At 47.6% G+C, this 57,671-nt stretch carries 56 protein-coding genes, 2 rRNA genes and 1 riboswitch (2 of these 59 only partly in view); of the genes, 3 read left to right on the top strand and 55 right to left on the bottom strand.

Features of this window, described 5'->3' with window-relative positions; translation table 11 throughout:
* The 29 genes from folP to pth all read right to left on the bottom strand — a co-directional run.
* Positions 1 to 467 carry the 5' portion of a dihydropteroate synthase gene (gene folP / locus ACWGXJ_RS00340; protein WP_452565918.1) on the bottom strand. It extends 400 nt beyond the left edge of the window, so 467 of the gene's 867 nt are visible here — the first part of the coding sequence; its start codon is at positions 465 to 467; its stop codon lies beyond the left edge, outside the window.
* Positions 464 to 1,360, bottom strand: a complete 897-nt coding sequence (locus ACWGXJ_RS00335) for an aminotransferase class IV (protein ID WP_452565917.1) — start codon at positions 1,358 to 1,360, stop codon at positions 464 to 466. The genes folP and ACWGXJ_RS00335 overlap by 4 nt, the downstream gene beginning before the upstream one ends.
* A 3-nt stretch (positions 1,361 to 1,363) precedes the next feature.
* Positions 1,364 to 1,939, bottom strand: coding sequence for an aminodeoxychorismate/anthranilate synthase component II (gene pabA / locus ACWGXJ_RS00330; RefSeq protein ID WP_013308153.1), 576 nt, complete (start codon positions 1,937 to 1,939; stop codon positions 1,364 to 1,366).
* A gap of 5 nt (positions 1,940 to 1,944) precedes the next feature.
* Positions 1,945 to 3,567, bottom strand: coding sequence for an anthranilate synthase component I family protein (locus ACWGXJ_RS00325; protein ID WP_452565916.1), 1,623 nt, complete (start codon positions 3,565 to 3,567; stop codon positions 1,945 to 1,947).
* A gap of 126 nt (positions 3,568 to 3,693) precedes the next feature.
* Positions 3,694 to 4,632 (bottom strand): cysteine synthase A, encoded by a 939-nt coding sequence (gene cysK / locus ACWGXJ_RS00320; protein WP_061831241.1) that lies wholly within the window; start codon positions 4,630 to 4,632, stop codon positions 3,694 to 3,696.
* Positions 4,633 to 4,882: 250 nt separating this feature from the next.
* Positions 4,883 to 5,815, bottom strand: coding sequence for a peptidyl-prolyl cis-trans isomerase (locus tag ACWGXJ_RS00315; protein ID WP_452565915.1), 933 nt, complete (start codon positions 5,813 to 5,815; stop codon positions 4,883 to 4,885).
* A 20-nt stretch (positions 5,816 to 5,835) separates the two neighbouring features.
* Positions 5,836 to 6,720: an Hsp33 family molecular chaperone HslO gene (gene hslO / locus ACWGXJ_RS00310; RefSeq protein ID WP_452565914.1), complete on the bottom strand. Its 885-nt coding sequence runs from the start codon at positions 6,718 to 6,720 to the stop codon at positions 5,836 to 5,838.
* A 219-nt stretch (positions 6,721 to 6,939) separates the two neighbouring features.
* Entirely contained in the window at positions 6,940 to 7,707 is a 768-nt protein-coding gene (locus tag ACWGXJ_RS00305; protein ID WP_013368697.1) for a type III pantothenate kinase, read from the bottom strand.
* Positions 7,708 to 7,713: 6 nt separating this feature from the next.
* Positions 7,714 to 8,604 carry a carboxylating nicotinate-nucleotide diphosphorylase gene (gene nadC / locus ACWGXJ_RS00300; protein WP_061831244.1) on the bottom strand — a complete coding sequence of 297 codons (891 nt, stop codon included), beginning with the start codon at positions 8,602 to 8,604 and terminating at the stop codon, positions 7,714 to 7,716.
* Entirely contained in the window at positions 8,594 to 10,207 is a 1,614-nt protein-coding gene (gene nadB / locus ACWGXJ_RS00295) for an L-aspartate oxidase (RefSeq protein WP_452567844.1), read from the bottom strand. Before nadB ends, nadC begins: the two co-directional genes overlap by 11 nt.
* 280 nt (positions 10,208 to 10,487) lie before the next feature.
* Positions 10,488 to 12,527 carry an ATP-dependent zinc metalloprotease FtsH gene (gene ftsH / locus ACWGXJ_RS00290; protein ID WP_069290759.1) on the bottom strand — a complete coding sequence of 680 codons (2,040 nt, stop codon included), beginning with the start codon at positions 12,525 to 12,527 and terminating at the stop codon, positions 10,488 to 10,490.
* A 97-nt stretch (positions 12,528 to 12,624) separates the two neighbouring features.
* The gene (gene hpt / locus ACWGXJ_RS00285) at positions 12,625 to 13,164 is read right to left on the bottom strand and encodes a hypoxanthine phosphoribosyltransferase (protein WP_025721686.1); all 540 of its coding nucleotides are present in this window, start codon (positions 13,162 to 13,164) and stop codon (positions 12,625 to 12,627) included.
* A 47-nt stretch (positions 13,165 to 13,211) separates the two neighbouring features.
* Positions 13,212 to 14,660 (bottom strand): tRNA lysidine(34) synthetase TilS, encoded by a 1,449-nt coding sequence (gene tilS, locus ACWGXJ_RS00280; RefSeq protein WP_452565913.1) that lies wholly within the window; start codon positions 14,658 to 14,660, stop codon positions 13,212 to 13,214.
* Positions 14,661 to 14,725: 65 nt separating this feature from the next.
* Positions 14,726 to 15,664, bottom strand: coding sequence for a protein kinase domain-containing protein (locus tag ACWGXJ_RS00275; protein ID WP_061831248.1), 939 nt, complete (start codon positions 15,662 to 15,664; stop codon positions 14,726 to 14,728).
* On the bottom strand, positions 15,648 to 16,397 hold the full coding sequence (locus ACWGXJ_RS00270) for a vWA domain-containing protein (protein WP_023986444.1): 750 nt from the start codon (positions 16,395 to 16,397) through the stop codon (positions 15,648 to 15,650). Before ACWGXJ_RS00270 ends, ACWGXJ_RS00275 begins: the two co-directional genes overlap by 17 nt.
* A gap of 126 nt (positions 16,398 to 16,523) precedes the next feature.
* On the bottom strand, positions 16,524 to 19,031 hold the full coding sequence (gene spoIIE / locus ACWGXJ_RS00265) for a stage II sporulation protein E (RefSeq protein ID WP_023986443.1): 2,508 nt from the start codon (positions 19,029 to 19,031) through the stop codon (positions 16,524 to 16,526).
* Between the two features lie 505 nt (positions 19,032 to 19,536).
* Entirely contained in the window at positions 19,537 to 20,061 is a 525-nt protein-coding gene (locus ACWGXJ_RS00260) for a S1 domain-containing RNA-binding protein (RefSeq protein WP_014279051.1), read from the bottom strand.
* Between the two features lie 123 nt (positions 20,062 to 20,184).
* Positions 20,185 to 20,514: an FtsB family cell division protein gene (locus tag ACWGXJ_RS00255; protein WP_013308137.1), complete on the bottom strand. Its 330-nt coding sequence runs from the start codon at positions 20,512 to 20,514 to the stop codon at positions 20,185 to 20,187.
* Between the two features lie 4 nt (positions 20,515 to 20,518).
* Positions 20,519 to 21,097, bottom strand: a complete 579-nt coding sequence (yabQ, locus tag ACWGXJ_RS00250; protein ID WP_013308136.1) for a spore cortex biosynthesis protein YabQ — start codon at positions 21,095 to 21,097, stop codon at positions 20,519 to 20,521.
* Entirely contained in the window at positions 21,094 to 21,378 is a 285-nt protein-coding gene (yabP, locus tag ACWGXJ_RS00245; RefSeq protein ID WP_025721693.1) for a sporulation protein YabP, read from the bottom strand. The genes yabQ and yabP overlap by 4 nt, the downstream gene beginning before the upstream one ends.
* Before the next feature lie 177 nt (positions 21,379 to 21,555).
* Positions 21,556 to 21,834, bottom strand: a complete 279-nt coding sequence (locus ACWGXJ_RS00240; RefSeq protein WP_016818913.1) for an RNA-binding S4 domain-containing protein — start codon at positions 21,832 to 21,834, stop codon at positions 21,556 to 21,558.
* On the bottom strand, positions 21,834 to 22,106 hold the full coding sequence (locus ACWGXJ_RS00235) for an HU family DNA-binding protein (protein ID WP_007428028.1): 273 nt from the start codon (positions 22,104 to 22,106) through the stop codon (positions 21,834 to 21,836). Before ACWGXJ_RS00235 ends, ACWGXJ_RS00240 begins: the two co-directional genes overlap by 1 nt.
* 333 nt (positions 22,107 to 22,439) lie before the next feature.
* Positions 22,440 to 23,939 (bottom strand): bifunctional methyltransferase/pyrophosphohydrolase YabN, encoded by a 1,500-nt coding sequence (gene yabN / locus ACWGXJ_RS00230; RefSeq protein ID WP_452565912.1) that lies wholly within the window; start codon positions 23,937 to 23,939, stop codon positions 22,440 to 22,442.
* A gap of 158 nt (positions 23,940 to 24,097) precedes the next feature.
* Positions 24,098 to 25,756 (bottom strand): putative polysaccharide biosynthesis protein, encoded by a 1,659-nt coding sequence (locus ACWGXJ_RS00225; protein ID WP_452565911.1) that lies wholly within the window; start codon positions 25,754 to 25,756, stop codon positions 24,098 to 24,100.
* 141 nt (positions 25,757 to 25,897) lie between these two features.
* Entirely contained in the window at positions 25,898 to 26,440 is a 543-nt protein-coding gene (gene spoVT, locus ACWGXJ_RS00220) for a stage V sporulation protein T (protein WP_061831843.1), read from the bottom strand.
* Positions 26,441 to 26,607: 167 nt separating this feature from the next.
* Positions 26,608 to 27,726 carry a foldase protein PrsA gene (locus ACWGXJ_RS00215; protein WP_452565910.1) on the bottom strand — a complete coding sequence of 373 codons (1,119 nt, stop codon included), beginning with the start codon at positions 27,724 to 27,726 and terminating at the stop codon, positions 26,608 to 26,610.
* Positions 27,710 to 31,237: a transcription-repair coupling factor gene (mfd, locus tag ACWGXJ_RS00210; RefSeq protein WP_023986436.1), complete on the bottom strand. Its 3,528-nt coding sequence runs from the start codon at positions 31,235 to 31,237 to the stop codon at positions 27,710 to 27,712. Before mfd ends, ACWGXJ_RS00215 begins: the two co-directional genes overlap by 17 nt.
* Positions 31,238 to 31,371: 134 nt before the next feature.
* Entirely contained in the window at positions 31,372 to 31,602 is a 231-nt protein-coding gene (locus ACWGXJ_RS00205; protein WP_013308128.1) for an anti-sigma-F factor Fin family protein, read from the bottom strand.
* 86 nt (positions 31,603 to 31,688) lie between these two features.
* The gene (pth, locus tag ACWGXJ_RS00200) at positions 31,689 to 32,249 is read right to left on the bottom strand and encodes an aminoacyl-tRNA hydrolase (protein WP_250259972.1); all 561 of its coding nucleotides are present in this window, start codon (positions 32,247 to 32,249) and stop codon (positions 31,689 to 31,691) included.
* A 74-nt stretch (positions 32,250 to 32,323) separates the two neighbouring features.
* Here pth and ACWGXJ_RS00195 point away from each other — a divergent pair, with 74 nt between their 5' ends.
* Positions 32,324 to 32,524 (top strand): hypothetical protein, encoded by a 201-nt coding sequence (locus ACWGXJ_RS00195; RefSeq protein ID WP_023986434.1) that lies wholly within the window; start codon positions 32,324 to 32,326, stop codon positions 32,522 to 32,524.
* A gap of 68 nt (positions 32,525 to 32,592) precedes the next feature.
* Here ACWGXJ_RS00195 and ACWGXJ_RS00190 read toward each other — a convergent pair whose 3' ends face one another.
* From ACWGXJ_RS00190 to ACWGXJ_RS00130, 13 genes are all read right to left on the bottom strand, one after another.
* Complete coding sequence (locus ACWGXJ_RS00190; RefSeq protein WP_013308125.1) at positions 32,593 to 33,546, bottom strand: ribose-phosphate diphosphokinase; 954 nt, start codon at positions 33,544 to 33,546, stop codon at positions 32,593 to 32,595.
* 59 nt (positions 33,547 to 33,605) lie between these two features.
* On the bottom strand, positions 33,606 to 35,003 hold the full coding sequence (gene glmU / locus ACWGXJ_RS00185) for a bifunctional UDP-N-acetylglucosamine diphosphorylase/glucosamine-1-phosphate N-acetyltransferase GlmU (protein WP_081112517.1): 1,398 nt from the start codon (positions 35,001 to 35,003) through the stop codon (positions 33,606 to 33,608).
* Positions 35,004 to 35,349: 346 nt separating this feature from the next.
* Positions 35,350 to 35,637: a septation regulator SpoVG gene (gene spoVG, locus ACWGXJ_RS00180; RefSeq protein ID WP_007428016.1), complete on the bottom strand. Its 288-nt coding sequence runs from the start codon at positions 35,635 to 35,637 to the stop codon at positions 35,350 to 35,352.
* Positions 35,638 to 35,812: 175 nt separating this feature from the next.
* A complete protein-coding gene (gene purR / locus ACWGXJ_RS00175; protein ID WP_013308122.1) occupies positions 35,813 to 36,640 on the bottom strand; it encodes a pur operon repressor in 828 nt (275 codons plus the stop codon).
* 181 nt (positions 36,641 to 36,821) lie between these two features.
* On the bottom strand, positions 36,822 to 37,676 hold the full coding sequence (gene ispE / locus ACWGXJ_RS00170; RefSeq protein WP_069290753.1) for a 4-(cytidine 5'-diphospho)-2-C-methyl-D-erythritol kinase: 855 nt from the start codon (positions 37,674 to 37,676) through the stop codon (positions 36,822 to 36,824).
* Positions 37,677 to 37,820: 144 nt separating this feature from the next.
* The gene (locus tag ACWGXJ_RS00165) at positions 37,821 to 38,000 is read right to left on the bottom strand and encodes a small, acid-soluble spore protein, alpha/beta type (protein ID WP_007428013.1); all 180 of its coding nucleotides are present in this window, start codon (positions 37,998 to 38,000) and stop codon (positions 37,821 to 37,823) included.
* A gap of 162 nt (positions 38,001 to 38,162) precedes the next feature.
* The gene (gene veg / locus ACWGXJ_RS00160; protein ID WP_013308120.1) at positions 38,163 to 38,444 is read right to left on the bottom strand and encodes a biofilm formation stimulator Veg; all 282 of its coding nucleotides are present in this window, start codon (positions 38,442 to 38,444) and stop codon (positions 38,163 to 38,165) included.
* Between the two features lie 201 nt (positions 38,445 to 38,645).
* Positions 38,646 to 39,542 (bottom strand): sporulation peptidase YabG, encoded by an 897-nt coding sequence (gene yabG, locus ACWGXJ_RS00155; RefSeq protein ID WP_061831846.1) that lies wholly within the window; start codon positions 39,540 to 39,542, stop codon positions 38,646 to 38,648.
* Between the two features lie 55 nt (positions 39,543 to 39,597).
* The gene (gene rsmA, locus ACWGXJ_RS00150) at positions 39,598 to 40,482 is read right to left on the bottom strand and encodes a 16S rRNA (adenine(1518)-N(6)/adenine(1519)-N(6))-dimethyltransferase RsmA (RefSeq protein WP_103049272.1); all 885 of its coding nucleotides are present in this window, start codon (positions 40,480 to 40,482) and stop codon (positions 39,598 to 39,600) included.
* A gap of 7 nt (positions 40,483 to 40,489) precedes the next feature.
* Positions 40,490 to 41,035, bottom strand: a complete 546-nt coding sequence (gene rnmV / locus ACWGXJ_RS00145; protein WP_013308117.1) for a ribonuclease M5 — start codon at positions 41,033 to 41,035, stop codon at positions 40,490 to 40,492.
* 146 nt (positions 41,036 to 41,181) lie between these two features.
* Complete coding sequence (locus ACWGXJ_RS00140) at positions 41,182 to 42,330, bottom strand: 3D domain-containing protein (RefSeq protein WP_061831836.1); 1,149 nt, start codon at positions 42,328 to 42,330, stop codon at positions 41,182 to 41,184.
* A gap of 271 nt (positions 42,331 to 42,601) precedes the next feature.
* A riboswitch (cyclic di-AMP (ydaO/yuaA leader) is annotated at positions 42,602 to 42,884 on the bottom strand.
* A 201-nt stretch (positions 42,885 to 43,085) separates the two neighbouring features.
* Positions 43,086 to 43,856: a TatD family hydrolase gene (locus ACWGXJ_RS00135; protein WP_452565909.1), complete on the bottom strand. Its 771-nt coding sequence runs from the start codon at positions 43,854 to 43,856 to the stop codon at positions 43,086 to 43,088.
* Positions 43,857 to 43,898: 42 nt separating this feature from the next.
* Positions 43,899 to 45,182, bottom strand: coding sequence for an HD domain-containing protein (locus ACWGXJ_RS00130; protein WP_452565908.1), 1,284 nt, complete (start codon positions 45,180 to 45,182; stop codon positions 43,899 to 43,901).
* Between the two features lie 331 nt (positions 45,183 to 45,513).
* Between ACWGXJ_RS00130 and ACWGXJ_RS00125 the strand changes: the two genes are divergently transcribed.
* The gene (locus tag ACWGXJ_RS00125) at positions 45,514 to 45,768 is read left to right on the top strand and encodes an AbrB/MazE/SpoVT family DNA-binding domain-containing protein (protein WP_007428005.1); all 255 of its coding nucleotides are present in this window, start codon (positions 45,514 to 45,516) and stop codon (positions 45,766 to 45,768) included.
* A gap of 124 nt (positions 45,769 to 45,892) precedes the next feature.
* Here ACWGXJ_RS00125 and rsmI read toward each other — a convergent pair whose 3' ends face one another.
* The 10 genes from rsmI to ACWGXJ_RS00075 form a co-directional block, all read right to left on the bottom strand.
* Positions 45,893 to 46,774: a 16S rRNA (cytidine(1402)-2'-O)-methyltransferase gene (gene rsmI / locus ACWGXJ_RS00120; protein ID WP_322175532.1), complete on the bottom strand. Its 882-nt coding sequence runs from the start codon at positions 46,772 to 46,774 to the stop codon at positions 45,893 to 45,895.
* A complete protein-coding gene (locus ACWGXJ_RS00115) occupies positions 46,771 to 47,526 on the bottom strand; it encodes a tRNA1(Val) (adenine(37)-N6)-methyltransferase (RefSeq protein WP_254327482.1) in 756 nt (251 codons plus the stop codon). Before ACWGXJ_RS00115 ends, rsmI begins: the two co-directional genes overlap by 4 nt.
* 90 nt (positions 47,527 to 47,616) lie before the next feature.
* Complete coding sequence (gene yabA, locus ACWGXJ_RS00110; protein ID WP_025722558.1) at positions 47,617 to 47,991, bottom strand: DNA replication initiation control protein YabA; 375 nt, start codon at positions 47,989 to 47,991, stop codon at positions 47,617 to 47,619.
* Between the two features lie 27 nt (positions 47,992 to 48,018).
* Positions 48,019 to 48,819 (bottom strand): PSP1 domain-containing protein, encoded by an 801-nt coding sequence (locus ACWGXJ_RS00105; protein ID WP_013308110.1) that lies wholly within the window; start codon positions 48,817 to 48,819, stop codon positions 48,019 to 48,021.
* Positions 48,820 to 48,957: 138 nt separating this feature from the next.
* Complete coding sequence (holB, locus tag ACWGXJ_RS00100) at positions 48,958 to 49,953, bottom strand: DNA polymerase III subunit delta' (RefSeq protein WP_235306834.1); 996 nt, start codon at positions 49,951 to 49,953, stop codon at positions 48,958 to 48,960.
* A 161-nt stretch (positions 49,954 to 50,114) separates the two neighbouring features.
* Positions 50,115 to 50,558, bottom strand: coding sequence for a YaaR family protein (locus tag ACWGXJ_RS00095; RefSeq protein WP_013308108.1), 444 nt, complete (start codon positions 50,556 to 50,558; stop codon positions 50,115 to 50,117).
* Between the two features lie 197 nt (positions 50,559 to 50,755).
* Complete coding sequence (locus ACWGXJ_RS00090) at positions 50,756 to 51,085, bottom strand: cyclic-di-AMP receptor (RefSeq protein WP_007427998.1); 330 nt, start codon at positions 51,083 to 51,085, stop codon at positions 50,756 to 50,758.
* Between the two features lie 74 nt (positions 51,086 to 51,159).
* Positions 51,160 to 51,807: a dTMP kinase gene (gene tmk / locus ACWGXJ_RS00085; protein ID WP_348621089.1), complete on the bottom strand. Its 648-nt coding sequence runs from the start codon at positions 51,805 to 51,807 to the stop codon at positions 51,160 to 51,162.
* Between the two features lie 103 nt (positions 51,808 to 51,910).
* Positions 51,911 to 53,494 carry an aminotransferase class I/II-fold pyridoxal phosphate-dependent enzyme gene (locus tag ACWGXJ_RS00080; RefSeq protein ID WP_452565907.1) on the bottom strand — a complete coding sequence of 528 codons (1,584 nt, stop codon included), beginning with the start codon at positions 53,492 to 53,494 and terminating at the stop codon, positions 51,911 to 51,913.
* A gap of 144 nt (positions 53,495 to 53,638) precedes the next feature.
* Positions 53,639 to 53,824 (bottom strand): sigma factor G inhibitor Gin, encoded by a 186-nt coding sequence (locus ACWGXJ_RS00075; RefSeq protein ID WP_023986422.1) that lies wholly within the window; start codon positions 53,822 to 53,824, stop codon positions 53,639 to 53,641.
* Between the two features lie 400 nt (positions 53,825 to 54,224).
* Here ACWGXJ_RS00075 and ACWGXJ_RS00070 point away from each other — a divergent pair, with 400 nt between their 5' ends.
* Positions 54,225 to 54,752 carry a hypothetical protein gene (locus ACWGXJ_RS00070; RefSeq protein WP_452565906.1) on the top strand — a complete coding sequence of 176 codons (528 nt, stop codon included), beginning with the start codon at positions 54,225 to 54,227 and terminating at the stop codon, positions 54,750 to 54,752.
* A 372-nt stretch (positions 54,753 to 55,124) separates the two neighbouring features.
* Here ACWGXJ_RS00070 and ACWGXJ_RS00065 read toward each other — a convergent pair whose 3' ends face one another.
* The 3 genes from ACWGXJ_RS00065 to ACWGXJ_RS00055 form a co-directional block, all read right to left on the bottom strand.
* A complete protein-coding gene (locus ACWGXJ_RS00065; RefSeq protein WP_013308104.1) occupies positions 55,125 to 55,544 on the bottom strand; it encodes a hypothetical protein in 420 nt (139 codons plus the stop codon).
* 233 nt (positions 55,545 to 55,777) lie between these two features.
* Positions 55,778 to 55,894: ribosomal RNA gene (gene rrf / locus ACWGXJ_RS00060) — 5S ribosomal RNA — on the bottom strand.
* A 79-nt stretch (positions 55,895 to 55,973) separates the two neighbouring features.
* Positions 55,974 to 57,671, bottom strand: a 23S ribosomal RNA gene (locus tag ACWGXJ_RS00055); it runs 1,230 nt beyond the window's last position.

Below are 57,671 nucleotides of genomic sequence, written 5' to 3'. Positions count from 1 at the left end.
CGATCATGACGATTATGCATCAAAATGACCGGGCAATCGAATTCCGAAGCTACACGTGCCATATCGGGGTCTGCCTTAAACCCCCACACATCATTAATGATATGTGCACCAGCTTCAAGCGCCTGCCTGGCTACTTCGGCTTTGTAAGTATCTACAGATAACGGAATGTGCGGTGCGATACGATGAATGGCCTGGATGACCGGAATGACCCGAGCCAGCTCCTCTTCCACACCTACTGGGTCATGACCCGGACGGGTAGACTCCCCACCAATGTCAATGATATCGGCTCCATCTTCCACCAGCTTCAATGCGTGTAAAACAGCAATCTCTGGGTTATAATGTAATCCTCCATCGGAAAATGAATCCGGGGTCACATTCAGTATACCCATGATCTGTGTGGAATGTCCTAGCGTAAGCTCGGCATCCCCCATTCGGTAACTACGTTGATAAAGGGTCGGTATGTTCACTTGATCCCTGCTTTCTGTCTATAATCGTGCAACAGCAAAGCTGTTATGGACCTGGGTTGCGTCAAGGGAACCGATACATGGTTCGTTGCTCCACCCGGCTCCAACAACAAATCCACGGGCCGTATTTCTTGTATAGAGTTGGTCATAAAAATTTCATCAGCCTGTTTCAGCTCGTCCCAGCTGTACAAACCTTGCTCACAAGGAATGTCTCGCAGATGCGCCAGCTCTAAAATGAATTCACGCGTAATGCCTGGCAGAATTCCTGTAGACAAGTCAGGGGTATACAGCGTATTATTCCGCACAAAAAACAGATTGCTGACCATTCCCTCCGCCAGAAAACCATTGGCCGTAAGCATCATTCCTTCAGCCTTATAACGGACAGCCTCGGCATACTGCTGAAGTTCCCGCTTCGCAAGAATATTATTCATATAATGGAGCGACTTTAAACGAACCTCACCCTCTGGAGTGTTTCTGGGGGTTCGCAACAACTGAAGCGCCGATGGGGAAATGGATTGCCCGGTTTGTGTATTAGTAGAGGGTAACGGTTTCGCAAACAAAATATGGTTGGGGCGCGTATAGTCCCCCGTCGGCAATCCTAGCACCTCTTCGCCTGCTGATACGGTGTAGCGGATATAGGCTTCATCCAGTCCATTCGCCACCATCAGATGTTGGATGTGTCTCGTAAGCTGCTCCTCATCCGGTTGAAAAGGAATGCCGAGCATTCGGCAACCTTCCTGCAGTCGATGCAGATGCCGATCCAGCAAGAATGGGACACCCTTGTAGGTGCGGAATGTTTCAAACAAGCCCATTCCGTATAAAAAGCCGTGATCACTTACGTGAATCACGGCTTTTGCGGCTTCCGTGAGGACGCCGTTGACTCCGATATATTTCATGAATCAGACGCCTACCTTGCGTTTTAGGAAATTGCGTAATAGTTGATGCCCGTAATCCGTAATAATGGATTCTGGATGGAACTGAACTCCTTCTACGGCAAATTCTTTATGCCGCAAACCCATAATTTCACCTTCCGCGGTTTCTGCGGTAATCTCTAGACACTCAGGCAGACTCTCGCGCTCCACCAGCAATGAGTGATACCGGGTTGCTGTGAACGGAGAAGGCAAGCCTTCAAATACCGATGTATTGTGATGAAGAATCGGTGATGTTTTACCGTGCATGAGTCGTTCAGCCCGGATAACCTTACCGCCAAAAGCCTGTCCGATGGCCTGGTGGCCGAGGCAAACGCCAAAAATCGGAATGCGACCTTTAAAATGGCTGATCACATCCAGTGATATCCCCGCCTCATTCGGCGTGCATGGACCCGGCGAGATCAAAATATGCTCTGGTGCCAGCTCTTCTATGCCTTTCACATCAATCTCATCGTTCCGTTTTACGGTTACTTCTTCGCCAAGTTCACCCAAATATTGAACAAGATTGTACGTAAACGAATCATAATTATCAATCACCAAAATCATACGACTCACCCTCCTGTGATACCGCTTCTGCTCAAAGCAGCTTCTTCTTCACCACATTGTACCGCCTTCATGACAGCTCTGGCCTTGTTCCGACATTCCCGATATTCCCTGTACGGGTCTGAATCAATGACGATCCCCGCACCTGTCTGTAAATAGGCAGTGCTGCCTTTAACAGCTAGTGTTCTTATTATAATATTTAATTCCATATTGCCGTTATAGTCAATCCATCCAAGAGACCCTGTATAAGGACCCCGACGAACGGGCTCTAATTCTTCAATGATTTCCATGGTGCGCACCTTGGGTGCCCCGGTAATGGTTCCGCCTGGAAAGGTAGCAGCAATTACATCTATAGCTGTACGACCCTGGGCTAATTTCCCCTCAACCTGAGATACCAGATGCATAACGTGCGAATAGTATTCGACAGTCAGCAGTTCAGGCACATGCACCGATCCGTATTCAGCAATCCGTCCGATATCGTTACGCTCCAGATCGACGAGCATAATATGCTCGGCGCGTTCTTTTTCGCTTGATAGAAGCTCTGCTGCCATAGCGGCATCTTCATCCGGTGTTAGCCCCCTTCTTCTCGTACCTGCAATAGGTCGGGCGCTCACACGTCCATCCTCCAGCTTCACCAACAATTCTGGCGAGCCACTGACGATCCGTAAATCTGGCATACGCAGCATACCCATATAAGGGGAAGGATTCAGCAGACGAAGCCATTCATATATATTTTCAGGGAGGGCTGTAAGCGCACGTTGCTGACGAATCGACAAGTTAACCTGGAATACATCCCCTTGGGCAATGTATTCCTGCACACGTCTTACGGCATGTTCAAAATCTTGTTGGTTGAATGCCGCTGTCCAGCCTTCAGATTCTTGATGAGCAGCCTCTAACCCCTCTTCGGCAAGCCTAGCACAACGACGAGGGTACGCAGGATCAATCTCTCCTGCATTTATGATGTTATTCCACTGAATCAGCATACGTTCTGCACGTTGGGCAGCTTCCGCATAATGCTCGCAAAGTATGGGATTTGGCTCATCCCGTTTAACGGGATTGGTCAAATCGGTATCACGGCTGACTTTATCGGAATGCGCAGGAGCAGGCATATGAACAGCACAATATATGCAGGATTTTTCGTGATCATAAATCCATAGCTCATTCACCCTCATCCATACATAATCAGGTATGCTCGTATCGTCTGCAGCTTGAGATGGCAAACGCTCCAACGAGCGAGCTACATCGTAGCCAAGATAACCCGCAAATCCTCCAGAGAAAAAAGGCATGCCAGGTACACGCGGTGAACGGTAAGGAGCGATCCAGTTGTTCATGACTTTCAAAGGTTGACCATGTAGATCTCCATGCTTCCCACTTTGCAAATCAGTCCAAACTGCATGTTCTCCCTTGCCTTCCAATATAGCAACCGGATTTAAGGCCAGATAGGTGTACCGCCCACCTTTAGCGCTCTCCAGCAAAAAGGCATATGGCGACGAATCCTCCCAAGCCTTCCGCCACGATGACGGTAGCCCTCCCACGGGTAATGGGTACTCAGCGATATAGGGAAGTATGCTCCAGCCTTCCTCCTGCCAAACCTGCCACTGCGCCTCCGTCACTCTAGCTGTCGATTTCATCCGTGTGTGCTTCCCCTTCCCTACTTTTCAAAAAGTCTACATTCTCTCCTTAAAAAGAAACCCCCACCCCCCTGCAACAGGGAAATGAGGGAATCCTTACGTATAGTATACACAATTACGACATAATTACAGCTCGAAATTGTATAGTGGCGTACTCAGGTAACGTTCTCCATTACTTGGAACAATGACAACGATCCGTTTTCCCTTGCCCAATTGCTTAGCAAGTTTCAAAGCCGCATGAACAGCCGCGCCAGATGAAATACCGGACAAAATGCCCTCTTCCTTGGCCACTCTACGTGCTACCTCGAAAGCTTCATCGTTTTCTACATGAATAATTTCATCATAGATATCACGGTTTAAAATTTCAGGAATAAAGTTGGCACCTAGCCCTTGGATCTTGTGGGGTCCTGGCTTACCGCCTGCTAACAGCGGGGAAGAGGCGGGCTCTACAGCCACCACTTTGATATCAGGGAATTCTTTCTTAAGCACTTCTCCAGCACCAGAAATGGTTCCGCCAGTGCCTATTCCCGCTATAAAAGCATCCAGAGTTCCGCCAATGGAACGAATGGCTTCCACAATCTCAGGACCGGTCGTTTCACGGTGAATTTTGATATTAGCTTTGTTCTTGAACTGCTCAGCAGCAAAATAATCCGGATTTTCACTCAGCAATTCTTCCATTTTCTTAACGGACCCATTCATGCCTTCTGATCCTGGTGTTAACACAAGCTCGGCTCCATAAGCACGCAACAAATTACGACGCTCTATGCTCATCGTTTCTGGCATAACAATGACTGCCTTATAGCCCTTCGCAGCAGCTACCATAGCCAAGCCGATTCCTGTATTACCGCTTGTTGCTTCAATAATGGTACCGCCTGGCTTAAGCAGACCTTCACGTTCAGCTTCTTCTACCATGCTAATCGCAATACGATCTTTTACACTGGAGCCTGGGTTCTGATATTCCAGTTTCAAATAGATTTCGGCGCTATCTTCCGGTACAATTCGGTTGAGGCGAACGAGGGGTGTTTCTCCGATAAGTTCGGTAATGTTATTAACAACTTTAGCCATGATAATTCCTCCCTGACTGTAGATGATATATTAAAAATTGCGAAATCATATTGTAGATGATTCTTAGTCAATTACTTTCATTTTGTGCCGTTCATTAATTTCCGATAAAAATAGTTGGTTTTATACGCTAATCATAACAATCTTCAATTCCAATGTCAATACGAGTGAATAAGCCGCGATGCTGTCAACCCGCGTTATCAGCATCGTGCTTCCTTCAAACCAATATTCTTTCACTACGTTGCAGAGAAGCTTAGGATGCATTCTTTCCAGATAGAATACGCGCTCCATATTTATCACGCAGACCCTTCTCGACCTCTTCCAAAGGAGCGGCTTGTGCAAGCGCAAGAGATCGGCGAATTTGCTGCCGGATCTGCTGCTTATCCGGAGAATTCTTCAACCTTACATCCTGTACATAAATGACAGCATAGCCATCGTTAACAGAGATCGGACCTGCAACATCCCCAGAGCTTAGCTCTCTCGCCGCCTTCATGATCGCCTCCGGTTGCAATGGATCATATTCATCCACCCATCCCAGCTGTCCACTGGTATCTTTGTCGAAAGGCTTACCTGCATGCTCTTGAATCAGCACATCGAAGCTTTCCCCCTGCTTAACCCGATCTAGCAACGCTTCTGCTTCCTCCGCATTATCCACATAAAGAGCTGCCAATTGGATCTGCTTACCGACGGCAAATTCCTCAGGATGCTGCTCCCAATACTCGTCAATCTCCGCTTCCTGAACCTGAATACCCTCAGTAGCTATTTTCTCCAAACCAATCCGGTATTCCGCTTCATTCCGCAAATCAACCGGGCCTAAGCCAAACTGTCGCTGCATTTCATCAAAATAGGCATGATCTGAGTCATACCCTTTACTATCCTGCTCCAGCACCTGCTGTAGATCCTCTTGGGTGATCTTGATACCGAGACGCTTGGTTTCAGCCTGCACGGCTTTACGATTCAACATTTGCAACAGCGTATTGGTTCCATATCGCTTTTTCAGTTCCGCTACCCACTGTTCCTCCGATATGCCTTCCTGACCCATCTCCGCCACAGTATGATCGCCGTCATCCTTGCTTACATCACCCGGCTTTGACAGCCCCCGAAGCATGATAAGACCACCCAAGGCGGCGACGCTAACGGTCAGAATAATGACAGCTGTCCATAATCCTTTTTCCCGTGTAGTCATCGCTTGCACCGCCCATCCGGTTAGGCTTTGGCTTGATCTAACAGATTTTGCAATTCATCTTTATTAAATTGATAAGCCTCATTACAAAAGTGGCATACGACCTCAGCCTGTCCTTCTTCCTCAATTAACTGTTCTAATTCGCTTTCTCCCAAACTGATCAATGTTTTTTCCACGCGCTCACGTGAACACTCACATTGAAAATGAATATCCAATTCATCGAGAATCCGAACGTCCGGCAGCATCCAGCGCAGCATTTCATCAAGTTCCAACCCTTGATCCAGCAAAGCAGTAACGGGTGGAATGGAGCTGACTGCATTTTCGATCGCAGTAATCTCATCATCATTCAAGCCTGGAAGCAACTGAATAATAAATCCACCGGCCACAATAACCGAGTTATCCGTATCTACCAGCACACCCAAGCCCACCGCTGACGGGGTCTGTTCCGATTTGGCAAAATAATAGGTAAAGTCCTCACCCAGTTCACCGGAAATAATCGGAGTACTGCCGCGATACGGTTCTTTTAACCCCAAATCCTTGATGATATGAATGAAACCCTCTGTACCTACGGCACCCGCTACATCCAGTTTGCCCATACTATTGCTCGGCAAATGCACATGCGGTTCAGTAACATAACCTCGCACTTCCCCTACAGCATTGGCATCAACGACGATTTGCCCAATCGGTCCATCACCTTTAATTTGAATGGTCAATCGCTCTTTGCCTTTTAGCATAGAGCCCATAATAGCACCTGCTGTGAGGGTTCGCCCCAAAGCAGCGGTTGCCGTAGGATGAGTATCATGTCTTCTCCGCAATTCCTCTACCAATTGAGTTGTCCGAACAGCAAAAGCTCTAACCCTTCCATCCATGGCTGTGCCACGAATAAGTCGATCCTGCTTATTTTCCATATTGATATCCTCCCCTATTCTCCAGGACAGCTATGCTGCTTATTTTCGTTAGTATGGCTCATCATTGAAGCATAATTTCCTATTATATAAACAACCTGCATCGACAGATCACGCGAATTGTTCAAAAACGTAACATATTTCAGTATAGACGAAAAACGCCGCTAATCCAAACCGATAAGATCATCGGTTGGACTCAGCGGCAGCTTATATCCACTTTTTTTATTCAGCGTTACGTTGGTAAATGATGCGTAATCCTTCGAGCGTCAACATCGGCAACACTTTCTGAATGCTCTCTGTCTCTGATGCGATTAGCTCTGCAAGACCTCCGGTAGCAATAACCGTAGGTTCCACCTGCATTTCTTCCTTAATGCGCCTCACAATGCCATCCACTTGCCCAGCATAACCGAAGATAATCCCAGCTTGCATGGCATGAACCGTATTACGACCAATAACCTTTTTGGGTTTCTCCAACTCGATGCGGGGCAGCTTGGAAGCTCGTTGATACAGTGCCTCCGTCGAAATCCCGATCCCCGGCACAATGACACCGCCCAAGTAGTTTCCCTTATCGTCGATACAATCAAACGTCGTCGCTGTTCCAAAGTCCACCACAACCAGCGGCCCGCCGAACCGTTCGACAGCCGCAACAGCGTTCACGATCCGATCCGCACCTACTTCACGAGGATTCTCATAACGCAGGTTAAGACCAGTCTTGATTCCCGGCCCGACGATTAACGGCGTTTTGCCTATGTATTTATCGCACATTTCTTCTAATACACGGACCAATGGCGGAACGACAGAGGAAATAATCACTCCCTGGATGTCATCCTTTAGTACGCCACCCATACTAAAAAGATTATGTATGAGTACGCCGTATTCATCTGCGGTTGCCTGCCTGGAGGTACTGATCCGGTAATGGTGCAACAGCTCCCGCCCTTCGTATATCCCCAGAACAATATTGGTATTACCTACATCCACTACAAGAATCAATGGGTGTCACCTATCTTTCTTTGCGTTAAGGTCAAGGCTGATATCCAGGTTATGAAAAGAGTATGTCAGCCTGCCTACAGAAATCACATCTACGCCACTCTCAGCCATCTCACGCACTGTATCCAGCGATACATTGCCCGAGGCTTCTGTTTTGACATGTGGTGCCCGTTCCCGAATGAACCGAACGGCTTCCTTCATATCTGGGGCAGACATGTTATCCAGCATAATGATATCCGCCCCAGCTTCCAAGGCTTCCTGAACTTGTTTCATGTTTTCCGTCTCTACTTCAATCGTCATCGTATGCGGTATATTAGCGCGCGCTCGACTCACAGCTTGTTCAATCCCACCTGCGCCCTTAATATGATTATCCTTAATCATAACAGCATCGTACAGGCCAAAACGATGATTCGAGCCACCGCCTACACGAACAGCATACTTCTCCAGCAGTCGATGTCCCGGTGTTGTTTTACGTGTATCCACCAAGCGAGTGGACAGACCATGCAATTGATCTATAAAAGCCCGAGTCCGCGTGGCAATACCAGACATCCGTTGGAGCAGATTTAACGCCAATCGCTCCCCGGTCAGGATTGCATGGGTACTCCCCGTTACTTCTGCCAAAACGCTCCCCTTTTCAATCCACTGTCCATCGACTACCAGCGGAGTGAACGACAAGGAAGGGTCCACTACCTGAAATACAAGGGCAGCCACGGGTAACCCCGCAACCACGCCGCTCTCCTTGGCATGAATGACAGCCTTGGATTGGTGGCCCTGCTCAATTGTCCAGCGCGTGGTCACATCGCCAGAGCCCGTATCTTCTCGCAGCCAGCTGCGAATTTGTGCCGTCAGTTCTTCCTGATATCCACTAAACTCTCCATAAAGCTCGCTGTTAGATGTCATGAACGTACTCCTCCGTTATCCCTTGCTCACGTCGCTGCTGAACATGCTTTCGCCAGACGCTATCATCTGTCTCAGGAAAATCCTCGCGATAATGCGCTCCCCGGCTCTCCTCACGTAGCAGCGCACCATCTGTTACTAATAAAGCACAGGTGAGCAAATTGGCAAATTCGATCTCTTCCCGGCTAGCAATCACAGCCTCAAAAATAGGCATTAGCCCTTGCAACTCATCTAATGCTGCTTGTAGCCCTTCGCCGTGCCGACGAACTCCAGCATAACGAACCATGGCTTCTTGCAGCCTATGCCGCTGCTCCGCGACGGATGAAGCCGGGAACTCTGTACGGTTATCGCTATAAGATATCAACGTATGGCCGACTAGCGGTGGCAATGAATGCAGTCGCTCAATAATCCTGCTGGCGAATACAATAGCTTCAGATAACGAATTGCTCGCCAGACGATTAGCTCCGTGAACACCTGTAGAAGAGGTCTCCCCGCAGGCGAACAAACGCGCAATGGAGCTTTCCCCGTATAAATTGGTCTGAACACCACCCATCATATAATGGGCAGCAGGCGCAATGGGGATCCAGTCTGTCGTCATATCCAAACCAAATGACAGACATGTCCGATAAATGGTTGGAAAACGTTGCTTCACCCGCTCAGGCGGCTCGTGTGTAATATCCAGGTATACAAACGCAGCTTGGGTGCGTTCCATCTCATGAATGATAGCACGAGCTACGATATCTCTGGGTGCAAGCTCCTGCCGGGAATCATACTTGTCCATGAAGCGTTCTCCGTGAATATTGCGTAATACGGCTCCTTCTCCCCGTACAGCTTCGGAAATTAGAAACCTTGGAGCGCCTGGATGGCACAACGCCGTAGGATGAAACTGTATGAATTCCATATCCCGTACAATCGCCCCCGCACGATATGCCATAGCGATACCATCCCCGGTTGCAATATCCGGGTTGGTCGTATAACGGTATAATTGCCCGCTACCTCCTGAGCACAAAATCGTTGCATTAGCAGTGATATACGACCTTTCCCCACCTGGCTTTTGGACGAGTGCTCCAATACACTCACCATGCTCCGTCAGCAGATCAATTACTATGCATTCTTCCCACACTTCGATACCGGGATGGGCAGCAACCTGGTCTGATAAGGCACGCACAATTTCATAACCGGTAGCATCTCCATTCGCATGCAAAATACGCCGGTGACTATGCGCTCCTTCCCGTGTCAACGCTAGTTCACCATCCACACGATCAAAAGCCGTTCCCATACGTATTAACTCTTGAATACCAACTGGACCTTCATGGACAAGCGTACTGACCGCCTCAGATTCACACAGACCTGCTCCAGCAATCAGAGTATCTTCCATATAATAGGCTGGTGTATCCTCGTCCGATGTGACAGCAGCAATGCCGCCTTGAGCATAACGCGTGTTGCTTTCCATCAAAGTCTTCTTGGTAATCAGCAACACTTTCCGATTCTCTGCAGCCTTAATCGCCGTATATAAGCCCGCAATGCCCGAGCCAATAATTAATACGTCGGCCTCCAATCGGGTCAAGTCCGCTACATCAAAATCAACTAGATATCTTGGAATCATCATGCCTTCACCTGATTTCACAGAAGAATAGCGCACACCATAAGTTCTACAGTATGCGCTCACGTATATGTTCAAAATGATAGAGAGTCGATTGCAGCGACTGTTGGCTTTTATACGCTAAGAAGACGACAGCCGTTTATTTAACAATAAATGTACACAACGTTCCGATGTCTGTCAAATCACGTTAGCAATAATCTTCCATTTAAAAAACTCCGGAAAACCAATAATACCTGGTTCCCCGGAGCTTCCTATACGCTTATTCAACTATCCCATCGGATGATTAGGTTGTTGTCGGTGGAGTACCACCGGAGTTGCCCGAATTGTTATCATCCTCTGGCTTTTTCAGATTAGGGATATCATTCGGTTGATCCGTTGTATTCTTAGGCTCGTCATCCTTACCTTGAATACGTACACGGACGTCTCCAATGTTGTCGATCACAGGCTCACCGTTTTCTGGTGTTCCTTCTCCCTCCGTTGTGCCACCATCCAAAGAACCTGTCTCGATCAAACGTTTGATTTGTTCAAGTTCCAGAGTTTCTTCTACCAGCAAGGTTTGAGCAATCAAATGAACCTCTTTGGAATACTTGGTCAGGAGTTCTCTAGCACGCTCATAAGACTCAGTGATGAAGCGATTCATCTCCTGGTCAATCTGATAAGCGATCTGATCACTGTAGTTCTGCTCATGACCGATATCGCGTCCAAGGAATACTTGGCCTTGTGAAGTACCGAACTGCATCGGACCAAGCTTCTCACTCATACCATATTCTACGATCATGCTGCGTGCAATGCTTGTCGCTTGCTGGAAGTCGCTATAGGCTCCCGTTCCGATCTCACCAATGAACAGTTCCTCGGATACGCGTCCACCCAACAATCCAGTGATTTTGTCCAGCAATTCCTGCTTAGTTGTCAACATGCGGTCTTCCTTCGGAAGCATGATGACATATCCGCCTGCACGTCCACGTGGAATAATCGTTACCTTATGAACCATATCCGCATTTTCCAAGAAGAAGCCGATAATCGTATGGCCTGCTTCATGATAAGCAACAATTCGTTTCTCGCGGTCACTGATTACGCGGCTGCGTTTTTCGGTACCTACGATAACACGGTCGATAGCTTCATCTACTTCTCGCATCGAGATATCTCTGCGGTTACGACGAGCCGCCAACAAAGCAGCTTCGTTCAACAGATTTTCCAGATCAGCGCCTGTAAAGCCTGTTGTACGTTTCGCAATTACGTCCAATTTAACATCCTTCGTTAATGGCTTGTTGCGAGCATGTACATACAATACTGCTTCACGGCCTTTAACATCTGGACGGTCAACCGTAATTTGACGGTCAAAACGTCCTGGACGAAGCAACGCCGGGTCTAAGATATCCGGACGGTTTGTAGCCGCTACGATGATGATACCTTCGTTTGCGCCGAATCCATCCATCTCTACGAGCAATTGGTTGAGCGTCTGCTCACGTTCATCATGTCCGCCACCCAATCCGGCGCCACGTTGACGTCCAACGGCATCAATCTCATCAATGAAAATGATACAAGGTGCGTTCTTCTTCGCGTTCTCGAACAAATCACGAACACGGGAAGCACCGACCCCGACGAACATTTCTACAAAATCAGAACCCGAGATGCTGAAAAACGGTACTCCGGCCTCGCCTGCAACAGCTCTCGCCAAGAGTGTTTTACCCGTACCTGGAGGGCCCACTAACAGAACACCTTTTGGAATACGAGCGCCCACAGCTGCAAACTTGCGTGGGTCCTTCAAGAATTCTACGACTTCGACAAGCTCTTGCTTCTCTTCGTCAGCCCCTGCCACGTCCTCGAACGTAACCTTCTTCTTCTCTTCGTTATACAGACGGGCTTTGCTCTTGCCGAAGTTCATAACTTTGCCGCCACCGCCCTGTGCCTGATTAAACAGGAAGAAGAACAACAGGAACATGATCACCAAAGGAATGATAGAAGTCAAAAACGTCAGCCAAATGCTTTCGCCTTCCATTTTCTTCTGCACGTATTCAAACCCGTTCGTTTCGCTGGCATTCACCAGTTCACTTAGTGCTTGATCCGTTGGTGGAACATATACGGAAAAATTGGTCGATTTAGCATTAGCCGGCTGCTTCTTATATGCACCGGTTACAAGATAGGCGTAACCGTCAAATTGGACCGTTACTTTAGAGATGTTATTAGCTTTAACCTCTTGCCGTAATTGGTCATATCTAGGGAGATCGGAGGCTTCGTTACTGTTGCTAACAAACTGAACGATACCCACCACAACTAAAAAAAGAATCAAATAAAAACCAGAATTCCGGATGAACCGATTCATCCCCTACCTCCTCTCGAGACACTTAAGTTATTTTACCATAGCCTGTAAGTCCTTCTCAACAAAGGGCCTTATTTAGTCCTAGGACTGGAGGCTGAGATTAGCTGGTGTAGATTTCCGGCTTTAAAATCCCTATGTATGGGAGGTTCCGGTAGTGCTCGGCATAGTCCAGACCATAGCCGACAACAAACGCATCTGGAAGCGTAAATCCAGTATAATCTGCTTCAAGATTAACTGTCCGGCGTGCAGGCTTGTCGAACAAGGTTACGACACATACCGAATTGGCATTACGGTTTTTAAGCAATTCAATCAAATGCGTCAGCGTCAGGCCGCTGTCGATAATATCTTCGACAATCAGAACGTCGCGTCCTTCTACAGATGCGTCCAAATCCTTAATGATTTTGATGATACCTGAGGATTTTGTGGATGCTCCGTAACTTGATACAGCCATGAAATCAAGCTCCAACGGCACTGTAATGGTTTTAACCAAATCAGCCATAAAGATAAACGCACCTTTCAGTACGCAAATCACCAATGGATTTTTACCTTCATATTTCACGCTGAGCTGTGCACCCAATTCCTTAATTTTACTCTGAATTTCTTCTTCGCTGATCAATATTTCCTGAATATCATTTTGCAACGGTGTAAACCTCCTAAGTTTATACTATGAAAGCCGTTCCTGCGCAATTACCGATGCCCCGGACTCTCTCGTCTTTGCCATGACATATATATAACCGAAGACGTGTGCTTTTGCACTGCGGCATGTACAGAACGTCGTACGCCCGGAATCCAGAGAATAGCTCCAGCGTGGTCGCAGACGATGGGAGTAACGGAACGCATTGAAGGAGGTATTTTTTCATCAATAAAAATATCTTTAACCTTTTTTCTTCCGTTTAATCCCATTACATACATGGTATCTCCAGGTAATCGCGAGCGTACAGTCAAAGGCAGACTCAATTGATCTGCGTCGAACCACGCTTCCTCCTTATTCGCCGAATGGTCCGCATCCGAATAGGAAGCCCTTCGCCACCGAAGTATACCACCTGCCTCAGGCAACTCTAGCTCACCGGAAAAAGGCAATACACTTAGTCCATAGCACCATTCGCCCATAACGACTTGCGTACGGTCAAACAAAACCGCCTGGTCATATTCGCGGACTCCAACCGCACCGCCTCCCAAGTCCAAACTCCATGTAGACGATGCCTCTTGGAGAAGTCTTAGTCGAACGGTCTCAATTTTACGAAAATCAAAATTTTCACTGTCCGAAGGCAGATAATTTAATATTAGTTTAATCAACCTCCGTTGTAAAGCAACGGATAGCTTACGGTATGAAGCGATGGGAAACATGTACCTGCCATTATCCAAGCGCACCATTTTCTCGTATGCCGACAGCGTGGATGCCTCCATAAAGTCATTTTCGTCAGCCATCGTTTCGGCCAGCCGGTTTAGGGACGGTGTCAGTCGCTCATTATATTGCCCCAAAAAAGGAAGCACATCCATGCGAATGGCGTTACGACGGTATTTGGATGATAAATTAGTGCTGTCTATCACATAGGAAAGATCATAAAAGTTACAAAACTCAATCAGGTCAGCCTTGTACATACGTAGCAGCGGGCGAATGAGTTGCACATTTTTTTCCCTGCGCGCCAAACGCATACCTGCCAAACCTGCTGGGCCGCTACCACGCAGCAAGTGCAAGAGAACCGTTTCGGCTTGATCGTCGCCGTGGTGAGCCATTGCAATATGCTGTGCTTCCCACTTTGTAGCCATATCATGTAAAAAGCTGTAGCGCAGCTCGCGGGCTGCTTCCTGTGGCCCCTTCCCGCTCTCCTTCATATAAGCGGGTACATCCACCCGAGTCATTTCAAATGGTAGTTCGAGCTTTCGGGCAATATTGCGTACCTCTTCAGCCTCCGCATCCGATTCCTCTGGTCTGAAGCCATGATGAACGTGAGCGCAGACGAGTTGTAAAGGCATATGTATAACGGATATTTCATGTAAAATGTGCAAAAGGGCCACCGAATCCGGCCCACCGGATACAGCAACCACAATGCGGTCTCCGGGGCTCCACAGTGAATGATCTCGCGCCAAGGCGAGCACTTCCTGCACAACACCGGTCGGTTTTGTTGTTCCCATTCACGACCCTCTTTTCTCCCGACCGTAAAAATGATGATCATCTGTTATCTTATGTAAGTCTGCTGCTACCTTAACGCAATCCAGAGCGCTCCGGCAAGCAGCAAAAGCGATACCGTGAAAGCATATCCCAGCCAGCGTGGGTTCCCTTTTTTGACCGACGATTGCCTGACATGTGCGGAAGCCAAACGTGACCAAGATCGCGCCGCTGCACGAGTATCGGAATATTCTCCACGCACTGCACCCAGCAGCCATTCGGCATAGGGGCGCAATACACGGCTACGGCGAATGATGACCGTCAATTCTGCCGTATTACGCAACTGAGGCAGCCTACTCGCAGCGGTCTTTAATGATTCGCTCTCCAATATATGAATCGTTAGAAGAGCGAAGGCAAACAGGTCATACTGGGAATCAGCATTTCGGCTGCCGGCATTCCAGAATCCCCTATCATACCACTCTGTGAATTGTTTAACACTCCGACCAGCAAGAGACACCCCACCGTAGTCAATTAATTCAGCCTCTCCATAGGCATTGACCAAAATATTCTGCGGCTTCAGGTCGCCAAACACCCATCCTGCCTGATGGAGATCCGCCAGACGATTCAGTATACCGGTTCCAGCCACACCATACCATTCCGGCCCTTTAGCTGCCACAAAACGATGAAGCGGATCACCCTTAACATATCGCATAACATAAAAGGGGATTTCTCCGCTGCGTAACACTACATCATCCACCTCAAACAAAAAGGAAGGATTTCCATTTCGCTGAAGGGCGGCCTGAGTCCCCTGAGACTGCAATGTGGTCAGCACATTAATCTCCGATTGCAGATCAAGCGTGTTCTTCCCCATTTTCAGAGCAAATTGCCGATCGGCCTGTGCTTCTTTTACCAAATATACAGTTCCGTTCGCTCCCCGGCCCAGCAAGCGCTGGATGACATAGCTGCTCCGCTTCCACTTGCCCTTGATGACCGTTCCGGGTGCAAGAACGGGATCAGACGACGTAGTCACCGAGCATCCCTTCTCCTTTGCCATAGGATTCTTCCAGATCTTTCTGTTCTCCTAGTGTAACATATCGGTAATAATCAATCACTTGTAAAATGGCAGGACCTGTCGGTGTTGCCCCTTTCATCCGCAAGCGTCCAAATATCGATTTGATCTGGTTAAGCTCAGAGGTCCAACCGATATCCATGACTGCGTCTTCTCCCATTTTACCGCCCGGAAAATGAAATACAGATATACGACTGTGTCCGCTTCTGGACTGTAAACTGAGCAGCAAATCGCGGATGCTGTCCTCTACAGCAGGCAGCTTGGGCTTCATGCTCGCACTTGCATCAATGAGCAAAGCAATCTCCAGGGTGCTTGTTTCTGTCAGTTCATCCATCACCTCAACCACTTGGGCTCGTTTGGCCGGAGGAAGTTCACCGATATGTTTGGCGCCACCCTCACCCAGAATGTGCGTTAACTCTCTATTAACCGCCTGCTGAATGGTTTGAACCACCGTTTTGCGCGTCATCATTTGCATGGTCTGCGCCAACTGTTTTGTCCCTACGATTTGGCTAAACCCTCCCCCTGCTTTAGCAATTTCTTGAATCTCCGCACTGCCAAGCTCGCCAATAGTTCCATAATCTATGACTCCGGCGACGTTCACTGTAATACCTTCCCGTAAAGCCTGGGCAGCCGCCATGACTGGACTAACACCTACATTTGAGCATCCGTCTGTAATGATCAAAATTTGCTTCATCGTTTTTTGACCTCCGCTTCCTCTTAATCTATCCCGATAGATTCTATCTTTGCCTAATCCGGAACGATTCAAACGAAGGATGCGGATTTTTAAAAATGGGTAAGGAATTTCCCGGGCAATGTCGGCTTAGCTCACCGTCCGTGGACGTTCCAACCACCTCATGCCAGGTACATGGAGAGTTGCCCACTCTGGGCGGAAGTGGTCGATTTTACTAACAACTACAGTCATATCATCATAGATTTGATTTTGCTGGTATCGAATAACCCGTTCTAGCAAACAGTCGGCCAACTGCTGAGGATCTTCGCTTTCAATTTCCTGGATCATGCGTTTCATCCATATTTCCTTATTAACCGCGTAACCCGGTGAGTCGTATATACCGTCTGTAATCATAATGAGAATATCGCCCGGCTGGAGCTGCAGTGATACCAAATCAATTTCAATATCCTGTATAATGCCAATCGGCAAGTTGCTGGCAGATACAGGGATGACCTCCTCCCCTCTTTTAATAAAGCTCGGCGTAGACCCAATCTTCATAAAAGTTGTCTGGGCCGTGTACTGATCAATCAGCGCCATATCGACCGTAGCATACATTTCTTCAGGTGATCGCAGCATCAGGACAGAGTTAACCGACTTGATCGCCAACTTTTCGTCCATACCCGATTGCAGTAATTCCTCCAAAATGTTAAGTGCTGCACTGCTTTCTTGCTGCGCGCGCTCTCCGTTCCCCATACCATCACTTAATGAGACTGCAAAAGTCCCGTTCCCTAGCTCCATCATGCTGTAGCTGTCTCCTGAGAAAAAATCGCCTCCTTTGGCGGCACTAGCTACCCCTGTAGCAATCTCATACGTTTTAGCGGAGCCGAACATGACTGTAGCCAAGCCTTGGCGGCGATCTGCCTCCGTTTCGCGCATCACAGCTATATGCTCGTCCAGAATGTCCGACAGAAGTGGAGCAATGATTTTCCGACATTCATCAAATCCCCTTGTATAGGCATGGACAATCTCAATTTCTACCTGACCTGCATCCAGATTAATAATCTCAATAGATTGGATGGACAAGCCCAGTCTATCAAGAGCCTCTCGTATTTGCTCCTCCTGCCGATGCATGGTCTGTCCTTCCCGCTGAATTTCTCGCGCTAAATCCTCCATAATTTGTGATACACCCGATAGCTGGTCAGCAACAAGCTGACGACTATCGTATACTTGGCGCTTCCACTGCATATTATGTTGGTAGAGGCTATACTGCTGCTTCATCACTTGCAGGACAGCGCCCGTTTTAGCACATGCCTTGCTCCATTGCGGGGGGATCTGTTCCGGCTCCAAATCGGGGTTATCCTCAATGGCGCTCATCATTTCCGTCATATACTGATGGGTTTGCATAAACTTGCCGTCCCAGCACTGCTCACACTTGAAGCAGGAGGCACATGTCCCTTCTGCCACCGCATTCATAAAGTGTTCGATTTCTCCGTCCGACTTCGTGCTCTCACTCGCAGATATCTGGTGAAAGCTGCGGGATAGCTGACTGAATACACGGGAAAACTTCGTTACCCGCTCTGCGGTGAGATCGCGGACCCTTTTGGCATATTCATGCTGAGATTTGGCGTGGTCCTGCGTACCGGGAACATAGGTAGAAACCGCTTTAAAGAAACTTTTTGGGGTCATTAAGAATAATAGAATCGCCGCACAACTCTCCCAAGTTGACGTCAGCACGTCTCCGGTTCCGTCCAAATAGATCGTCAGAATTGAGGAGCCTAGCAGCATCCCAAGCGCAACAGCACCCTTTTTCCCTTCACGCAGCATCCCTGCCAGCAAACCTGCAAAAGCGAGTAAACTCATCTGCACAATTGCAGACATATTGGCCAAGCTTAAAATTAAACCGGTAATTACACCGACCGATGCGCCCAGCGAGGCACCTCCCACCAGAGCAAACACCAAGACCAAATATCGCGATAGTACATGATCGACAGACAATGAATGAACAGTCCAGCCTACTGCTCCCGTCATCACAGAGGCTAATAAAATAATAAGACATAAAATTTCCTCATTCTTGAGCTGGCTTGTCTTCTTGCGGTACGTAAACAACGGTATAGCCTGCGTGAACACCAGCGTGAGCATAAAACTGAGAACCGCATCCGTTCCCACAATGATAAGCTCATACCATGTAAAAGTTGGAGCCATCACGGCGTTAAATAAATTGACCATAAACACCGACAAGAAAACCATAAGCGGGGCATAGGATAATTCCAGACGGTCGAAGGTTCGTAGTCCGCGATACAGGAGATAAAATACCAGTAGCTCGCCACCAATCATAAATAACGATGGGTAAGGAGCTAACAGGCTGCCTAACACAACGGATACAGCTACAGGCAGCATCAGATCACGCCGAAGAAACGTTATGACCGCAAAATAAGCGAGGGCAAACGGAGAAAGCTCGTCCAAAATAGTGGCGCGTCCCAGTAGAACTCCCATAGCTGACAATAGCAGCATCCATCTTTGCGCGGTTACCCATTGCACCACTTTATGTGAATCCAGCCGTTTCTTGAGTCTGGAAGACCACCCTTCCGTACGCTCTTTGGATTTGGACTTTCTAGATTTTAACCCCGGAAAATGTACCACGTTCCATTTCTCCATCATGCGTCAGGCACCCCATTCATCAATTTGATGTTCTCATCTTAAACCGGAACGACTGAGAAAGTTTGTCAGAACCCCACGTCTTATTCCAAGAAATTTCCGACAAAAAAACGTTCTGCGCGAAAGGACAGAGCATCACTCTGAACATCAAGCTACGCCCGTATGGAAGCCGATGGAAGAAGCGCCCCGCTACTCCTTATATGACCTCTCGATGTCGTTCATCCAGATGTCCAATCTAGCGATTTGCACAGAAGATAGACGGAAAACCGTTGGAGTTTGTCGGACGATTATGTCCTCACGACAAAAAAAACATCCGCTTTCCAGCATCGAATCTCTTTTCTTCTTCATCAAAATTGCGAATCTCATAAATGCCCGTACGACTAACCACTGGATTCAGCGCCCACAATCGCTGCTTATCGCATCTGTTGTCGGTAGAACGCAAAAAAACCGTAGCAGTCTCTCGACTGTACGGTTTTCCGTGTATGATTGATACGGTTGTCAAAGTGAATTAAACACGCTTCGCGCCGCGTCCTCCGCGTTTACCTTCGGTGTTCTTTTTCAGCGACGAAATGCGTTCCTCACTATCTTTCAGGAAGCGTGACATTTTATCCTCAAATGAAGGTTTACCCGGTGCAGGCTTGAAAGAACGGCCTCCACGATCGCGGTTGAAACCACCGCCACCACCACCGCGTCCTTGACTTGGACCTGAACCTCCACCGCCGAAACGGTCGCCTCCGCCTGGTCCTCCTGTACGCTCCGGTCTTGGAGCTCTTGGGGGACGGGCTTCACTTGCCGGCTTGTCAATCGTTTGCTTAATGGAAAGTCCGATTTTGCCATCTTTGTCAACATTAATGACTTTCACCGTCACAACATCATTAATCTTCAGGTGGTCGTTAACATCCTTAACATAGTTATCGGCGATTTCCGAGATGTGAACGAGACCCGTGACACCTCCAGACAAATCCACAAATGCTCCAAAATGCGTGATGCCTGTCACTTTGCCCTCTAACTTGGTGCCCACTTCAATTGCCATAGAATAAAATGATCCTCCCTTAAAATATACAACCGATTTTTTTGCAAAAAAATCCCGCTGTGGTGATTTGATTATACAAAATGGCGGAACCAAGGTCAACTAAGCATTGGCCCGATAATGTTCCTATTTCTGATCTCCGATGATTGGCGTCTCTTCCGGTTTGTAAAGACCGTACTTGCTTCTGGCAATCTCGCCAATGTACTCAGGGTCCTTGAGACGATTCACTTCGGTTTGAAGCTGTTGTTCCGTTTGTGTAGCAGCTTGCTTCTGCTTTTCCTTCTGGGTGAGCTGTTCACTTCGATCGGCCATAATCATGCCTTGAGAAAAAAAGGTAAAAATTGCCCAACTACCAAAGGCGGCAAGCGATAGCAACCAAATCATGATTCGCCTGCGCCCGCCCGCGTTGGACTTGGACGTAGAAGATGAATGGCGATCTACAGACGAATTACGCATGATACTACCTCCTTCCAAACCATCTTTTCGCTGTGTTTTTCAGTCTGATACCCAGCTTTACGAGCAACTCTGGAGTCTTCCAGCGTGCTTTAAGCGGACCGATCAGCCATAGGATCGGCTTCCAAACCGGCATCAGGATGTATATCAGCATCCTTCCCAGGAACACAATAAGTGCCCATGTCCATCCGACCAGCTTGCGTAACAGCCGATACAGCGCTAACACCGGAAGAACAATCAGGATGCGCAGTATGCTGTTCACGATCAACGTCAGTCTGCGAACTATCTCTAATAACATTACCACAAAACGTTGGGTTGTAACACTAAAGGCCCAAAAATAGAGCCAAACCCCCAAAAGTAGTCCTAAAAAGACATAAAACCGCAGCTCACCGCGATTACTCGCGTATAGCACACGGAAAATAAACAAAGCCGAGGCCACCCAGTAGAGCACGTCCAACATATGAACGCTCCAGCGGGCAAAATGAAAGCGGATGGACAGCACCCGGTAGCTGTCAAACACCACTCCCATGGCTATGCCCGACAACAGCATCCACGTCAACGTCAGCCATTGCGTGTAAGGGTTCATTTGAAGATCTTGCCGAATAGGCTTTTTCCGTTTTTGGCCGGGGCCCCGGGCTCCAGGTAGACGAGGGAAGTAATCAAACCTTCAATGGACAACAGCCCCTCTTCTAGACTGAGGTTTTTGATATGTAAATGTTGTCCGCGAATGGTGAGATGGCCCAGCTCGGTCTGAAGCAAAAATTCTTCACTGTCAAAGCTCTCCACATTGCTGACGCCTGAAATATCGAGTTGCTTGCGGCTTTGCATGCGCAGATCATGGTGCTTGGACTTCCCTTGTTCAATCATGGCATGTACCCCTCCTTCTGTTCTTAGCTTATGAAGGGGGCCGTATGATTTAGAACCGCTTTTGCTGTTAATCAGCATATGATGGACGAAAACTCGTCATTAAAGAAAAAAAGCACTCCTTCATAAAATAATGAAGGAATGCTTTCATGTACAGTTATGAGAAAATCAGAGGTCTGCTTACCAGTTCAAACCATTGTCCCTGGCAATAGGCTCTTCCTTTACCAAAGTGTACATACTTGCAGCCTCGTCCTTGCGTGTAGTGTCGGCGAGCCGTTCCACTCGCACGGTCACCAGCTTCTGGCCAAACTGGACGGTAATTTCATCGCCTACTTTGACCGCACTGCTCGGCTTGGCTTCGCGTCCGTTCACCAGCACTCTCCCTTGTTCGGAGACGTCCTTGGCTACCGTACGCCGCTTAATCAGCCGCGAGACTTTCAAGAATTTATCAAGACGCATTAGTTAACGGCTTCTTTAAGCTTATTACCGGCTTTAAAAGCAGGAACGGTCGATTCTGGAATTTCAATCGTGTTACCGGTTTGTGGATTGCGGCCTGTACGGCTGGAACGCTTGCGTGTTTCGAAAGTACCAAAGCCGATCAGTTGCACTTTGTCACCGCTAGCAAGTGCATCTGTAATTTCACCAAGAACGCCATTCAATACAGCTTCAACGTCACGTTTGCTCAAACCGCTTTTGCTGGAAATATTGTTGATCAGATCTGTCTTGTTCATAAGATAAAAGCCTCCCAAATGTCAAAAAATAATCATCACGCTGCATGTCCATTTATGGAGCAGACGTGAGGTCCAACTGTGGCCGAAGCCCTCCTGAATGTCACTGTAACACGCTTAACTATAAGCTACAGTTATTTTCAGAATTACTACAAGTTATTCTGGCTTGTCCGTAAAAATCCTGCAATGACAGGCGTTTTTTTATTCGACCCCAGTTAAGCCAACATCCTACTACAAAACTCTGTCCATTGGCAAGTCTTCTCAAACTGGGCCTTCTTTCAACCCTGCATATGTCTCATTTTACTGGTCTGTGCAGCCAAAAGCGAATGTGTGGAATCACGCTTTGCCAAGGAGCTTTTTGGCTTCCTGCCAGTAAGTCTCCATTTCATCTACGCTGCTTTCTTCGGGACGACGCCCCTGCTCGCGTAATTTCTGCTCAATATACTGGAAACGGTCGACAAATTTGCGATTGGTGGCGGACAATGCCTCTTCTGGATCTACTCCCATGAACCGGGCTGCATTCACGGCAACAAATAACACATCGCCTAACTCCAGCAACTGGGCTTCCACGGCATGCCCTTCACGAACCGCTTCCTTCAACTCAGCCACTTCTTCGTCTAATTTATCAAATACGCCCTCAATGCTATCCCAGTTAAAGCCTACTTTAGCTGCTTTCTTCTGGAGCTTGTACGATTTCATAAGAGCAGGCAGATCACGTGGAACCCCATCCAGTACGGAAGGGTATGCTGCCGTCGTGCCTTTAAGCCGTTTTTCCTCAGCCTTCATCTGCTCCCAGTTTTGCAGCGCCTCTTCCGCATCTTTCGCTTGATTGTCACCAAATACATGTGGATGACGGAAAATAAGCTTATCATTCAGCCCCTGGATAACATCATACACATTAAAGGTTCCGACTTCCTCTTCCATTTGGGCATGCAGCAAAATTTGCAACAACAGATCGCCTAGTTCTTCCTTCATATGCTCAGGGTCGTCCTCATCTATCGTTTCGATGACTTCATACGTTTCTTCGATCAGATTTTTGCGAATCGACTGATGTGTCTGTTCACGATCCCATGGACAGCCCTCCGGGCTGCGTAAAATATCGACAATCTCGTGTAGACGGTCAAAAGAACGCCGTTTCAGTGCCTCATCTTCACTGCGAGGTATGTATACCAAGGATAGGTTCCCGTAGCCCTCTACTCGATCCAGCTCGTACAGCGGCACCTTGTGCACCGCTTCCTCACCTTCCACCCCAAGAGCGTGACCGACATACACCTCATAATCGTCAGGATATCGCTCCATCAGGCACAGCTTTACATCAGATGCCGTGAAGGTGTCATACACCTGTCCGATCAGCGTATGCAGCTGAGGCTGGAGCCAGCTGACATCCAGTGTACCTGCGTCCAACAGCTGGAAACCCTCAATCGGATCAAAACCAAGACGCACAAAAGCTTCATCCAGGAAACTTTCGCCGCCCAGAATGTTCAGATCAATCCCTTGCGCAGGACAACGCTCCTTAAGCAACTGCACCGCTGCTTCTGCAACCATCGGGTGACCGGGAACCGCATAGACGATTTCGCTTCCGTCTGCCGCCTTAGCAGCCGTCGTAATTAATTGGCTGGTAATTTCCTCGTATACCTCTGGAAAGGAATCCTTTGTCTCATATACCTTGTCAAACGACTCAAAAGCCACTTCAAACTCATTCAGCACTTGAACCGCAGGATGCTCCTTGGTCCGCAGATAGAGCGCTGAAGCGCCCCGCATTTTGTTCAATATCCCTATCGTAAGCTGATCCGGATCTCCCGAGCCCAGACCTACGACCGTTAATGTTACGCTCATATTCAATCCTCCGTTTCGCAGAAACAAGGTTCATGCTCGAAAAAATACACGGCCTAACCCGCTTCCGCTTCCTTTGCTTTGGCATTTACTATACCACAAAGTTGTATAGGCTCATAAAATGGCTGTGCCGCTTTCGTACCCTAAGCCCTATGCCTGGGCTACGTCAGTATACGCAGCCTGCGCAGCACGGCTGCCAGCGGGCGTCCGAGCTTGGGCACCGCCACAAGCTCGGCTTCCGTGATCAGCCTCAAGCGTGCGAGGCCGATCACGAACACTACGGCGCCTGCGGCTACGCCCAGCAGGCTCTCCGCGGCTGCCGTGGCACGACCTCCGGCAGCCCACCCCAAGGCACCCAGCACAGCGCTGGTGCCCCACATCGCCGCCCCGGCCGCACCAGCCAGGGCGATAAGCAGTGCCGCCGGCTTGAGCACGCTGGCGGACCAGCTCCCACGCAGGCCTACCAAGCGAGCCAGCAGCACGATGTTGATCACCGCCGCCAGCAGATAGGCGACAGCCCCCGCAATGGCGGCTCCAGCCGTGCTTAGCTGCGGCACGAGCAGCCAGTTTAGCAGCGCCTTGGCTACTGCGGCCGCGAGCATCGCCAGAGCCGGCGCGCGAACCGCGCCAAGCCCTTGCAGCAGCGCAGCCGAGATGATGCTGAGCGTGCCGCCAACGGCGGTTAGCGCCATCCAGCGCATGACCCCGCTGCCGGTGTCGTCCGCATACAGCATCACATTGACGGGCACAGCCAGCACGATCAAGCCTGTCGCAGCGGCTAGTCCCAGCAACCAAAACCAGCGCAGCGATTGCTCGCACTGGCGACGTGCCAGCTCCGTACCGCCGGTTATCCGGGCCTCAGCCAGCGATGGAATGAATAATGCCGACAGGGTGGTGGCAAACATCATGACTAACTGTACCAGCGGCAGACCTCGGTTATACACGCCAAAGGCCACCATAACCGCAGTATCGTCCAAACCCTCCTGCTTTAACAAGCGAGGTACGGTAAATGTGTCTACCAGGCTAATTAACGGAACAGCTAGCGCTCCAAGGCAAACAGGCAAGGCATAACGCAGCAGCGCCTTAAGCAAGGCACCGTTGCTTTCCGCTGGGTGTAGCTCTCCAGTTTGTGCTTGCACTGTCGCCATGTCCGTCCCTTGCCTTCTAGGCCTCTTCCTGTGATTTCGCCAATATAGCAACATGACGACCAAGCCCGCTGCTCCGCCTGCTGCTGAACCAAACACTGCTCCAGCGGCAATCATATCCGCCCCCGCTCCTTGTGACAGCATGAGCAGCAACAGCATAATCATCACGCTTACCCGTATCGCCTGCTCCGTCACTTGGGAGATAGCAGTCGGAAGCATATTTTGCAAACCTTGAAAATATCCTCTCAATCCCGCCATAACCGGCACGAACAAAAAGGCAAACGCCGCCGCCCTCACCGACGGAATGACGTGAGCATTGTCGATCCATTGACCAATGAGCGGCGCACACGTATACATCAGCACGCCCAGGATCAATCCAAAGACACCCAAGACAAGCGAAGATATCCGAGCAACACGTTGCCCCGCTGCCCGGTTTCCCACTGCCTCAAATTCAGCCACAAATTTGGATATTGCAGCCGGAAATCCAGCAGCTGCAATGGTAATGAATAGCGTATAAAAAGGATAAACCGTATTATAAATGCCAAACACGCCGTCGCCGCCGATATTCTGCAGCGGGATTTTTTGCACTGTGCCGATCAGCTTGCTCGCTACTGCTGCCAGTGTCAAAATGACAGCACCCCGTAGCAGCCGCGAAGCGGCGCGATTTTCCTGCATTCTCCGTCTTCACTCCCACCTGAAATATGCATCTTTCACGAGTCCTATTATACCGCCTCTTCTCCCGGAAAGAAAAAAAACCCTGTACAACGTCGGACGGCTTTCGCCATTCTGTACGTCATACAGGGGTGAAACGGGATGTTACTGTTCCATTTGTTTGCCCAGGAAGCCAGCGGCTGTTTCAGCCATTTTGACTTCCATTTCGGACATTTTTACATTTTCGTCCTTGTTCAACAATACAACGGAACCAATGGGATCACCACCGGAAACAATGGGAGCCGCCACAAAGGACGAGAGTGTTTCTTCGTGGTCTCGCGTTAGCTCATAAGAGCCGCTGGCTGTCTCCAGCACAGTTTTGCGATTATCCATACTACCTTCGATAATGCTACCGATTGGCTTGTCCAGAAAATCTTTTTTGGAGCCTCCAGCCACCGTAATAATGGTGTCCCGATCGGTAATCATTGTAATATGGCCCGTGCTTTCAAACAGGGACTCAGCATATTCTTTGGCGAAATCACCAAGTTCACCAATAGGTGAATACTTTTTCAAAATGACTTCTCCGTCACGATCCACAAAAATCTCAAGCGGATCTCCTTCGCGAATTCTCAAGGTGCGGCGAATTTCCTTTGGAATAACTACCCGCCCAAGGTCATCAATACGGCGAACTATACCAGTAGCTTTCATTTCACATGTTGCCCCACTTTCTCAAGAAGAATTTAGTAAACTACTGACGGTATCGAAAGACGCTTCCACTCCCCCAGAAGCGGTCACGAAGAACGTCACGGTCATGGTGTTTATGGTGATATCTGACCATAGTATTCATCTGTTCCCAATTCCTTATGCATGTTCAGTTATTTACCTTCGTTTGTAGCTCCATCTTTGGCTGTTCCTGCGTTGGTATTGCCTGTACCGTTTGTTGTTGCGCCCGGTGTAGTTGTGCTACCGGCATCGGAAGTTGCACCGCTTTTCTCTTGCGTAGCTGGTACTTTCGGCAGATTGATTTTCAAATCAAGTTTTGCCAAATCATTTTCGGTAAAGTTTTGGATACTTTCCCCGGCCAATTTATTTTTCAGGGCTGCCTTTTCGTTGTCTTTCAATTTATCAAACGTTGGCTCATTGCGGGACTCCACTTTGATCACGTGATATCCGTATTCCGTTTCCACCGGCTCACCAATTTTGTTGATCGGTTGAGTCTCAGCGGCCTCTTTAAAAGCAGGTACCCATTGCGCTACGGATGCATTCTCATACAGACCTCCGTTAGACGCAGAACCTGGGTCTTCTGAATATTTCTTAGCAATCGTCGCAAAATCCGCTCCTCCATCCAGCTTCGCCTTCACTTCTTTGGCCAGCTTGAGGGTATCCTCTTTTTTGCGCTGTTTCTTCGTTTTAGGATCTTCGAAGTTAATCAGTACATGACGCACGGTTGCTGTCGTGAATTGATCTTTATTTTTCTCAAATTCCTGTTTTAGCTGATCATCTGTTACTTTGTTGGTTTCGCTGTTGATTACCGTCATTACACGCGTGAAATAATCTTTCACACCTTGTTCGGTCAGTTTTTTATCACTCAGAAATGTCTTGAACTTATCTTCTCCGACTGACTTTTTATACTGCTCCAGCTGTTCGTTCCCTTCTTTGGCACCCTGCTCCTTGGCTTTGTCGTCCGCTTTGGCCGCCAGAAGCTTGTACACCACTTCCTGCTTTACAATTTGCTCCCGTACCTGATCCGAAGCTAACGCAGCCTCATATTCCGGGTAAAGGAATTTCATCATGCTGATTTCTTGGTTGAACTCATTTTCGGTAATGGTTCCACCCTTATAGGTCACGACAACCTTGCTGTTGTCCTTCGGTTCATCCTTGACCTTGTTCTCATCCGCTTGCTTCGTACATGCTGCCAGCACGGATATAGCTAGCAGCGCTGCCATTCCCAAGGAGAGCATTCTCCAAGGTTTTCTTTTATTTAGTTGTGGCATTTTGCAGTTCCTCCTTCAATGTGAATGCTTCTTTCAATGCACTCAAAAATTGTTCCAGCAGTTCTAGCAACTGTGGATCATTTAGACCTTTGCCCTTTATGCGTGCGCTCATAGAAGTGCCCTGTTCAAATTGTACACGTCTTTCAAAGCGATTGCCAATCTCGGCAAGTTTGGCGGTCTGGACCGCCTGCTGGCGCCCTTCATGGAATTTCAGCACTATATTGTCATCCCGTTGCACCATGGACTCGATGCCATACATGCGTCCATATACCTTGAGGCGAGCCACGGCTAGCAAATGACGCACAGCCTCTGGCAGATCGCCAAATCGGTCGACCAGTTCATCCTCCAGTTCAGAAGCCTCGTCAAAGGTGCTGACCGCTGCAACCTTTTTATAAATTTCAATCTTCTGGATGCTGTCATAAATATAGTCTCCCGGCAAGTAAGCATCGACGCCTAAATCTATCGACGTACTCCAATTCCGATTGGACTGATCCTCTTCTCCAAGTACGCTGACTTTACGTTTATTAATTTCCTCAGCCAGCATCTGCGAGTAGAGATCAAAACCGACGGATGCGATGAAACCATGCTGCTCAGCGCCAAGTAAGTTACCCGCTCCACGGATGGACAAATCGCGCATTGCAATCTTGAACCCGGAGCCGAGCTCCGTAAATTCTTTAATCGACTGAAGGCGCTTCTCCGCCACTTCCGTGAGCACCTTATCCCGCTGGTACGTGAAATAAGCATAGGCAATCCGATTGGAACGACCTACACGCCCACGCAGCTGATAAAGCTGAGATAGCCCCATTTTATCGGCATCATGCACAATGAGTGTATTCACATTTGGAATATCCACACCGGTTTCGATAATGCTGGTGCTGACCAGCACATCGTATTCGCCATCCAGGAAATCCAAAATCGTTTTCTCCAGTTCGGTTTCGGACATCTGTCCGTGACCCACGCCCACCTTGGCCTCCGGTACGAGCGCATTGATCTCGGCAGCCATCTCCTGAATACCCTGCACGCGATTATACAGATAGTACACCTGTCCACCGCGTGCCATCTCGCGTTCAATGGCCTCACGAACTAGAGTTTGGCTGTGCTCAACCACATAGGTTTGCACTGGAAAACGGTTTTCCGGTGGCGTCTCAATGACTGACAAGTCACGTACACCCAGCATGGACATATGCAACGTACGCGGAATAGGTGTTGCCGTTAACGTCAGCACATCTACGTTCGTTTTCAGCTTCTTCAGCTTTTCCTTGTGGGTTACGCCAAATCGCTGTTCTTCATCGACAATCAGCATTCCGAGGTCCTTAAACACCAGATCCTGCGACAACAGACGATGGGTACCAATGACAATATCGACCGTGCCTTGCCGGACCCCTTTAATCGTCTCATTCTGCTCTTTGCGCGAGCGGAAACGGCTCAATACCTGAATATTGAACGGATACCCTGAAAAACGTTCACGGAACGTCTCATAGTGTTGTTGTGCCAAAATTGTCGTCGGTACCAGCACCGCTACTTGTTTGCCTTCAATAGCAGACTTAAAAGCAGCACGAATGGCAACTTCAGTTTTGCCGTAACCTACATCACCGCATAGCAGACGATCCATCGGGCGGCTCTGCTCCATATCCTTCTTAATCTCTTCAATGGCCCGAATCTGGTCACGTGTCTCATCATACGGGAACATATCCTCAAACTCTTGTTGCTCCGGTGAATCCTTTTCAAAAGCAAACCCTGGTGCCGACTGTCGTTCTGCATATAGCTTGATCAAGTCATCCGCAATATCCTGAACCGAGCTGCGCACCTTACTTTTAACCCGTGTCCACTCATTGCCACCCAGTTTATAAATCTTGGGTTCCTTGTCCTCTGAGCCGACATACTTCTGAATCAAATCAATTTGTTCAATCGGCACAGACAGCTTATCTCCACCCGCGTAGAGGACATGCATGTAATCCTTATGGATACCGCCAACCTCCAGCGTGCCGATCCCCATGTACTTCCCGATCCCGTGATTTTGGTGTACGACGTAGTCGCCCACCTTCAGCTCGCTATAGCTCTTAATCCGTTCTGCATTGTCCACATGCCGGCCCTGCTTACGAGCTTTCCGCTGCTTCTGGGAAAACATCTCGCCCTCGGTAATGACTGCCAGATGAATAGACGGCATTTCAAAACCGCTTTGCAGATTGCCGATAGCCATCGTCGGCTCATCAATACCGTAATCTTCAAGCACTCGGCGCATCCGGTCCAGACGTTCATCTCCACTTGCCAGCATCATAACCTGCGTGCCGGCTTTGCGCCAACGATCCATCTCCGCCTTGAGCACATTCATTTGGCCATGGAAATCCTGCATTCCTCGGCAGATGAAATTCAAAATATTTTGTGGCTGGGTATGAGGAACCTGACGGAGAAAAATCGACAGGAACAACGTCTGAAATCTCCGGTTGTACAGGAGATTGTCCGCGTCATCTGACAGTTCTAGCTGCGGTAACGTTTTACCGTTTTGAAGCAAATGCAGATTCCATTCTGACTCGTCCCGTTCCAGTTGCTTGGCTGTTTCCAGCATACGTGCCGGTTCGTCAATAATCAGAATCGTATCTTCCGGCATATAGTCTGCTAGGGTTTTACGTTCAGGATACAGCAGGGAGATATATTTATAGATTTCGTCAAAATACACATGCTCTCGCAGCAACTCAATTTCACGATGGATCTCTTCTTTCAGGTGCTGCTTAGCTTGACGATCCGTCATTTTGCCCAGCTGCTCCTCCAACAAAATAGCAGCGGCATCCGCCGCCTGATCCATACGCTGGTTATTCGCAATAACTTCCTTACACGGTGTTACGGTAACGTCCTGAACCTTTTCCACCGAACGCTGATCTTGCGGATCAAACTTACGGATCGAATCGATTTCATCGTCAAACAGCTCCACACGATAACCCCAACGGGTTGTCATTGGATAAAAATCAATAATTCCTCCGCGTACGCTCATCTCTCCACGTGATTCCACACGCTCTACACGCTGGTAGCCCATCTCGACCATATGTAGCAAAAACGCTTCCAGCTGAATCGTTTCGCCTTCTTTCAGCTCAATACGAGCCTCACGCCATGTTTCCGGGATTGGCAGTAAACGTCGGACACCAGAAAACGGCACGACAACAATCCCACGAAAACCCTGGGCGCAGCGTATCAATACATCAATTCGTTGGGACAATGTCTCTGGACTGGATATTGCAGCTTCAGCAGCTACCAGCTCATTAGCAGGATACAATAAAACCTGATCAGGAGAAAGCGCTTCCTGTAAGTCATCTGCTATTTTTTGAGCGGCAAACATATTGTGCGTCATGACCATTAACGGTCGTCCGGTATCTTCGGCAAGCGCGGCCATCAGTACCTGTCGGGAAGAGCCTGATAAACCTGATATCAGTTGTTCCTTCATCCCTGATGAAATACCTGCTGCAATGGATGCATAATCAGCATCCTTCGTAAAAGCCTGAATAAGTGCTTGTAACAAAAAAGGCACCCCTTTATGCTTATAAATAGTTACATGTAAACCGAAAAAGAAGCCTCAGCAATGCTGCCAAGGCTCCATAAGCGGAATTGCCGCTTCACCTCTCAAGCTGGTACATCCTACCAGTTGAATACCTGTTATTGGAGCGGATTAACGAGCAGACTCAGCTCTGGATTATTCTCCAATGCCTGACTGCAATGCTCGCAAATGACTTTGACGGTCACTTCACCACCCGAATTATACGCTATTATATCTCTACGTTCGGCAGGGGTCAAGGAATGGAAGCCCAACCTTTCTTCGGTTATTGCCGCGGAATCAATTCGTCCCAAGAAAGTTCGACAATGTCTGCATACATAATTAACAATCATGTAATGTATATGCCTCCTGAAAGTTTTCTATACCTTTCAGTATGTCCAACAATCTTCCATTTAAGCCCGTCTGCCTACGTCTGAACTTACTTGTTGAATTCAGCCATCGTCCGTTCAAACGGATGATTCAAGCTGTGTTCTAAGGCGTTGCACGTGTCCTCGATCATTCCGGCCAGTAATTCTTTTTCCTTCTTGGGAAAGGTACCCAGAACATAATCGACAATAGCATGCCCAGGCTCCGGGCGGGAAATGCCCATACGAATCCGATTGAAGGACTGCGTGCCGGTATGCTGAATGATCGATTTAATGCCGTTATGACCGCCTGCGCTACCTTGATAACGCAATCTTATTTTACCGACTTCTGTATCCAGATCATCGTACACGACAATCAGATCTTCCATATCGGCCTTATAATAGTCCATATAAGCACGTAGAGACTCGCCTGATAGATTCATATAGGTCATTGGCTTAATCAGTACGGTTTTTACGCCACCAATGTGACCCTCTCCAATTAACGCCTTGCATTTGCTTTGGTTAATCTGGATGTTATGACGCGAGGCAAGAGCATCCAATGCCATAAATCCGACATTATGTCTCGTTTTCTCGTATTGGGGACCGGGGTTGCCCAATCCTACAATCCACTTCATAACTTTGACACCCTCTTTCGCAGTCTTGATTTTTTGGTAAAATAGTTGTATTGAATAGGAAGGTGCGTGCCGGTATGCTCAATCAAGGTGATATCCTCTTATATGACAGCCATTTTCTATATCATTTAAAACATTCCGTTCCTGTCCAGATCTATGACGGGAATGTACATATTCAGATTGGCATCGTTGCGCGTTTTAATGAGCATTTCGTCGAAATAGAGGACACACTATACAATCGTCAACGTTTCACATTCATATCTCGCCCAGGCTTTTAGCCTGACATGCTGATAGGGGTTACCTTTTCCATATGGAAAAGGCAACCCCTTTTTTAATGAGCCAGCGCTTATTCGATTTCAAACAGTTTGCTGATCGACAATTCTTCATGCACACGGATGATAGCTTCTCCCATTAATGGAGCCACAGATAATACCTTCAGCTTGCTTGTCGGATTCGGGTGGACGATCGGGATTGTATCCGTCACAACCACCTCTTTTAATGGCGAATTCTCCAGTCTTTCCATAGCAGGACCGGACAGCACAGCATGTGTACAACACGCATACACATCTTTTACGCCGCCTTCTTTAAGCGCATTTGCACCTAATACAATCGTTCCGGCTGTATCAATGATATCATCAATTAAAATAGCCGTTTTACCCTCAATGTTCCCGATGATGTTCATCACTTCACTGACATTTGGCTCTGGACGACGCTTATCAATAATAGCGAGCGGCGCACTCAGGAAGTCCGCCAGCTTACGCGCACGAACAACCCCACCATGATCGGGTGAAACGACAATCGGGTTCTCAATTTGCTTGGAACGGAAATATTGGGCCAGAATTGGCGCTCCCAACATATGATCTACTGGAATATCAAAGAATCCCTGAATCTGCATCGCATGCAAATCCATGCTGATTACGCGGTGAGCTCCCGCTTTTTCAATCAAGTTAGCGACAAGCTTCGCTGTAATCGGATCGCGTGAACGAGCTTTACGATCCTGACGAGCGTAACCGTAATATGGCATAACGACATTGATACTTTTGGCAGAAGCGCGTTTAAGTGCATCAATCATAACCAATAACTCCATCAAATTGTCGTTAACCGGCAGACAAGTTGACTGCACAATATACACATGGCAGCCGCGTACGCTTTCCGACAGCTTAACCTGGATTTCACCGTCACTAAACGATGTGGTATGGGATTCCCCCATTGGGATGCCGATGTAGTCCGCAATCTGGTGGGCTAACTTCGGATTGGAGTTACAAGTAAATATTTTGAGTTTGGAATCGCAATAAGTCATTAATAGAAACCCTCCGTGCTGGTTCATTCATTACAGATTCAACAGCTTGCTGATTAAGGTCATTCCGATCTTTTCTTCTTCGCTTTGGCACGTGCGCGGATTTTGTCCGCATATCCGACTTTGTTCTCTTGACGTGGTCTGGCAATGGCCAGATCGTTATCAGGGACAGCATGTGTTACAGTGGAGCCTGCTACAACATAAGCACCTTTTCCAATCTTAATCGGGGCGATCAGATTCACGTTGCTGCCAATAAAGGCATCGTCTTCAATTTCTGTAATGGATTTATTATATCCATCATAATTGACCGTTATTGCCCCGCAGCCAATATTTACGTTTGTACCCACCTTGGCATCACCGACATAGCTCAAATGAGACACCTTGGAATGATCTCCAATGGTCGCATTTTTCACCTCAACAAAATCACCAATTTTCACATGTTCGCCAAGCTTCGCGCCTGGACGCAGATAAGCAAACGGCCCCACAGATGTACTGCTTCCCACTTCCGCTTCGTTCAACACCGAATGTTTTACCGTTGCGCCTGAATGGATAATCGTATTCTGAATCTCAGCCTGTGGACCAATCACACAATCTTCTCCGATTTGTGTTTGACCATGCAGCCATGTGTTCGGGTACAGTACCGTATCGGAACCAATAACAACCTCGCTCCCGATATAGGTAGAAGACGGATCAATGACAGTGACACCATTCAGCATATGCTTGCGAACAATGCGCTCACGCATATAGCCCTCAGCTATCGACAAAGCCACTCTGTCGTTAACACCGATGGATTCAGACACATCATCTGTCAAATACGCCTCAACCTGCTCACCTTCACCATGCAAAATACCAATGACATCTGTCAGGTAATATTCCTGCTGTGCATTGGTGTTCGTTACCTTGTCCAGCGCTGCAAACAGCTTGGCATTGTCAAAGCAGTACGTTCCCGTATTGATCTCCCGGACAGCATCTTCCTCAGGTGAACAATCTTTCTGTTCCACGATCTTGAGCACGGCCCCGGAAGCATCACGAATAACTCGTCCATATCCTTTCGGGTCGTCCAACTCAGCGGTCAGAATCGTCGCAGCCGCCCCACGGCTCTCGTGTAGTTGCACCAAGCCCTCCAGCGTTTCCGCTGTGATCAAAGGAGTATCCCCACAAATGACAATGGTTGTACCTTTTTCCTGACCGAGCAAGTCCTTGGCTTGCTTGACAGCATGGCCCGTTCCCAACTGCTCAGCCTGAAGCGCATATTCTGCCGACGGTCCCAAATAAGACTGTACCGCCTCTGCTCCATGACCCACGACGACTACACTTCGGGACACACCGATTTCACGAACCGTGTCGAGCACATGCCCGACCATCGGTTTTCCGCACACCGGATGCAGAACTTTATATAATTTGGATTTCATACGTTTTCCCTGCCCTGCGGCAAGAATGACTGCCAACCTTTCCAACAAGTCCAACCTCCTATCCTGAAAATAACAGTTACCCCTTGGCTAAAACGTTAATTCCCAGATCAGATTTTGCTTAACTTTTCACAATCCTCCTGAAAAATAACGGCGAACCTTTGGTTAATGGCTATTTTTTCAGGCCAGCTTGTGCTGGACATTCATCCCCGGGAGTGCATCGCTGCCTAGTCCCTGTCTTATGAAAAAGCCGCTTCGGCAGCCCGGATGGCTCCAAGTTGCCTTAAAACTGACTGTTAACTCACTAAAGAATATATCTCATTCCAGACAAAAAGAAAAGAGAGCCACAGTTAGTGGCTCTCTTTTTCTTTTGTACCCCAATCCTGCTTTAGGCGAATTAAGCGCCTTCTTCAATAGCAACTTCTTCATCTACAGCTGCACGTTCGTACTCAGTTAATACAGCAGCTTGGATCTTCTCACGGGTTCCTGAAGATATCGGGTGAGCGATATCGCGAAACTCTCCGTCTGGAGTTCGTTTGCTTGGCATAGCTACGAACATCCCGTTATTACCGTCGATAACTCGGATGTCATGAACAACAAACTCGTTATCAATCGTAATGGATGCAATCGCCTTCATTCTTCCTTCTGAGTTCACTCGGCGGAGTCTAACATCCGTAATCTGCATGTGTGTTTCACCACCTTTTTCCAAATAGGACTTGGTGTATACATTCCACACAGCAGTTCGAAATCCTTCTTTTTTTCGGTAATTCGTATCCTAAATTCAGGTAATTTTTTTGAAAAGATTTCTTTTCGACATATTTAGGTATTTTATGATGGATTGTGACAATTTACTGCCCTGTTCACTCATCAAAATAATTGCCCAGCTTGACCGTAATTTGCTTGCTTCGAGAATCGACTGCGGTCAGATTCGCCAGTGAAATATAATCGTGCAGCAGGCGCTCTTCGTTCTCCACCTCGCCCGATTCTACCAGCACACCTACACCGGCCACCTCAGCATCAAACTCAGCCAGCAAGTCGACCATCCCCTGAATGGTGCCACCGGCCTTCATAAAATCATCTACGATGAGCACACGCGATTTCTCACGCATCGCACGTCTGGATAAAGACATTGTATGCAGGCTCTTTTGTGATCCTGAAACATAATTAATACTTACAGCCGAGCCTTCTGTCACCTGATGATCACGCCGTACGAGGACGACTGGCAAATTCAGCTGTGCTCCGGTTGCATAGGCAAGTGGAATACCCTTGGTCTCCACCGTCATAACCACATCAATCTGACGATTGGCAAAAGCGGTGGCGAATATTTTACCTGCTTCGTTCATCATCGCAGGTTGGCCCAGCAAATCGGACAAATACAGGTATCCTCCCGGTAATATGCGGTCAGGCTGCTCCAGTTGCGCACACAGGTCGTTCGCAAACGCAAGCGCATGCTGCTTGGAAAGCCTCGGGATCAGTTTCACGCCCCCTGCCGCTCCCGCCAGCGTCAGAAGCTCGCCAGTGCCCTCATCCTCAAATACTTCCTTAATGATGGCCAAATCCTCGCTTATGGAGGACTTAGCTGCCCCGTAGCGATCCGCAAAATGAGTAAGAGGCACCAGCGTATGCGGCCGTGACAACAAAAATTGCGTCATTTCCACCAATCGTGAGCTTCTTTTAAGTTTTTTCACAACAATTCCTCGCGATCTATTCTCCTGCCGCCCGCTTTGTACAGTAAAGCACCGGCGGACTGGCCGGTTGCTGGCGGAATGTAAGTGATATAGTAAAATCCGAATATTTAATAGTAAATATATCATCTTCGTACGTATTTGTACAACAATTACCACTATAATATGAAAGAAATATCTAAAATCAGGTCAAAAGTCGTACTGCATACACATCTTTACAAAACCCTCTTAGTCCATTGTAAATCCGTGGCACTTTGGCTTCCTTCGATACCAGTCCGAACACTGTAGGTCCACTACCTGACATCAGCACACCGTCTGCTCCTAAACGGATCATGGAGTTTTTAAGATGCTCTACCTCTGGATACAGCTTTAGTGTTACATCCTCAAGTACATTCCCCAGCGCGTTGCATACATCGGTAAAAGAAGCGTTATGGATCGCATGCTCCATCTGGCGGGCAGACGGGTGGTGCGCAATCTGATCTGCTTTGACACGACCATACACTTCAGCCGTCGATACATTAATCGGCGGCTTCGCAAGGATCACCCAGCATTGTGGCGGATTCGGAAGTGGCTTGAGCAGTTCTCCGCGTCCACTTGCTAAAGCTGTACCCCCTGTAATACAGAAAGGTACATCTGAGCCCAGTTCCGCACCCAGCACCCTTAATTCGGCATCCGAAATACCAAGCTTCCATAGCTTGTTCAGTCCACGCAGCGCTGCGGCAGCATCACTACTTCCACCCGCCAACCCTGCCGCCACCGGGATATGCTTATCCAGATGAATGTGGACGCCCGTAGACACGTTATAACGTTCTTTGATCAGACGAGCAGCCTGAAAAGCCAAGTTCTTTTCATCCAATGGTATGTACCCGGCTTGACTTGAAATAATAATGGTATCACGCGGTAACTCAGACATCGTCAATCGGTCAGACAGATCGACCATGGTCATAATCATTTCGACCTCGTGATAACCATCATCCCGCTTACGTAGAACATCAAGCATTAAATTGATTTTCGCCGGTGCTTTTTCATATATTTTCAAGGCGTTCACCCACCTTCAACTTTTCCCTCAAGACAGCTTAACATATTATATCAGACTCAGCGTGTCAAGTCATGAGGTTCAAAAAAGCGGAGATGACCCGGTCTAATCCCGGATATCCCCGCTTTTCATCAGCACCACCGATAGCTACGATTTGCGGGAAGCTGCCTGCTCGGCAAGTTGGATAGCCCGCTTGACCATATTGCCCGCATCCTTGGCTTTAATGCCTCCCCAGCCTTCTTCCTTGACCGTGTCGTAAAATCCAAGATCTTTGGCCAGCTCGTACTTTAGCTCCTCCGACATGACACTCCGTCTTCTTCGGCTCATACATACGCCTCCTTCGGCAATGGAATAAGGAAGATCATTCCCGGCTTAGTATGTACAGAGATGTCATGCTTCATCCTGCTCTGTATATACAAAACGGCCCCGTCATTTGAAATGACGAAGCCGTCGTTAAACCTGCAAAGCTGGTATAAATCACGAAATCAATTAAGGTGTTTCAAAATATTCGACTACACTTGTATGGGAGTCGGGATCATATACGCTGACTTCTACCGACTCGGTAAGAATGTCAGCATAGCTGTAGGAGACACGTTTAAACGTCTGTTGCTCCTGATCCAGCTTGACGATAAAAACAGAAGGGTACGTTTCTTCCAAGACACCAGTTCGTTCGACGGTCTTACGGCGTCCGCCGTTAGCCCGCAGCAAAATTTTTTGCCCTACATGTGCGTCGAGACTGCGTTTGATTTCCAACAGCGTATTTTTAGCCATTGCCTAACGACCACCTCTTTCCTTGTCCATTATAACGAATTTTAGAGGGATTGTCAAATCAAGCTAAATATTATAACAACACGAAAAATAAGTTGTCAATTTAATTTTTTGCGAACAGGAATAATTTATATAAAAAATGACAAAAAGCCTCTGAAAGCAGAGGCTTTTTGTTCAGGTTAATCCTATTGGCACATTTGAATCCTAGATTGCGGAAGGCGTTACTTTAAGCGTTGATAAATTTTCAAGCTTCGGCAGGCCGATGCGATAGCTTCCCCTAGTTTCAATTCCACCCACTCCGCGACTGCCACTGATTGTCTGGTGAAACAGGTCCCCCATGTTGACCGTATCACGGATCGAAGTAAAGGCCGCCTTGGCAGCCACGTAAACGGGGTCCAGCGCGTGAATCAGGATACGCCCTGGTGAGCTGGCGAAGTTTGCTCCCGCACGTAGTAGCGCCTCAAAATGGGACTGGCACGCTCCCGCTACAATCGTCAGCGAATCCAGATGACGTTCATATTGTCTTGCTACCTGAATTGCCGCCACAAAATTTTGCGAATTTTTATAACTTTTCAAGCTGTACAAATCGTAAGGCTGTGGCTGCTTCAGCACACCGTCATGTCCGGTAATGACTACGATATCCGGACGGATACGAGGAAGCAGTCGGTACAACGTGTCCGCCATTGCCGATTCGTGAACGTGATGTCCCTCTGCAGGAACACGGAGCTGTTCATATAAACTGAGACATTTTTTCAGATAGCTGGGATCTCCATCCAGGTGAAGAACCTTTCCCGGCATTTCAAAATACGTTGACTCAACCGGATCACTCCAGTCCCCTACCAGAGCTGCCTGACTACGAGCAGCTTGCTGCTGGCGTGCCCGTTGCAACAGATTAAGAGACTCACCAGCCTTAATGTGGGCCTGCTGAGTCTTACCGCTAATCTGGTCTGCAGGCACTCTGACCAGATCGTTCACCGGGGAATCGGCCAGCAGCCGAAATTCTATTCCCTTAATGATCGCTTTATCCCGCTGGATGTCCTCAACACGAAACGTGACATCTCCACCGTACGATTTCCGAACGACCAAGTCTCCTAAACTCATCACACTGTATCACCCCTCCTATATCGTATGGGTGAATGCACAGTTTGGTTCCAGCTTAGGATATACCTGCCTCCAACAGCACAGCGCTGAGACGCGCAAATTCCTCAATACTTAGCGTTTCTCCTCGACGGGAGGGTTCAATACCAGCTTGTTGCAACAGCGGCTCCAGCGTGTCCCTGTTCTCTTTGGTGAAGAAACGGCTTTTTAAGTTATTGGAAATGGTTTTACGACGCTGGGCAAAAGCAGCATGAACCACTTCAAAGAAGTGCTTCTCATCCACCACTTCCACCGGAGGGGCTTCCCGTACACGCAGCCGGATGACTGCAGACTCCACATTTGGCTGGGGAATAAATACTGTATTCGGCACAGTGCAGACTAATTCAGGTTCGCTGTAATATTGCACTGCAATGCTCAGACTGCCGTAATCCTTCGTTCCAGGAGACGCAGCCATGCGCTCAGCCACTTCTTTTTGGATCATAACGACGATATTCTCCAGAGGGAGCTTGTCCTCCAGCAGCCTCATCAGAATCGGTGTAGTAACATAGTACGGCAGATTAGCCACGACACTTACTTTACTCACGTCTGCAAAATCGGCTGCGAACACCTCTCGCAAATCCAGCTTCAGCACGTCTCCATGACGTACCTTCACATGCTCGTAAGGGGCCAACACCTCTTCGAGAATTGGCAGCAGCCGCTGGTCAATCTCGACAGCGGTAACTGCCTTAGCCGATTGCGCCAGCTTCTCGGTCAAAGCGCCAATCCCAGGACCGATCTCAAGTGCACCCTTCGTCTCATCCAATCCGGCAGCATTTACAATCTTATTGAGAATATTTTGATCAATCAGGAAATTTTGTCCCAAACTCTTTTTGAACGAAAAACCGTGCCGTTGAATAATTTCCTTCGTACGCCGCGGTGTTGCTATATCTTGAATCCCTGTCATACGGACATCACAATCCTTCACTTTCAATTTGTGCCAGCGCCCCGGCAAATTCCTCGCGGCTGATCTGAAATACAGAGAGCCGTTTATGTAGCTGCTTTCCGTTACAATAACCAATACCCAGCACATTCCCTAAGGCCATACGGCGTGCAGCAGCATTGGGATGGGTGATGAGTCCAGCATCAATCAGGTCCGCCCACTCAATCAGCGGGTCGGCGCCTTCCACTGTCGTATGGACCCGTGCAAGAGCGTGTCTGATCGCTTCTGGCGAGGCATTCTCCACGCCAATATCTCCTTTACGCGTCGCTTCTGCCTCGGGTATAAAGGCCTGCTTGCAGCCGGGTACCTTGGAAGCGATAATCTTACGGATGCGCTCCCCTGCATGATCGGGATCGGTTAAAATGATGACCCCCCGCCGCTCCTGCGCCAATGCAATTTTACGCAGCGTCATTTTATTAATGGCGGAGCCGCCAGTTTCTATCGTATCCGCTTCAACAGCGCGGCGAATGGCCACCGTATCATCCCGGCCCTCTACCACGATCACTTCCTTGATCATTTGCGTTTCCCTCCACTGCTACACAGCAAGCTATATTTATCTTTCCCTGCTTTTGAAAACAAAATAAGAAGAGGATATCCTCTTCTTAGCATGGCATAACTATGTTGTTAATACTATCGCATTGCCCTCAACATACACAACCTGTTTTAGTTGATTTCAGGCTTTACCGGTCCGATAACATATACGGTTTTACCGTGCTTACGACCAAATTGGTTGGCTCGGCTCAAACTCTCATAATACACATCGATTTTGTGGCCTTTAATCGCGCCACCGGTATCCTCCGCACGACGGAAGCCCACCCCTTCGATGTACACCCACCAGCCGATTGGAATTATACTCGGATCGACCGCGATGGTGCGTCCTTCCGTGACACGTGCGCCGGATGCAGTACGTGTACCGATACCTGGCTCCTGTGAGGAATACGCCGTCATGGAGACATTTTGTAAAACTTTGCTATATTTAAAATTTACGCCTGCTTTACGGACAGCACTGCCTGAACTAACCGTTGTTGCCTTAACCGCATCATTGGGACCGACGGAAGCAGCAAGAACGACCGGTTTTTTCTTCGTTCCTACCGCAATGACTTTATCCACACGGTTCTGTGCAACTTCCTTGTTAACCAGCTGTTTGGATACCAACTTTCCATCATGATATACCTTTTGAACGTGCTGGACGACCACACCCGATTTGCCGCTTTGAATGACCCGATTATCGCCTTTATAAAGACTCGGATCGGCCGTTTTGATGACCTGATAAGGCACCTGTTTTTTCTGTTCGACCTGCTGTTTCTTCACACGGACGATTTTTATGTCCATGTTAGACGAAACAGAGGCATCCAACGCAGGATAAACTTTATCCGTTGATGATAATTTATAGCCCGAGGTACGAATGGCACCTTCTACTGTATTTTCTGTTGTGTACAGCTTTTTCGTCTCATTGCCTGAAGATACTTTAACCTGATTGGCACGTTTAATGACTACGCGATCGCCATCCTGTATTGCTCCATTTAGCGGCATGGAAACTGTATCATGCGGCTGAAGTGAAATGGAATGCTCGCTCAGCAAATCTTGAAGCTTGGATTCCCGGGTTTCTACCGCAGACGCCTTGCCATCGATGACAAAAAAGACTTGTTTTTTAGATTGCGTGTACATCAGAATTGAAATCATAATCGTTAGCGCGATTAGAAAAATAGCAACCAAAGCAGCCTGGCGCACATTCTCTTGCTTCCAACGCAATACGTAAGACATGCTGGATGAGCGTGACTCATGGGTATCCTTTTTTTGGAAAATGCCCATTTCCTCCGTCCTCCTTACATAGCCCGCCGTCTGGAGTAAGACATAGTTGAGATTTGACGTGACTATAACAGATTTTCTACAAGACAAGCCCAAACTACGACTGTCCTGCACCATGTACCCGTCTTCGCGGCATGCTGTCCTCCCCTGTTTAACCACAGTATGATGACAGATTTTCTTTTATTCACAACAAAAAAAGCCAGAGAAAGAGACTAGAGAGCTCTTTCGTGGCTTCCGGCATGTGTGAATATGCGGGAAAACTCATGCACGAGATGGCTTCTCTCTTGTTACGCTTACGGGGTTAGCTGTCGGGTTCGGACGTAGAGAGTCGCCCTAGCTTGGGTCAACCGCTCATGGCGGTCGCCTTCACATTCACCCCGAAGACCCAGAAAGAAATCGAAATACGGCTCCTCCACCTGTTCAATCCCATCCGGGAAAAGAATTTAGGTCGAGCCGGCTGGCGGAAGAGACGTTCCCTTCTTGCACATACGCCGGACATACTGTAAGCCATATCGGTTCCCCCGTTCCCTGTAAAAGGGACTCAGCGAGACTGGTTCATGAAATGACTTGTTGATGTTTACATTCAAACAACAATTCACTGAAAAGATGATATCCTGTTTCTATGCATGTTGTAAAGCAGGTTTCAAGTACATTTTTTAAAATATTCGGTTAAAATATTGTAATATTCTCGAGTTTCCTGCAACAAATTCATGATTAGCTTCGTCTATCTCTTTATTTTGATCGATTTCTTCACTTTTTCATTGAATGTCAAATCGTTCCAGGGCATTTCGGGTCGTTATTGACACTAATTCCTCCACTGTAATCCCTTTGATTTGGGCTGCAGCCTCTGCTACCAGTCTCACATGTGCAGACTCATTTCGCTTCCCACGAAACGGATGAGGTGTCAGATAGGGAGCATCAGTTTCAATGAGCAGACGGTCCAGCGGCACCTGTGCGAGCACCTCTTTGGGCTGCTTGGCATTTTTGAACGTTATTGGACCACCGAAGGAAAGGTGAAATCCCATATCCAGCACCATTTTGGCTGTCTCCCAGCTACCCGAAAAGGAGTGCATGACTCCACCAATCTCACTCGCTTTTTCCTCGCGCAAAATCTTAACAATATCTTCATGGGCATCCCGGTTATGAATAACAATGGGCATCTTGAGCTCACGAGCCAGACCAATTTGATTTCGAAACACCCGCTGCTGCACATCCTTCGGTGATGTATCCCAATAATAATCCAGACCGATCTCCCCGATGGCTACAACCTTTTTATGACTGCATAACGATGCAATCCATTCTAGATCGCCCTCCTGCATTGTAATAGCATCCTGTGGGTGCCATCCAACTGCCGCATAAATAAAATCATACGTCTCGGCCAATTTCATGGTGGATGGAATGGTCTCACGATTAAATCCGATATTGATCATCCGCGTTACTCCTGATTCGACAGCACGTGCTATAACTTCTTCACGATCTTCGTCAAATTGTGGCGCATCCAAGTGAGTATGAGTGTCGAATAAATCCAAGGTTTACATCTCCTTTTTTTACTTACATTTCTATATAGTTGTCTATTCTTTGACAAAATAATTCCTTATTTCGGCAGGAAGCCTGTCTTTTACCGCGTTCAATTTATTCTGGGGAAAATACATATGATATTTCCCTCGGTGAATACCACTTATTGAGCGCACAATTTCCGAAACTTCGGATATTTCACTCACCTCGCCCTGACGTCCAAGCAGTAAAATCTGGTTGTCCGTCGAGCCACCCTGCCGAAACACATCATAAGGAAGATCTGTCGGAAAATCAATTTCAAAATCATATTCAGGGTGCAAACCAGCCTCTTTCAAAGCTTCTCGAATACTGTCAATGGTATCTGTATCCATATTTTCAATCTCTACATATTTATACAATCTACGGTCCATAAACCGGCTGCTCAAATCACTTAAAATCTCGTCCTTTTCTCGTTTCCACTGGCTAAATACGGTCTGGATTAATGACTCGTCGAGCATCAGATATTGCTCTACTGTAAGATCTCCTTTCAACAGATCCGGCAACGGGTCCAGCAGAAATCCAAACTCATATCCGTTTTTAAACAATTCCTTTGCTCGCTTGAAAATTTTACGTAAAAGGATTTCCGAGCTGCGTGTTACAGGATGAAAATAAATTTGCCAATACATCTGGTAGCGTGACATTAAATAATCTTCTACTGCATGCATACCTGATTCCTTCACAACAATTCTCCCATTATGAGGACGCAGCAGTCGTAAAATACGATCCAAATCAATCGTGCCGTAGTTGACGCCTGTCGAGTGAGCATCCCGCAACAAATAATCCATACGATCGGCATCTAGCGGACTGGTTACCAGGTTGACAACAATCGGTTTATCATACGTTTTGGCTATAACCGCAGCCACCTTTTGTGGAAGCTGCTCGTCGACTTGTCGTAGCACGGCGTTGATCTTCGTGTCTCCCAGTACAATGCGGCATGTCCAATCCTCATGGTTCATATGAAAGGCTTCCTCAATTGAATGAGAAAATGGGCCGTGCCCCACATCATGCAATAGAGCTGCACACAGAGCAACCAACCTTTCCTCCTTCGGCCAATCCGGGAAATCTCCACGTTCAAATTGAGAAATAATACTTCTCGTAATCTCATATACGCCCAATGAGTGTGAAAACCGGCTATGCTCCGCTCCATGAAACGTAAGATACGACGTGCCTAACTGCCGTATGCGCCGTAAACGTTGGAACTCCGGCGTGTTGATCAACCGCCATATCACAGTATCCTGAACATGGATGTAATTATGTACCGGGTCTTTAAAAACTTTTTCTTCACTGAGTGGCTGGTGCAAGATATCAGCTCCTTTAATATTCGGAATAATGGATTAAAATACAATAAAATCCTAAATGGTTTCCCTCATTCGACATTCTTTGTCGTAATATGTCGAATTATAGTTTTTCGACATTTCCAAATCGACAAACTGAATAAATCATCAATGAGATAAGGCAATACACACAAGTAAAGCTCTTTAATCTAAATACTTTTGCATAATCAGACTGTTACTACATTTTTAAGGTTGACTGTTTTGGGAATCGTTGGTATAGTAAATATCAGAAAAGAGAAAATTTTGTCGAATCATGACACTTATATTATTTTAAACGGCGAGAGGAGCCTGATTTATTATGATGAAATCCACTGGTATTGTAAGAAAAGTTGACGAGCTCGGACGTGTTGTTATTCCAATCGAATTGCGCCGTACCCTGGGAATCGGAGAGAAAGACGCTTTGGAAATTTATGTTGATGGCGAACGCATCATGCTTAAAAAATACGAGCCAGCTTGTATCTTCTGCGGCAATGCTGAGAACGTAATTTACTTCAAAGGAAAAATTGTTTGCCAAGATTGCATTTCTGAAATCCCAACACCTGTGACAAACTGAGAATTTTAGTATATAATAGACTTATCAGATATTGTTAATTCTAACCTTTTTCATATATACTCCTTGTTGCCTTCCACGGTTTGAACCCAACCGTTGGAAGGCCCTTTTTTGTTTAGGCAGATATTCATAAGAGTGCGTTGTAAACATCTCTCTTGGAGATTGAACGATCTGTGGCTGTACGCTTCATTGCATCCTTGCGTGTGAGTCCCTCTGCCTCATAATGTGCGACGTGGGACTCCAACGTTAAAGACTGCCACCATGCCTGACGTTCCTGTTCCTCTTCCTCTTCGTCTTTCCCTTCAACCACCAGACAATATTCACCAATCGGTGGATTCTCCTCTAGTTTAGCAAGGCATTGCTCCACGGTTCCCCGCACCCATTCCTCATGCAGCTTGGTCAGCTCACGCGCAAGCACCACTTTGCGTGAACCTAATGTTTCCTTCAACACCATCAATGTCTTCACAATACGATGAGGCGATTCATAAAAAATAATTGTGCCGTGAGATACCTGAAACGATAGCAACAGCTTCTCTAGGTCCTTTTTCTCCCGTGGTGGAAAGCCAGCGAAGGTGAACCTTTCTGTATCCAGTCCTGAGGCAATTAAAGCCGATAGTGCCGCATTTGCTCCTGGGATAGGAATGACGCTAATCTCCGCTTCCAGTGCCAGTTTGACCAGATCCGAACCAGGGTCAGAAATGGCTGGTAGACCTGCATCGCTAACCAGTGCCAAATTTTTTCCTTCTATTATATAACGTATCAGTTCAGGCCCGCTAGCAGCCTTATTATGTTCATGATAACTGAAGAGCATATCCGGTGTAATTTCGAAATGAGTGAGCAGTTTGCGTGTCTGCCGTGTATCTTCAGCAGCGATAATACTACATGATTTTAAGGTGTTAATCGCCCTAAAGGTCATATCGTCCAGATTTCCAATAGGTGTCGCAACAAGATACAACTTTCCCCGTTCTTCTTCACTGGTACTAAAGCTTTTTTGTACAGCTGCTTTCACACAGAATCCCCCTTGCTTACTTCTCCATAGATATCTCTTATTTCCTGAGTATAATTCCCATTTTCCTGATATACAATGAGCGGAGGCAACAAACGAACCTCCGGTTTGCCGTCACGTAATGCTTCAACCAGGACCATATTGGCTTCCATATGAACTCTTGGGTGAACAAAACGTATTCGTTTGGGTTCCAAACTATGTTTACGCATCAAGGTTATAATCTCACCCAGCCGCTGCGGGCGATGAACCATAGATACCTTTCCCCCATTACGTACAAGCCGGGTGGATGCCTGAATGACTTCTTCCAGTGTGCAGTTCACTTCATGACGGGCAATTGCCTGGTGAGGATTCAGCTTGATATCGCTACCATTTAGCGGCATATAGGGGGGATTCACAGTAATCGCATCATAAACACCATGCCCCGTGGTGTGAACCAGCTCACGTAGGTCCCCTTCCCGAATCTGGATTGCTGCTTCTAATCCATTCAAGCTGACACTACGTCTAGCCATATCTGCCAAACGTGGTTGAATCTCAATTCCTTCAATAGACGCCTTTGTTCGTGTCGTTAGCAACAGCGGGACAACCCCATTGCCAGTACACAGATCCAGAATCTTTCCACGCTGCGGAATACCGGCAAAACGTGCCAGCAAGACCGCGTCCATTGAGAAACTGAATACTTCATCACTTTGGATAATGCGCAAATTATGTGAAAGCAGATCATCAATTCGTTCCGACTTCTTTTCATTTTCGTACATAGTGCTCTCCCATCTTTTATAACCAAAATCGCTTTTCACTCATACTTCCTTACAAAAAAGCCGTAGGCATCTTGCTCCTACGGCTTGTTTTTATTTATTCAAAAATGACAGACAGAAGAGGCAATCGCCTTCCGTTCGCAAATGTCCGTAATACACGTTGCATATATGAAATCCTTCATGATACAGCCTCGCTAGATTGTCGTAGCCTTCGCCCACGACCTCACCCGTTTGCCCTTCATCCTTAATGACGATCGGAGGAGGAAGCTTCGGCTTGTTTGCCGTCTTTTCTTCTCCAGAGGTTTCACGTTTGAGCATCTTGCGCACCTGTTCGTTTTCAATCGTTAGTCGTTGATTTTCCTCCAGCAGCTCTTTTACTGCCAGTTTCAATTCACCCAGATCGCTATGCAACTGTCCCATTTGGGTTTCCATTTCGTGAATACGCGCAAAAACATTTAATTTATCCAAGTTTCCACCCCGAAGCAACCTAATGGTTTACTTGACGACTACATCGTCCATTGGAAGTTCCTTGACCTTACTGATCTCAAATAGTTGAACATGCACCGTGCGATGACCTGCATTCACACCTACGACTTTACCTTCTCCCAAAGAGGTGATAACCATCTTACCCACCTGAGGTAGCTCTTCTCGCATGCTTTCGTAGTTATCATGTTCAAACTTGAGACAGCACATCAATCTCCCGCACAACCCGGAAATCTTCGTCGGATTCAGCGACAAACTCTGATCCTTCGCCATCTTAATAGATACCGGCTCAAAATCCCCCAGCCATGAGGAGCAACACAGAATACGTCCACAAGGTCCGATTCCGCCAAGCATTTTAGCCTCATCCCGTACGCCGATCTGCCGCAGCTCGATCCGTGTACGAAAAATACTGGCCAAGTCCTTTACAAGCTCTCGAAAATCCACCCGACCCTCTGCCGTAAAATAAAAAATGATCTTATTGCGGTCAAATGTAAATTCTACATCTACCAGCTTCATTTTAAGGCCATGGTCTTTAATTTTATTTAAACACGTGCCGAATGCATCCTTGGCCGCCAATTTATTCTCTTCTACAACAAGAGCGTCATCATCCCCAGCAATACGAATGACTTTTTTTAAGGGCAGGACAACATCCGAATCATTTACCTCTTTTTTGCCCACTACAACCTTGCCATATTCAATACCGCGCGCGGTCTCTACAATGACGCAGTTTTCTTTCTCCACTGGAAGATCCAGCGGATCAAAATAATAAGTCTTGCCCGCCTTCTTGAAACGGACACCCACTACACTATACAAAAATTAACCCCCTTGTATGCCACTAAACCTCATTTGAAGCCGACATTGTACGAATGGCCGCAATTGAAGTCTCACTGTCGCACAAACCGGGAACCTGGCGTCGCGGATTGTGCAGAGTGGAACAAGCGCGCCTTCCTGTTAGCCGGTGATAGAACCGCTTGTATCGGACAACCCAATCAGAAGCTGCTCCACGCATAATTGCCCGTTGACGTGAAAACGGAGCTTCTTCCTGCAATTCGCGGCCAAATCCATATAAGAGACCCATTGTTCCGTGCTGCGGGTGATTGCCAATTTGGAGACGGACTCCAAATGATCTATGAAAACAATGCTTTCGTGCCTTCCGTAACGGAAATGAAGCATATCCTTAAACCACAAATGAAACAGATGAAACAGAATATCCAGGTGTTCAGAAAGTCCAGTTTTAAAAATCTTCTGTTGAGCCAGAATAATAGACGAGCTCCCCCGACTCATGGACTCCTTCACTAATTGTAACACTACGTTTCTAATTTCTGCAAACCAATTCTGCTGGAGAATTTCTCTACATGATTCCAGTCCTGAAGCAATATGAACGACCGACCGGACAAGCCCTGCCGTATAGCCTTCCCCAATTAATGCCTGCATCATCATCTCCGGCTGTAAAGCGTGGAAAGGAACCTGCTGCGTCCGTGATTGAATCGTAGGCAGCAACGCCTGTCCATTTTCAGAAATGAGTATGCCGACCACTGGAATCTGGGGCTCCTCCAGAAATTTAAGTAGGCTATTAGCAGCTTGCACTGTCATGGTATCCGCCTGCCGAATGATATATACCTTCGGATTGGAGCTTTCAGATTTGTAAGAAAATATACGTTGAAGCCCACGAATCTGATCAATTTTAATCGTAGCTCCATCCGGCTCTACAATATGCAAATCTGGATGATTCCCGTGCTCTACCTTGCGGCATGACAAACACTCCCCGCATGCATCATCCGTCTGTCGCTCACAAAATAAAGCCTTAGCAAAGATCTGCGCCATGTTCATCTGCCCGCTTCCCGGCGGCCCGCTAAAAACATAGGCATGGTTGACCGTATGATTCCGTAGTGCACTTTGCAGCATTTTTTTGGCTACATCCTGGCCCATTATATGTTGAAAAGACATATTTCCTCACTTTCTCCACTGAAAACAACTGTGATCCATCGGCAAATCGTTGTTCTTCCAGGCATGTACATAGTCAAAAATAATCTGCCAGCATGATCAGCAAGCAGATTATTTCTTCGTGGCAACAGCCCGTCTGTATTCATTTATAACATAAGTCTGCATTAAAATGAGAGATTAATTAGCAATCCTCTGATCTCACCGACCCCTTGCAAAAGCTCAATCTTGCCTTGCTCGGTTTCGAGCAGCTCATCCGCCATTTTGAGCAACAGCTCATCCACTTCATCAATCAGCTTATAACGTTTGCTGCGTCCCCGGCGATCCCAGCCCTTTGTGTCCTTCATGGACACGCCTCGCCGAACGGTATCTTCCAAAAACCGTTTAACCAGCATCTTATAGGCCTTCAGCTCACGAATCGTCATTGAACGTGCAAGACGATCTCCCTGCATTTGTATTTCCTTAAAGCGCCGATTCAATTCCTCCTGCGAAGCTTGCTCCCCATTTTGCTGCATAACGTCGGAGAAGCTCTTGGGCTGAATTGGCTTTGCACTCATTTCATTCGTAGACAATGTACTTTGTAAAGGGCGATAGCCCGGATTTATTTTCATATAAACCTGCTTTCTCCCCGGATGCTTCCACTTTCCCCCTTCATGAACAGTTCGATCTAGAACTCAGGGTTTCTTCGGCTTTCCGGGGACTGCGCTGTAGCGCTGCCGTTTTAGTGGATCTGCCCTCACTCTCATCATGTGAGAAGATACAGGCGATTCCCCTATCATATCGGCAGAATAGGCCCTATTGTGTAGATTCAGAAATGCTCGAAACGGTCTACAGGCATCACGAATACCGTCGCTCCACCCACCTGGACTTCAACAGGCAACGGTAAATAGGAATCCGTCGTCCCGCTCATAGGGGTAACGGGTGTGACCAGCTGTTCACGAACCTTGCAACTGCTGCGAATGACGTTCATTAATGAGTCCACCTGATTGTCATCAACACCGATCATAAATGTCGTATTACCAGCACGCAGAAATCCTCCAGTGCTCGCCAATTTAGTAGCACGGAAATTAGCTTTCACCAGTCCGCTGGATAATCTGTTACTGTCCTTATCCTGTACAATCGCAATAATCAGCTTCATCCTGTATTCCTCCTTCAAGTCATATTAGAGACAACCTTGTCCCTAGCTCAATTTTACCGTATATCCTTCGACAATTATATGCTAAAATTCTGAACAAACCGCTTTTTCAGCAAATCCTTCAATACTTGCTCCACCTGCTCTGGCGCCGGAGATGCATCAACAATTGTAATTCGCTCCGGAAATTTGCGAGCCAACTCCAAATATGCCTCTCGCACCTTATGGTGAAACGATATACTTTCCATGTCGAGGCGATCCATTTCTGCTCCTCGTGACGCATTTATTCTCGCCAATCCCAATTCGGGCTCAATATCCAGATAAAATGTGGCATCCGGCTCCCAATCATCCACCGCAAAGCGATTAATGGAAGCCACCTCTTCAATTCCGATCCCTCTTGCAAATCCTTGATAGACCAAGCTACTATCCACAAAACGATCACATAATACGATAGCTCCCTGTTCAATAGCCGGCTTTACCTTCTCCACCAAATGCTGACGCCGCGCCGCCGCGTATAAAAGTGCCTCTGTTCGAGCATCCATACTGGTATGAGCAGGGTCCAAAATGATAGAACGAATCTTTTCGGAAATTTCGATGCCACCCGGCTCCCTCGTCGTGATGACTGGATAGCCTTCTCTCTCCATAAACTTCGCCAGCCGTTGAATCATAGTTGTTTTACCGGAGCCGTCTCCCCCCTCCAGTGTGATAAAAATGCCTTTCCGATTCATGTTATTCCCTGCTTTCCTGCCTGAAAAATAAAAGTCACCCATAGGCTACGTATGCTTCTTTTATTCAGTCTTCTGTATTTGTTAAGTCTCTAGTATCTAATCTTTATTGTAAACGGAATACCCGAATTGTAAGCATACTTTCATCTGCTACCCCGTGCCAATTGGCTCCCAGCTCACGTAGACGACTCATCCGCAATGCAATCGCTTCTGTAATCGTTTCTCCTGCATATAGCAGTGGAATACCTGGAGGATACGGGATAATCATTTCAGCCGCTACCCTGCCAGCGGATTCGTCTACAGGCACGGTATCCATCTGATCCGGGCTAATCGGTCGAAGCCCAAACGGCACCGGACTAGAGTATCCCTTCATTCTATCATTGTTCCACGTGGAAAAATCTAATTCGAGTCTTTGCTGCTCTTTTTCCGTTGCCCCCGGCTCACCAGCCGTCTCCTTAAATCTTATATCATTATTTATATGCACAAGAGCCTGCAACAGGTGACTCGCATCCTTAGCCGTAGAGCCTAACGTAAACAATAAAACAACATGTTTTTCGTCGCTCATCTCTGGAACACATCCGTAAGTCTCCAACTCATGCTTGAGTCCAAACCCATCCAGTATACCCCATGTATCATACAGCACCAATTTAAAAGGATCCTGGGTTGAATATCCGCTTATTCCCTCATCAGCCCTTTCTAGGACCTCAGAGATTCCCCTGTGAGCATATTCTCCCTCTAGTGCCTGCTGTGTAGGTTCTAGCAAGCGAAAGCGTGGGAGCTGCTCCAGGCCCTTTCTAAAAGCATCTGCCGCCGCTAAGCCCACTGTAAAAGTATCTGTTCCATACGCCTCTATATACCATCTTGCCAAATCCAGTGAAGCCATTAACGGATAAGAAGGGCTAGAGCTTTGCACCATCGCCAAACGCTGACGAAGCAGTTCCCGATGGATTCTCTCTCCCTGCACATGTAACATGGCCCCCATGGTCATGGCTGGAAGCATTTTATGTGTCGACTGGACGACTACATCAGCCCCGCAGGATAGCGCAGAGGCTGGCAAACGAGGATGCAACCCATAATGGGCACCGTGTGCCTCATCTACCAATAGTGGTACATGGGCTGCATGACAAGCCTTAGCCGTTGCCGTCAGGTCATGCCCCATCCCATAGTAATTAGGTAGTGTAAGTAACACCCCTTTAGCCGAAGGATAGGCCTTCAGTGCAGCTTTTATTGTATCCGTCGTTGGGGCAACCGCCAGCCCGCTTCGTGTATCTATTTCCGGATCTAGGAATACCGCATTAGCCCCTGACAGCATGAGACCGTTAAGGACAGATTTGTGTACATTTCTCTGTACCAGCAGTAGATCTCCCGGCTCCGTACATACAGTTAAAATCATAGCCAAATTACCGACCGTGCTTCCTCCAATTAGCCAAAAGCTCTCTTCAGCACCAAAGCACTTTGCAGCCAGCTCTTGCCCTTCACGAATCACATCTTCTGGGTGATGCAAATCATCCAGTCCAGTAATTTCTGTCGCATCAATAGACATCACTTCTTGCAACAGAGCTGCAATATTTTCATGCTCATATACTTGTCCATTTTTATGACCGGGTACATGGAAAGAAGCATTGCCCTGAGTCCGGTAACGTATTAGAGCTTCCATTAATGGTGCATGTACCGCCTTTTTCCCCATCATTCTGCAATCCTTCCAAACAAAGCTTTATATCTACCTTATTTTATCGTAAAATCAAGCGGAATCCTACTTTTACTCACAGAAAAAAAGGCCCGTATCGACAGACCTTGGAATGCCAATCCTTCAAAGACTAATTAGCAAAGGATATTATGCATTTTTCTGTACCCAAATTTGCTTTAGTTGATCAATAAAAAAATGATATTTGGCATCAGTTGCATCCGTGTGCACCATTTCAGCTTCACACGTATCACAGATAAACTCGGAAACGATAAAAATGCCTTCATGCTTGTGCTGCCCGCATATAATACAGCGGTGGCCGCCTTGATCATGCATATCCATCCCACCTTGTTTCTTTTACTATTAGTATGGGGCACTTTCTACTATTTTAAACCTTTTCATAGCCCAGTTCGACGATATACTCTATATATATTCCATCTGGGCCATTATGGTGTTTGTACCCCGTATGTTTAAAAAACAGCCGTCTATGCCGATATAATAAGAAAAGCTCTTATGTATGGATACCCTTTCATCGGAGCCCTTGAACACTTCATCAGTGATAGCTTTTCCAGTAATTATAGAGTAGGCTAGCTAACACTGGATGTCGATCATTCTGTATTTCTACAAAAACGATTAAATGCTTATTTAAAGCGGCATGAGCGAAGTACCGTCCCTTTTTCCGGCTGTGGACGGGAAGCCACTTGTGATGCAGTAGATTAATGAAAGGACTGTTCGCATGACAGAGGAAACCGGAACCAAAGCTACCTACTATCACTACAAGCTCATTAAAAAAATCAGTATACCGCGTCAACTAATATGGAGTCATATCACACTGCCTGTTATTATGCTTCTCTTTCTGCTTCTTGCCTTTTCCTGGACTAGCGGGTTTTTGTTTGCTCTTGCCTTTTTCCTAACCTTATGGGTACACTTCGTAATCTCACGATCTGTCCTATATATCGGTGGCGGAACATCCTTCCGCAAACGCTGGGCATTCCACCGTAAATTACCTTGGCTAGGCTATATGACAGACCAGTACATAGGCTATAGCATCTTTCGTCGTGTGCACATACATACCCTCTGGATCGGTATCTGCTTATCAGCCGTATTCATTCTCTGGTCTCCACCAGCCTTTACTGTATCCTTACTCTTCTGGCATCTTTGGCTTATTGCACCGCGTCTATACATCCTCAGTCGGCTTACCGGCGAGAGAAAAGATGGCATGTTAAAGTTCACCGATGAAGATGCCTCATATTATCAACAGTAAATTTAACCACTCATTATCCGTACAGATAGAAAACTCAGGTCTGAACTAACCTATCAACGATCTAGACTGAAGCAATAAAAAAGGAGCAACCTCAAACGGTTACTCCTTTTTTTGTGGATTAACAATTAAAATCGCTTTATTCTCTTATCAAGTAAACTTTTCCTCATCGTTATCCTCGTTATTCATGTAGGGCATTTGATCAACATGCAAATATATAAAAGGAAGCCACTCCCTACTCAACGGCAGTTCTGAGTGCTTCCCCATATCCGATCTCTTCATTCATCATGATACACAGCATACAATATGCTGAGTTTACTATAAATATGATCTACAATAAATCCTATGCTACTTACTCGGTTGAAAACCGTGTCCCTAATTAAGATCCACGCTTTTGCTCTTCACAACAGCCTTTCTGTCTTTTGGAACCAATACAGTAAAAGAACCATCATGCACAGACAAATGCACCATATGCTTATTTTTCTGAAACACCTTCTGATTCGAGGTGGATAAATTCGGTTCCTCAGTCCAGCCCCAAGCTGCAATCTCTTCTAAATAAGGAGCAGGTAGACTATCACTTTCCTTCAACGCTGGCAGTGCATAGCGAACATAGTCCATGTCCGAATTACTGCTGGCCCGATCGGTTTTACTAGCTTCTTTAGGAACCGGAAACGTCTTCTCGTTAGCAGCACCCTCAAACGATGTCCAAGAAGGCTCCTCTTCCACGCACCCGGTAAGAATCGCGACAGCGACACTGAATAGCACCAATAGAGCAAGCCATTTATTTCGCCGCATGATCTTCCCTCCTTACCAGCCTGATTGACTATACAAAATCCTATGATGGAGTTTGCATAATTCTGCAATAATGCAGCGTGTGTGTATGGGATTCAATACCTATATTATACAGGGTTTACTCCTACATTCCGTAACAAAAATGTTACCTTCCTTTTGTAAGGATATTTCTAAAATATACGTATATGCAAAAAAAAATCATAATCTCAACGAGATTATGATTCTCTTTACTTGTTGCTTGGCGACGTCCTACTCTCCCAGGACCCTGCGGTCCAAGTACCATCGGCGCTGGAGGGCTTAACGGTCGTGTTCGGGATGGGTACGTGTGGAACCCCTCCGCTATCGCCACCAAACATGAATTTGCTGTGCAAATTCTACATTCAAGGTTACACCCTGAAAACTGGATCCGAAACTCATTTGCGTTTTACTTTTTAGGATAAGCCCTCGACCGATTAGTATTGGTCAGCTCCATGCATTACTGCACTTCCACCCCCAACCTATCTACCTCGTCGTCTTCAAGGGGTCTTACTAATTGGGAAATCTCATCTTGAGGGGGGCTTCACGCTTAGATGCTTTCAGCGCTTATCCCTTCCGTACATAGCTACCCAGCGGTGCTCCTGGCGGAACAACTGGTACACCAGCGGTACGTCCATCCCGGTCCTCTCGTACTAAGGACAGCTCCTCTCAAATTTCCTACGCCCACGACAGATAGGGACCGAACTGTCTCACGACGTTCTGAACCCAGCTCGCGTACCGCTTTAATGGGCGAACAGCCCAACCCTTGGGACCTACTTCAGCCCCAGGATGCGATGAGCCGACATCGAGGTGCCAAACCTCCCCGTCGATGTGGACTCTTGGGGGAGATAAGCCTGTTATCCCCAGGGTAGCTTTTATCCGTTGAGCGATGGCCCTTCCATGCGGTACCACCGGATCACTAAGCCCGACTTTCGTCCCTGCTCGACTTGTAGGTCTCGCAGTCAAGCTCCCTTCTGCCTTTGCACTCTTCGAATGATTTCCAACCATTCTGAGGGAACCTTGGGGCGCCTCCGTTACTCTTTAGGAGGCGACCGCCCCAGTCAAACTGCCCACCTGACACTGTCCTCGCACCGGATCACGGTACCAAGTTAGAACCTAGATACGATCAGGGTGGTATCCCAAGGATGCCTCCTCTCAAGCTGGCGCTCAAGATTCAACGGCTCCCACCTATCCTGTACAGATCGTACCCAAATTCAATATCAAGCTGCAGTAAAGCTCCATGGGGTCTTTCCGTCTTGTCGCGGGTAACCTGCATCTTCACAGGTATTAAAATTTCACCGGATCTCTCGTTGAGACAGCGCCCAAGTCGTTACGCCATTCGTGCGGGTCAGAATTTACCTGACAAGGAATTTCGCTACCTTAGGACCGTTATAGTTACGGCCGCCGTTTACTGGGGCTTCGGTTCATAGCTTCGCTCTTGCGAGCTTACCACTCCCCTTAACCTTCCAGCACCGGGCAGGCGTCAGCCCGTATACTTCGCCTTGCGGCTTCGCACAGACCTGTGTTTTTGCTAAACAGTCGCTTGGGCCTTTTCACTGCGGCCCCCTCGGGCTATTCACCCTACCGAGGCACCCCTTCTCCCGAAGTTACGGGGTCATTTTGCCGAGTTCCTTAACGAGAGTTCTTCCGCGCGCCTTAGAATTCTCTTCTCGCCTACCTGTGTCGGTTTGCGGTACGGGCACCTTCTCCTGGCTAGAGGCTTTTCTTGGCAGTCTGAGATCATGACCTTCGCTACTACAATTTTCGCTCCCCATCACAGCCCAGCCTTAACGATGTGCGGATTTGCCTACACATCAGCCTCACTGCTTAGACGGACATCCATCAGTCCGCGTCACTACCCTACTGCGTCACCCCATCGCTCATAACGGATTACGGTGGTACAGGAATTTCGACCTGTTGTCCTTCGACTACGCCTATCGGCCTCGCCTTAGGTCCCGACTTACCCTGAGCGGACGAACCTTCCTCAGGAACCCTTAGGCTTTCGGCGGATCTGATTCTCACAGATCTTTTCGTTACTCATACCGGCATTCTCACTTGAATGCAGTCCAGCGCTCCTTACGGTACACCTTCAACCCGCATTCAACGCTCCCCTAC

The organism is Paenibacillus sp. S33, from assembly GCF_053615415.1.
The sequence above is the reverse complement of the archived record's forward strand: the minus strand, read 5'-3'. Positions and strand labels throughout refer to the sequence as shown.

Bases quoted from the DNA above. Each gene is read 5' to 3' on its own strand.
- pth (WP_250259972.1), bottom strand. From the start codon at position 32,249: ATGAAGTGGATTGTAGGATTGGGCAACCCCGGTCCCCAATACGAGAAA.
- tmk (WP_348621089.1), bottom strand. From the start codon at position 51,807: ATGAATCGGAAAGGCATTTTTATCACACTGGAGGGGGGAGACGGCTCC.
- cysK (WP_061831241.1), bottom strand. From the start codon at position 4,632: ATGGCTAAAGTTGTTAATAACATTACCGAACTTATCGGAGAAACACCC.
- ACWGXJ_RS00070 (WP_452565906.1), top strand. From the start codon at position 54,225: ATGACAGAGGAAACCGGAACCAAAGCTACCTACTATCACTACAAGCTC.
- spoVT (WP_061831843.1), bottom strand. From the start codon at position 26,440: ATGAAAGCTACTGGTATAGTTCGCCGTATTGATGACCTTGGGCGGGTA.
- ACWGXJ_RS00325 (WP_452565916.1), bottom strand. From the start codon at position 3,567: ATGAAATCGACAGCTAGAGTGACGGAGGCGCAGTGGCAGGTTTGGCAG.
- ACWGXJ_RS00140 (WP_061831836.1), bottom strand. From the start codon at position 42,330: ATGGGCATTTTCCAAAAAAAGGATACCCATGAGTCACGCTCATCCAGC.
- yabG (WP_061831846.1), bottom strand. From the start codon at position 39,542: ATGAGTTTAGGAGACTTGGTCGTTCGGAAATCGTACGGTGGAGATGTC.
- ACWGXJ_RS00255 (WP_013308137.1), bottom strand. From the start codon at position 20,514: ATGCGTAATTCGTCTGTAGATCGCCATTCATCTTCTACGTCCAAGTCC.
- ACWGXJ_RS00065 (WP_013308104.1), bottom strand. From the start codon at position 55,544: ATGCGGCGAAATAAATGGCTTGCTCTATTGGTGCTATTCAGTGTCGCT.
- ACWGXJ_RS00195 (WP_023986434.1), top strand. From the start codon at position 32,324: ATGCTCAATCAAGGTGATATCCTCTTATATGACAGCCATTTTCTATAT.
- ACWGXJ_RS00315 (WP_452565915.1), bottom strand. From the start codon at position 5,815: ATGACTACACGGGAAAAAGGATTATGGACAGCTGTCATTATTCTGACC.
- ACWGXJ_RS00270 (WP_023986444.1), bottom strand. From the start codon at position 16,397: ATGAAGCAAATTTTGATCATTACAGACGGATGCTCAAATGTAGGTGTT.
- ACWGXJ_RS00335 (WP_452565917.1), bottom strand. From the start codon at position 1,360: ATGAAATATATCGGAGTCAACGGCGTCCTCACGGAAGCCGCAAAAGCC.
- spoIIE (WP_023986443.1), bottom strand. From the start codon at position 19,031: ATGATGGAGAAATGGAACGTGGTACATTTTCCGGGGTTAAAATCTAGA.
- ACWGXJ_RS00080 (WP_452565907.1), bottom strand. From the start codon at position 53,494: ATGATGGGGAAAAAGGCGGTACATGCACCATTAATGGAAGCTCTAATA.
- ACWGXJ_RS00165 (WP_007428013.1), bottom strand. From the start codon at position 38,000: ATGAGCCGAAGAAGACGGAGTGTCATGTCGGAGGAGCTAAAGTACGAG.
- nadC (WP_061831244.1), bottom strand. From the start codon at position 8,604: ATGACATCTAACAGCGAGCTTTATGGAGAGTTTAGTGGATATCAGGAA.
- veg (WP_013308120.1), bottom strand. From the start codon at position 38,444: ATGGCTAAAAATACGCTGTTGGAAATCAAACGCAGTCTCGACGCACAT.
- nadB (WP_452567844.1), bottom strand. From the start codon at position 10,207: ATGATTCCAAGATATCTAGTTGATTTTGATGTAGCGGACTTGACCCGA.
- ACWGXJ_RS00235 (WP_007428028.1), bottom strand. From the start codon at position 22,106: ATGAACAAGACAGATCTGATCAACAATATTTCCAGCAAAAGCGGTTTG.
- ACWGXJ_RS00090 (WP_007427998.1), bottom strand. From the start codon at position 51,085: ATGAAGCTGATTATTGCGATTGTACAGGATAAGGACAGTAACAGATTA.
- ftsH (WP_069290759.1), bottom strand. From the start codon at position 12,527: ATGAATCGGTTCATCCGGAATTCTGGTTTTTATTTGATTCTTTTTTTA.
- holB (WP_235306834.1), bottom strand. From the start codon at position 49,953: ATGTCTTTTCAACATATAATGGGCCAGGATGTAGCCAAAAAAATGCTG.
- ACWGXJ_RS00115 (WP_254327482.1), bottom strand. From the start codon at position 47,526: ATGTACGAAAATGAAAAGAAGTCGGAACGAATTGATGATCTGCTTTCA.
- ACWGXJ_RS00075 (WP_023986422.1), bottom strand. From the start codon at position 53,824: ATGCATGATCAAGGCGGCCACCGCTGTATTATATGCGGGCAGCACAAG.
- rnmV (WP_013308117.1), bottom strand. From the start codon at position 41,035: ATGATCAAGGAAGTGATCGTGGTAGAGGGCCGGGATGATACGGTGGCC.
- rsmA (WP_103049272.1), bottom strand. From the start codon at position 40,482: ATGACAGGGATTCAAGATATAGCAACACCGCGGCGTACGAAGGAAATT.
- ACWGXJ_RS00215 (WP_452565910.1), bottom strand. From the start codon at position 27,726: ATGCCACAACTAAATAAAAGAAAACCTTGGAGAATGCTCTCCTTGGGA.
- hslO (WP_452565914.1), bottom strand. From the start codon at position 6,720: ATGGAAAATAAGCAGGATCGACTTATTCGTGGCACAGCCATGGATGGA.
- ACWGXJ_RS00260 (WP_014279051.1), bottom strand. From the start codon at position 20,061: ATGGCAATTGAAGTGGGCACCAAGTTAGAGGGCAAAGTGACAGGCATC.
- spoVG (WP_007428016.1), bottom strand. From the start codon at position 35,637: ATGCAGATTACGGATGTTAGACTCCGCCGAGTGAACTCAGAAGGAAGA.
- ACWGXJ_RS00190 (WP_013308125.1), bottom strand. From the start codon at position 33,546: ATGACTTATTGCGATTCCAAACTCAAAATATTTACTTGTAACTCCAAT.
- ACWGXJ_RS00205 (WP_013308128.1), bottom strand. From the start codon at position 31,602: ATGATTGTTAATTATGTATGCAGACATTGTCGAACTTTCTTGGGACGA.
- tilS (WP_452565913.1), bottom strand. From the start codon at position 14,660: ATGGGAACAACAAAACCGACCGGTGTTGTGCAGGAAGTGCTCGCCTTG.
- ACWGXJ_RS00225 (WP_452565911.1), bottom strand. From the start codon at position 25,756: ATGCAGGAAAATCGCGCCGCTTCGCGGCTGCTACGGGGTGCTGTCATT.
- yabQ (WP_013308136.1), bottom strand. From the start codon at position 21,097: ATGAACCCTTACACGCAATGGCTGACGTTGACGTGGATGCTGTTGTCG.
- ACWGXJ_RS00095 (WP_013308108.1), bottom strand. From the start codon at position 50,558: ATGAAAATAAATCCGGGCTATCGCCCTTTACAAAGTACATTGTCTACG.
- ACWGXJ_RS00240 (WP_016818913.1), bottom strand. From the start codon at position 21,834: ATGCGTCTTGATAAATTCTTGAAAGTCTCGCGGCTGATTAAGCGGCGT.
- pabA (WP_013308153.1), bottom strand. From the start codon at position 1,939: ATGATTTTGGTGATTGATAATTATGATTCGTTTACGTACAATCTTGTT.
- yabN (WP_452565912.1), bottom strand. From the start codon at position 23,939: ATGAGCGTAACATTAACGGTCGTAGGTCTGGGCTCGGGAGATCCGGAT.
- ACWGXJ_RS00125 (WP_007428005.1), top strand. From the start codon at position 45,514: ATGATGAAATCCACTGGTATTGTAAGAAAAGTTGACGAGCTCGGACGT.
- yabP (WP_025721693.1), bottom strand. From the start codon at position 21,378: ATGATTGAACAAGGGAAGTCCAAGCACCATGATCTGCGCATGCAAAGC.